General features: G+C 70.1%; 41 protein-coding genes and 1 pseudogene. 18 read left to right on the plus strand and 24 right to left on the minus strand.

Translation table 11 applies throughout. The features are described from left to right. Window positions 1-127: 127 nt before the first annotated feature. A complete protein-coding gene (aspS, locus tag ABCR83_RS27190; RefSeq protein ID WP_462697847.1) occupies window positions 128-1,906 on the minus strand; it encodes an aspartate--tRNA ligase in 1,779 nt (592 codons plus the stop codon). Between the two features lie 150 nt (window positions 1,907-2,056). Here aspS and ABCR83_RS27195 point away from each other — a divergent pair, with 150 nt between their 5' ends. Further along, window positions 2,057-4,186 (plus strand): ATP-binding SpoIIE family protein phosphatase, encoded by a 2,130-nt coding sequence (locus ABCR83_RS27195; RefSeq protein WP_462697848.1) that lies wholly within the window; start codon window positions 2,057-2,059, stop codon window positions 4,184-4,186. A gap of 25 nt (window positions 4,187-4,211) precedes the next feature. Here the strand turns inward: ABCR83_RS27195 and ABCR83_RS27200 are convergent, their stop codons facing one another. Continuing rightward, window positions 4,212-5,165, minus strand: a complete 954-nt coding sequence (locus ABCR83_RS27200; protein WP_462697849.1) for a pirin family protein — start codon at window positions 5,163-5,165, stop codon at window positions 4,212-4,214. Between the two features lie 161 nt (window positions 5,166-5,326). Between ABCR83_RS27200 and ABCR83_RS27205 the strand changes: the two genes are divergently transcribed. Next, window positions 5,327-6,268: a trypsin-like serine peptidase gene (locus ABCR83_RS27205; protein ID WP_462697850.1), complete on the plus strand. Its 942-nt coding sequence runs from the start codon at window positions 5,327-5,329 to the stop codon at window positions 6,266-6,268. A 9-nt stretch (window positions 6,269-6,277) separates the two neighbouring features. Here the strand turns inward: ABCR83_RS27205 and ABCR83_RS27210 are convergent, their stop codons facing one another. Next, complete coding sequence (locus ABCR83_RS27210; protein ID WP_462697851.1) at window positions 6,278-6,730, minus strand: SseB family protein; 453 nt, start codon at window positions 6,728-6,730, stop codon at window positions 6,278-6,280. 134 nt (window positions 6,731-6,864) lie between these two features. On the opposite strand from ABCR83_RS27210, the gene ABCR83_RS27215 reads away from it, so the two are divergent. From ABCR83_RS27215 to ABCR83_RS27225, 3 genes are all read left to right on the plus strand, one after another. Then, window positions 6,865-8,697, plus strand: coding sequence for an acyl-CoA dehydrogenase (locus tag ABCR83_RS27215; RefSeq protein ID WP_462697852.1), 1,833 nt, complete (start codon window positions 6,865-6,867; stop codon window positions 8,695-8,697). Between the two features lie 109 nt (window positions 8,698-8,806). Beyond that, complete coding sequence (locus tag ABCR83_RS27220) at window positions 8,807-10,096, plus strand: M18 family aminopeptidase (protein WP_462697853.1); 1,290 nt, start codon at window positions 8,807-8,809, stop codon at window positions 10,094-10,096. A gap of 72 nt (window positions 10,097-10,168) precedes the next feature. Next, window positions 10,169-10,786, plus strand: coding sequence for a DUF4232 domain-containing protein (locus tag ABCR83_RS27225; RefSeq protein ID WP_462697854.1), 618 nt, complete (start codon window positions 10,169-10,171; stop codon window positions 10,784-10,786). On the opposite strand, the gene ABCR83_RS27230 is transcribed toward ABCR83_RS27225, so the two are convergent. The 3 genes from ABCR83_RS27230 to ABCR83_RS27240 form a co-directional block, all read right to left on the minus strand. Continuing rightward, a complete protein-coding gene (locus ABCR83_RS27230) occupies window positions 10,776-12,641 on the minus strand; it encodes an NHL domain-containing thioredoxin family protein (RefSeq protein WP_462697855.1) in 1,866 nt (621 codons plus the stop codon). The genes ABCR83_RS27225 and ABCR83_RS27230 overlap by 11 nt on opposite strands. A 406-nt stretch (window positions 12,642-13,047) precedes the next feature. Next, complete coding sequence (locus ABCR83_RS27235) at window positions 13,048-13,284, minus strand: hypothetical protein (RefSeq protein ID WP_462697856.1); 237 nt, start codon at window positions 13,282-13,284, stop codon at window positions 13,048-13,050. Window positions 13,285-13,346: 62 nt separating this feature from the next. Further along, the gene (locus ABCR83_RS27240) at window positions 13,347-14,576 is read right to left on the minus strand and encodes a helix-turn-helix domain-containing protein (protein WP_462697857.1); all 1,230 of its coding nucleotides are present in this window, start codon (window positions 14,574-14,576) and stop codon (window positions 13,347-13,349) included. 250 nt (window positions 14,577-14,826) lie between these two features. On the opposite strand from ABCR83_RS27240, the pseudogene ABCR83_RS27245 reads away from it, so the two are divergent. Both ABCR83_RS27245 and ABCR83_RS27250 read left to right on the plus strand, forming a co-directional pair. Continuing rightward, window positions 14,827-14,973, plus strand: a pseudogene (locus ABCR83_RS27245) (IS701 family transposase); the annotation flags it as partial. Window positions 14,974-15,337: 364 nt separating this feature from the next. Beyond that, window positions 15,338-15,844 carry an RICIN domain-containing protein gene (locus tag ABCR83_RS27250; RefSeq protein ID WP_462697858.1) on the plus strand — a complete coding sequence of 169 codons (507 nt, stop codon included), beginning with the start codon at window positions 15,338-15,340 and terminating at the stop codon, window positions 15,842-15,844. 57 nt (window positions 15,845-15,901) lie between these two features. Here the strand turns inward: ABCR83_RS27250 and ABCR83_RS27255 are convergent, their stop codons facing one another. Together ABCR83_RS27255 and ABCR83_RS27260 are read right to left on the minus strand one after the other, a co-directional pair. Continuing rightward, window positions 15,902-16,327, minus strand: a complete 426-nt coding sequence (locus ABCR83_RS27255) for a cytotoxic translational repressor of toxin-antitoxin stability system (RefSeq protein WP_462697859.1) — start codon at window positions 16,325-16,327, stop codon at window positions 15,902-15,904. Next, on the minus strand, window positions 16,324-16,740 hold the full coding sequence (locus ABCR83_RS27260; RefSeq protein ID WP_462697860.1) for a prevent-host-death protein: 417 nt from the start codon (window positions 16,738-16,740) through the stop codon (window positions 16,324-16,326). The genes ABCR83_RS27255 and ABCR83_RS27260 overlap by 4 nt, the downstream gene beginning before the upstream one ends. Window positions 16,741-16,903: 163 nt before the next feature. On the opposite strand from ABCR83_RS27260, the gene ABCR83_RS27265 reads away from it, so the two are divergent. Further along, window positions 16,904-17,734 (plus strand): DUF4232 domain-containing protein, encoded by an 831-nt coding sequence (locus ABCR83_RS27265; RefSeq protein WP_462697861.1) that lies wholly within the window; start codon window positions 16,904-16,906, stop codon window positions 17,732-17,734. Between the two features lie 10 nt (window positions 17,735-17,744). Here the strand turns inward: ABCR83_RS27265 and ABCR83_RS27270 are convergent, their stop codons facing one another. Further along, the gene (locus ABCR83_RS27270; RefSeq protein WP_462697862.1) at window positions 17,745-18,098 is read right to left on the minus strand and encodes a hypothetical protein; all 354 of its coding nucleotides are present in this window, start codon (window positions 18,096-18,098) and stop codon (window positions 17,745-17,747) included. Window positions 18,099-18,396: 298 nt separating this feature from the next. Between ABCR83_RS27270 and ABCR83_RS27275 the strand changes: the two genes are divergently transcribed. After that, a complete protein-coding gene (locus tag ABCR83_RS27275) occupies window positions 18,397-18,828 on the plus strand; it encodes an RICIN domain-containing protein (RefSeq protein WP_462697863.1) in 432 nt (143 codons plus the stop codon). Window positions 18,829-18,887: 59 nt separating this feature from the next. Here ABCR83_RS27275 and ABCR83_RS27280 read toward each other — a convergent pair whose 3' ends face one another. Further along, window positions 18,888-19,070, minus strand: coding sequence for a hypothetical protein (locus tag ABCR83_RS27280; protein ID WP_462697864.1), 183 nt, complete (start codon window positions 19,068-19,070; stop codon window positions 18,888-18,890). Further along, the gene (locus tag ABCR83_RS27285) at window positions 19,067-19,201 is read right to left on the minus strand and encodes a hypothetical protein (RefSeq protein WP_462697865.1); all 135 of its coding nucleotides are present in this window, start codon (window positions 19,199-19,201) and stop codon (window positions 19,067-19,069) included. Before ABCR83_RS27285 ends, ABCR83_RS27280 begins: the two co-directional genes overlap by 4 nt. 139 nt (window positions 19,202-19,340) lie before the next feature. Here ABCR83_RS27285 and ABCR83_RS27290 point away from each other — a divergent pair, with 139 nt between their 5' ends. From ABCR83_RS27290 to ABCR83_RS27300, 3 genes are all read left to right on the plus strand, one after another. Further along, a complete protein-coding gene (locus tag ABCR83_RS27290) occupies window positions 19,341-20,270 on the plus strand; it encodes a helix-turn-helix domain-containing protein (RefSeq protein WP_462697866.1) in 930 nt (309 codons plus the stop codon). Beyond that, window positions 20,176-20,370 carry a DUF397 domain-containing protein gene (locus ABCR83_RS27295; RefSeq protein ID WP_462697886.1) on the plus strand — a complete coding sequence of 65 codons (195 nt, stop codon included), beginning with the start codon at window positions 20,176-20,178 and terminating at the stop codon, window positions 20,368-20,370. The genes ABCR83_RS27290 and ABCR83_RS27295 overlap by 95 nt, the downstream gene beginning before the upstream one ends. A 66-nt stretch (window positions 20,371-20,436) precedes the next feature. Then, on the plus strand, window positions 20,437-20,679 hold the full coding sequence (locus ABCR83_RS27300; RefSeq protein ID WP_462697867.1) for a type II toxin-antitoxin system CcdA family antitoxin: 243 nt from the start codon (window positions 20,437-20,439) through the stop codon (window positions 20,677-20,679). A gap of 12 nt (window positions 20,680-20,691) precedes the next feature. On the opposite strand, the gene ABCR83_RS27305 is transcribed toward ABCR83_RS27300, so the two are convergent. Then, on the minus strand, window positions 20,692-21,471 hold the full coding sequence (locus ABCR83_RS27305) for a carbon-nitrogen family hydrolase (RefSeq protein WP_462697868.1): 780 nt from the start codon (window positions 21,469-21,471) through the stop codon (window positions 20,692-20,694). 123 nt (window positions 21,472-21,594) lie between these two features. Here ABCR83_RS27305 and ABCR83_RS27310 point away from each other — a divergent pair, with 123 nt between their 5' ends. Next, window positions 21,595-22,425 (plus strand): maleylpyruvate isomerase family mycothiol-dependent enzyme, encoded by an 831-nt coding sequence (locus ABCR83_RS27310; protein ID WP_462697869.1) that lies wholly within the window; start codon window positions 21,595-21,597, stop codon window positions 22,423-22,425. 58 nt (window positions 22,426-22,483) lie between these two features. Here the strand turns inward: ABCR83_RS27310 and ABCR83_RS27315 are convergent, their stop codons facing one another. The 6 genes from ABCR83_RS27315 to pdhA all read right to left on the minus strand — a co-directional run bounded on the left by ABCR83_RS27315 (window position 22,484) and on the right by pdhA (window position 29,396). Next, entirely contained in the window at window positions 22,484-23,800 is a 1,317-nt protein-coding gene (locus tag ABCR83_RS27315; protein ID WP_462697870.1) for an MFS transporter, read from the minus strand. A gap of 150 nt (window positions 23,801-23,950) precedes the next feature. After that, complete coding sequence (locus ABCR83_RS27320) at window positions 23,951-24,613, minus strand: GntR family transcriptional regulator (protein ID WP_462697871.1); 663 nt, start codon at window positions 24,611-24,613, stop codon at window positions 23,951-23,953. 74 nt (window positions 24,614-24,687) lie between these two features. Next, a complete protein-coding gene (locus tag ABCR83_RS27325; RefSeq protein WP_462697872.1) occupies window positions 24,688-25,494 on the minus strand; it encodes a helix-turn-helix transcriptional regulator in 807 nt (268 codons plus the stop codon). A gap of 207 nt (window positions 25,495-25,701) precedes the next feature. Further along, entirely contained in the window at window positions 25,702-27,234 is a 1,533-nt protein-coding gene (locus tag ABCR83_RS27330; RefSeq protein ID WP_462697887.1) for a dihydrolipoamide acetyltransferase family protein, read from the minus strand. 21 nt (window positions 27,235-27,255) lie between these two features. Next, on the minus strand, window positions 27,256-28,236 hold the full coding sequence (locus tag ABCR83_RS27335; RefSeq protein WP_462697873.1) for an alpha-ketoacid dehydrogenase subunit beta: 981 nt from the start codon (window positions 28,234-28,236) through the stop codon (window positions 27,256-27,258). Then, the gene (pdhA, locus tag ABCR83_RS27340; protein ID WP_462697874.1) at window positions 28,236-29,396 is read right to left on the minus strand and encodes a pyruvate dehydrogenase (acetyl-transferring) E1 component subunit alpha; all 1,161 of its coding nucleotides are present in this window, start codon (window positions 29,394-29,396) and stop codon (window positions 28,236-28,238) included. Before pdhA ends, ABCR83_RS27335 begins: the two co-directional genes overlap by 1 nt. 351 nt (window positions 29,397-29,747) lie before the next feature. On the opposite strand from pdhA, the gene ABCR83_RS27345 reads away from it, so the two are divergent. From ABCR83_RS27345 to ABCR83_RS27355, 3 genes are all read left to right on the plus strand, one after another. Continuing rightward, the gene (locus tag ABCR83_RS27345; protein WP_462697875.1) at window positions 29,748-30,407 is read left to right on the plus strand and encodes a response regulator; all 660 of its coding nucleotides are present in this window, start codon (window positions 29,748-29,750) and stop codon (window positions 30,405-30,407) included. Between the two features lie 101 nt (window positions 30,408-30,508). Continuing rightward, a complete protein-coding gene (locus ABCR83_RS27350; RefSeq protein ID WP_462697876.1) occupies window positions 30,509-30,934 on the plus strand; it encodes a pyridoxamine 5'-phosphate oxidase family protein in 426 nt (141 codons plus the stop codon). Between the two features lie 15 nt (window positions 30,935-30,949). Next, window positions 30,950-32,002, plus strand: a complete 1,053-nt coding sequence (locus tag ABCR83_RS27355) for a phosphotransferase (RefSeq protein WP_462697877.1) — start codon at window positions 30,950-30,952, stop codon at window positions 32,000-32,002. A gap of 17 nt (window positions 32,003-32,019) precedes the next feature. Here the strand turns inward: ABCR83_RS27355 and ABCR83_RS27360 are convergent, their stop codons facing one another. After that, entirely contained in the window at window positions 32,020-33,600 is a 1,581-nt protein-coding gene (locus tag ABCR83_RS27360; RefSeq protein ID WP_462697878.1) for a protein kinase domain-containing protein, read from the minus strand. 301 nt (window positions 33,601-33,901) lie between these two features. On the opposite strand from ABCR83_RS27360, the gene ABCR83_RS27365 reads away from it, so the two are divergent. After that, window positions 33,902-35,539, plus strand: coding sequence for a protein kinase domain-containing protein (locus ABCR83_RS27365; RefSeq protein ID WP_462697879.1), 1,638 nt, complete (start codon window positions 33,902-33,904; stop codon window positions 35,537-35,539). Window positions 35,540-35,610: 71 nt separating this feature from the next. On the opposite strand, the gene ABCR83_RS27370 is transcribed toward ABCR83_RS27365, so the two are convergent. The 3 genes from ABCR83_RS27370 to ABCR83_RS27380 form a co-directional block, all read right to left on the minus strand. Continuing rightward, entirely contained in the window at window positions 35,611-36,171 is a 561-nt protein-coding gene (locus tag ABCR83_RS27370; protein WP_462697880.1) for a bacterial proteasome activator family protein, read from the minus strand. Window positions 36,172-36,270: 99 nt separating this feature from the next. Continuing rightward, entirely contained in the window at window positions 36,271-36,771 is a 501-nt protein-coding gene (locus ABCR83_RS27375) for a hypothetical protein (protein WP_462697881.1), read from the minus strand. A gap of 46 nt (window positions 36,772-36,817) precedes the next feature. Beyond that, window positions 36,818-37,795, minus strand: a complete 978-nt coding sequence (locus tag ABCR83_RS27380) for an NAD(P)H-quinone oxidoreductase (protein WP_462697882.1) — start codon at window positions 37,793-37,795, stop codon at window positions 36,818-36,820. 58 nt (window positions 37,796-37,853) lie between these two features. On the opposite strand from ABCR83_RS27380, the gene ABCR83_RS27385 reads away from it, so the two are divergent. Then, a complete protein-coding gene (locus tag ABCR83_RS27385; protein ID WP_462697883.1) occupies window positions 37,854-38,957 on the plus strand; it encodes a potassium channel family protein in 1,104 nt (367 codons plus the stop codon). Window positions 38,958-38,964: 7 nt separating this feature from the next. Here ABCR83_RS27385 and ABCR83_RS27390 read toward each other — a convergent pair whose 3' ends face one another. Continuing rightward, complete coding sequence (locus tag ABCR83_RS27390) at window positions 38,965-40,383, minus strand: molybdopterin molybdotransferase MoeA (RefSeq protein WP_462697884.1); 1,419 nt, start codon at window positions 40,381-40,383, stop codon at window positions 38,965-38,967. After that, a complete protein-coding gene (locus tag ABCR83_RS27395) occupies window positions 40,380-41,219 on the minus strand; it encodes an NTP transferase domain-containing protein (RefSeq protein WP_462697885.1) in 840 nt (279 codons plus the stop codon). The genes ABCR83_RS27390 and ABCR83_RS27395 overlap by 4 nt, the downstream gene beginning before the upstream one ends. Window positions 41,220-41,393 lie beyond the last annotated feature (174 nt).

The following is a 41,393-nucleotide window of genomic DNA, read 5'->3' on the forward strand; positions in this document are numbered from 1 at the left end:
AACCAGGTCTTGGGAACCGACGTCACGCATGGGCCCGGATTAACCAACAGGGTCCATCGGCGCCGGGCCCTTTAAGACTGCGCTGCGTACTGCTTGACCGCGGGCGTACTGCTTGACCGCGGGCGGCCTACTTGACCGCGGGCGGCTTCCGCAGCGAGAGGTGCAGCTCCTTGAGCCGCGCCTCGTCGACCTCGCTGGGGGCGCCCATCAGCAGGTCCTGGGCGTTGCCGTTGAGCGGGAAGGCGATGGTCTCGCGGATGTTGGGCTCATCGGCGAGGAGCATCACGATGCGGTCCACGCCCGGGGCGATGCCGCCGTGCGGCGGGGCGCCGAACTTGAACGCCCGGAGCATGCCGCCGAACTCGTGCTCGACCTCTTCGTTCGAGTAACCGGCGATCTCGAACGCCTTGTACATGACGTCCGGCTCATGGTTCCGGATGGCGCCGGAGGACAGCTCGGTGCCGTTGCAGACGATGTCGTACTGCCAGGCGAGGATGTCCAGCGGGTCCATGGTGTTGAGGGCCTCGAGGCCGCCCTGGGGCATGGAGAACGGGTTGTGGGAGAACTCGATCTGCCCGGTGTCCTCGTTCTTCTCAAACATCGGGAAGTCGACGATCCAGCAGAAGCGGAAGACGTTCTCCTCGAAGTGGCCGGCTCGCTTGGCGGCCTCGACGCGGACCGCGCCCATGATCCTGGAGACCTCGTCGAACTCGCCGGCGCCGAAGAAGATGGCATGGCCGGGGGCCAGGTCCAGGGCCTCGGTGAGCGCCTTGACGTCCTCCTCGGTGAGGAACTTGGCGATCGGGCCGGAGAGTTCTGTGATTTCTTCGCCTTCGCCGACGACACGGACCCAGGCCAGGCCCTTGGCGCCCTGCTCGACCGCGTACTCGCCGAGGCCGTCGAAGAACTTGCGGGACTGCCCGGCGGTGTCCGGCACGGCCAGCGCGCGGACGTGCTTGCCCGCGAAGGCCTTGAAGCCGCTGTCCGCGAACACGGCCGAAACATCGACCAGTTCGAGCTTGGCGCGCAGGTCCGGCTTGTCGGAGCCGTACTTGAGCATCGCCTCGCGGAACGGGATGCGCGGGAACGGGGAGGTGACATGGCGGCCGTTGCCGAACTCCTCGAAGAGGTCGGTCATGACCTTCTCGATCACCTGGAAGACGTCCTCCTGCTCGACGAAGGACATCTCCATGTCGAGCTGGTAGAACTCGCCCGGCGAGCGGTCGGCGCGGGCGTCCTCGTCGCGGAAGCAGGGCGCGATCTGGAAGTAGCGGTCAAAGCCCGCGATCATCAGCAGCTGCTTGAACTGCTGCGGGGCCTGCGGCAGGGCATAGAACTTGCCGGCGTGCAGCCGGGAGGGCACCAGGAAGTCGCGTGCGCCCTCGGGGGAGGTGGCGGACAGGATCGGAGTGGCCAGCTCGTTGAAGCCGAGGGCGGTCATCTTCTCGCGCATCGCGCGGATGACCTGGGTGCGCAGCATGATGTTGCGGTGCATGCGCTCGCGGCGCAGGTCGAGGAAGCGGTACTCCAGGCGGCGTTCCTCGTTCACCCCGTCCTCGGCGTTGATGGTGAAGGGGATCTGCTCGGCGGCGCCCAGCACCTCCACCTCGGTGACCTCGACCTCGATCTCGCCGGTGGGCAGGTCGGGGTTGACGTTCTCGGCGCCGCGGTTCATGACCTTGCCGTCGACCCGGACGACGGTCTCCTTGGTGAGGTGGCTCAGCGCCTCGTTGGCGGGGGTGCCGGGGCGGGCGACCAGCTGGACCAGGCCGTGGTGGTCACGGAGATCGATGAAGAGGATGCCGCCCAGGTCGCGCCGATTGTGCAGCCAGCCACTCAGTCGCACGTCGGTGTCGACGTCAGCCGCACGGAGCTCGCCGCAGGTGTGGGACCGGTAACGATGCATCGTTCATCCAAGTCGTGGTCGAAGGCGTTGATCGAGGGGGCGCTGCGCTGGCTCGCCGCACTGGGTTAGCGTGCATACAGCACTGGGCAAGGGTACTGCCACGTCCGCCTTCGGTGGTCTGCACTGCACAGACCTGCATAAAGTAGGGCAATGCGCACCGAGGACGTACTGGCCGCCGTCGCGACCGGGCTGTGGCACTGGGACAACACCTCGGGAATCGTCACCTTCGACGCCGAGGCGGCGCGGCTGATGGGCCTGCCCGCGAAGCGCGTGGAGCTGACCGAGTCGGCCGCCAGGGCCCGCTTCCACGCCGTCGACTGGGTGGAGATCCAGGGCGTCATCAGCCTCGCGGTGGCCGAGGGCACGCTTGCCGAGGCCCGGCTGCGGGTGGTCGACGAGGCGGGGCGGGTACTGCGGACCGTACGCAGCCGGACCAAGCCGGTGAGCGGGGGCCCCGAGGGCTATGTGCTGGTGGGGATCCTGGAGGAGGTTCCCCAGCCGCAGCAGGGCACCGCTCCCGCGCGTCCGTCCACCGTCACCGGCGACTGGCGGCGCAACCGCGAGGCCTTTCTGCTGGACGCGGGCCGGGCGCTGGCCGAGGCGCGGTCGACCTCCGAGGTGCTGCGGGTGGCGGCGGGCCTGTCGATGCCGGGGTTCGAGCCGTCGGCGCTGGCGGTCTACGGGGCCGAGGCCGGCCGGATGACGATGATCGGCCAGCATGGCTACGGCCCGGACGACCTGGAAGCGTTCCTCGACATACCGCTGGACTCCCGCCATCCCGCCGCCGAGGTGATCCGCACCGGCCGGGCGATCTACATCCCCTCCCCCGCGGACTATGAGCGCCGCTTCCCGGAGGTCTGGGCGCTGATCGCCCGGTTCCGGCGGCAGTCCTGGGCGTTCCTGCCACTGATCAACGCGGGCCAGCGGATCGGCGCCTGGATGGCCGGGTTCAGCGTCCCGGTGAGCTTCACCCCCGATGAGCGCTCGGTGCTCACCACGGTCGCCCGGATGCTCGCCCAGGCGCTCAGCCGGGCCAGTGACCACGAGGCGGAGAAGGAGCTGTCGGTCGGCCTGCAGCGCTCGATGATGCCGACCGTGCAGCCGGACATCCCCGGGATGTCGGTGGCCGCGCGCTATGTGCCGACCGGCGGCGGGCTGCAGGTGGGCGGCGACTGGTACGACATGATCCCGCTGCCCACCGGCAAGAGCGCCCTGGTCATCGGGGACGTCCAGGGGCATGACGTACGGGCCGCCGGGCTGATGGGGCAGCTGCGGATCGCGCTGCGCGCGTATGCCTCGGAGGGCCACCACCCGGACGCCGTGCTCTCCCGCGCCTCGCGCTTTCTGGCGGGGATCAACGGCACCCGGCCGGAGGATGCGGATCCGCGCTTCGCCACCTGTCTCTATATCGAGGTGGACCCCGCCACCGGGCTGCTGGTGATCGCCCGGGCGGGCCACCCCGACCCGGCGATCCGGCTGAGCGACGGCACCATGCTCGTACGGTCCACGGCGGGCGGGCTGCCGCTGGGCATCGATCCGGACACCGACTACCCGACCACCCGGATCGTTCTGGAGCCCGGCGAGACGATGATGGTCTGCACGGACGGGCTGATCGAGACCGGCGGCCATGACCTGGAGACCGGCTGGAGCCGGCTGCGCGAGATCATCGAGGGTCACCCGCTGCAGGAGGCCGAGGACGGCCTGGAGCGGCTCGCGGACGCGCTGGTCCAGGGGGTGCACGGCCCCTCCTCGCACTACACCACCGGGCCGCTGGCGGACCGGCGGGAGGACGACATCGCCGTGCTGCTGCTGCACCGGGAGCCGCCGGTCACGCCCGCCGCCGGCCTGCCGGCGCCGCCACGGCGGACGGTGCTGAGCATCGCCCAGGCCGAGCCGGAGCGCCTCGCGGAGGCGCGGCAGCAGGTGCGCGAGCTGATGCACGACTGGCCGGACGGGGACCAGGTGGACTCGGCGGTGCTGATGGTCTCCGAGATGGTCACCAATGTGCTGGTCCACACGGACGGCGACGCGCTGCTGATGGCCTCGATATCCGGGGCGCCCGGCAATCGCCGCGTCCGGGTCGATGTCGCGGACGCCAGCGATGAGCTGCCGCACCGGCGGCACCCGGGGGAGATGGCCTCCTCCGGGCGCGGTCTGGTGCTGATGGAACTGCTCGCCGGGGCGTGGGGGGTGGAGCCTCAGGGCGAGGGCAAGAACATCTGGTTCGAGCTCTATGAGGCGGCCTCGCCGCTGCACGCCGACCTGGAGTCGATCACCTAGTTGCCACTGGTTTCCACGGGGCGGCTCACACCGCGTCGGCGGGGACCGTGCCCAGCCGGCCCGCCTGGAAGTCCTCAAAGGCCTGCGCGAGCTCGGCGTGGGTGTTCATCACAAACGGCCCGTAGTGCTGCATCGGCTCCCTGATCGGCTGCCCGCCCAGCAGCACGAACTCGAAGTCGGGGCTGCGCGACTCCTGCGCAGCGTCCGCCCGGACGGTGAGCGAGTCCCCGTTGCCGAAGACCACGGACTGGCCCGTCCGGAACGGCCGTCCCTCCGGGCCCGCCGTGCCCCGCCCGGACAGGGCGTAGGCGAGGGCGTTGAAGTCGGGCTGCCAGGGCAGCGTCAGCTCCGCGCCGGGGGTGAGCGACACATGCAGCATCGTGATCGGGGTGTGGGTGGCCCCCGGGCCGCGGTGCCCGGCGAGCTCGCCCGCGATCAGCCGCAGCAGCGCACCGCCGTCCGAGGACGTCAGCAGGGTGACCTTGCCGCCGCCGATGTCCTGATAGCGGGGGGCCATCATCTTGTCCTTCTTCGGCAGGTTCACCCACAGCTGCAGGCCGTGGAAGAGGCCGCCGCTGACGACCAGCGCCTCCGGCGGCGCCTCGATGTGCAGCAGACCGGAGCCGGCCGTCATCCACTGGGTGTCGCCGTCGGAGATGGTGCCGCCACCGCCGTGCGAGTCCTGGTGGTTCATGATCCCGTCGATCATGTAGGTGACGGTCTCGAAGCCGCGGTGCGGGTGCCAGGGGGTTCCCTTGGCCTCACCGGGCGCGTATTCCACCTCGCCCATCTGGTCCATCATGATGAACGGGTCGAGGTACCGGTAGTTGATCCCCGCGAAGGCACGGCGGACGGGGAAGCCCTCGCCCTCGTATCCGCTCGGGGCGGTGGCGACGTGCAGCACCGGCCGCTGCCGGGCATCCGCCGGAGCGGCGACGCGAGGCAGGGTCAGCGGGTTCTCGACGGTCACTGCAGGCATGTCGGCCTCCTCGGGTTGTTCTGCTGTCAATTTAGTTGAAGGATGAACAACCCGCAAGGGCGCCCGCATTCCCGCCAGCGTTTCCGCCCGCGTTTCCGCCCTTCGAAGCGGCTCCCGCCAGGGCGTTTCCGGTACCCCTGCCGATGCTGGACACTTGATCAATGCGCCTGAAAGTCAGCGGCCCCGGTCCGGCCGGCCTCACCGCCCTCGTCGCCGCCCTGGTGGCCCTGGCCGTAGTCGGACTGCTGGTGGCCACCAGAGGCGCGGCCACGGACGAGCCCCTCGCGCAGGGCGAGCCCTCCGGCCACTACCAGGAGCCCGGCGACCTGGGCGACAGAGCCGCCGAGGCGATGCGCTCCGCGGTGCGCCATCCCCAGGCCCCGCCGCGGTCGGCGGATCCGCGCCCGGCGGACCGCTCCGCCCGCACCGATGCGCTGCCCCCCTCCAAGCCGCTGGAGGCGAGGGGCATGTCCACCTCCCCCGCGATCGGGGCACTGTTCTACACCAGCCTGGACGAGCCGGCCCACGGCTGCACCGCGAGCGTGGTGCACAGCCCCAAGGGCGATCTGCTGGTCACCGCCGCGCACTGCGTCTACCAGGACGGCTTCCGCACCGACCTGGCCTTCGCCCCCGGCTATCACGACGGGGTGGCGCCCTACGGGGTGTGGGTCCCGACGGCCGTCGACATCGCCCCGGAGTGGATCCAGGACCGCGACGAGGACCATGACGTGGCCTTCATCCGGGTGCGCAAGGCGGGCGCGGACGTCCCGGTCGAGAAGGTGACGGGCGCCGAGCGGATCCGCTTCGGCCCCGAGCCGGGCCGGCCGGCCCGGGTGCTGGGCTACCCCAGCGACAGCGAGACGCCGGTCGGCTGCCAGAACACCACCAAGGCCTTCAGCGCCACCCAGCTGCAGTTCGACTGCCAGGGCCTGCCCAGTGGCACCAGCGGCAGCCCGGTCCTCACCGACGTCGACCCGGCCACCGGGCTGGGCACGGTCAACGGCGTGCTGGGCGGCAAGGACGAGGGCGGCGACGACGAGACCTCGTACAGCTCGTACTTCGGCGACGCGGTGCAGGCGCTCTACAAACGAGCGACGACCTGAGCAGACCGCTCAGCCATACATCCGGCGCATCGCGAAGTCGACCATCTGCTCGACGGCCTTGGCGTCGAAGACCATCCGGTGGTCGCCCTCCATGTCGAGGACGAAGCCATAGCCGGTCGGCAGCAGGTCGATCACCTCGGCCCCGGTGATCACGAAGTACTTGGACTCCTTGCCCGCATACCTGCGCAGCTCCTTGAGCGAGGTGAACATCGGGATCACCGGCTGCTGGGTGTTGTGCAGCGCCAGGAAGCCCGGGTTCTCCCCGCGCGGGCAGTAGACCTTGGAGTTGGCGAAGATCACCTGGAAGTCCTCGGGGGACATCGATCCGGTGGTGAAGGCCCGTACCGCATCGGCCAGCGACGGTGGCGACGGCTCGGGGTAGAGCGGCTGCTCCGCATAGCCGCCGGGCTGCTGCTGCGGCACATAGCCCTGTTGTCCCACGTTCTGGTCGTAGCCGTACATGGACCAAAGCGTAACCAGTCACAGTTGGCCGAACAGGGGTTGCGTCTTATTACCGGTGGGTAGCATCATGCAGCTTACTGACTGGTACGCACAGAGGCTTGCCCCTCTCGTCACCCCCTTACGGAGCCGAAGTCATGGGCCACTACAAGTCGAATCTCCGCGACATCGAGTTCAACCTCTTCGAGGTGCTCGGTCGCGACAAGCTGTACGGCACCGGCCCGTTCGCGGAGATGGATGTCGAGACCGCCAAGAGCGTGCTGTCGGAGATCGCCCGCCTCTCGGAGAACGAGCTGGCCGCGTCGTATGTGGACGCCGACCGCAACCCGCCGGTGTTCGACCCGGAGACCAACACCGCGCCGGTTCCGGAGTCGTTCAAGAAGAGCTACCAGGCCTACATGGACGCCGAGTGGTGGCGGCTGGGCATTCCGGAGGGCATCGGCGGCACCACCGTGCCGCGCTCGCTGCTCTGGGCCTACGCGGAGACCATCCTGGGCGCCAACCCGGCCGTGTGGATGTACTCTTCGGGCCCCGCCTTCGCGGGTGTGCTCCACGCCGAGGGCACCGAGCAGCAGAAGCACATCGCCAAGGTGGCGGTGGAGAAGCAGTGGGGCTCGACCATGGTACTGACCGAGCCGGACGCCGGTTCGGACGTGGGCGCCGGGCGCACCAAGGCCGTTCAGCAGGCGGACGGCTCCTGGCACATCGAGGGTGTGAAGCGCTTCATCACCTCGGGCGAGCACGACATGAGCGAGAACATCCTGCACTATGTGCTCGCCCGCCCCGAGGGGCACGGCCCGGGCACCAAGGGCCTGTCGCTCTTCCTCGTGCCCAAGTACGAGTTCGACTTCGAGACCGGTGAACTGGGCGCCCGCAATGGCGTCTATGCCACCAATGTCGAGCACAAGATGGGCCTGAAGGCCTCCAACACCTGTGAGATGACCTTCGGCGACAAGCACCCCGCCAAGGGCTGGCTGATCGGCGAGAAGCACGACGGCATCCGCCAGATGTTCATGATCATCGAGTTCGCCCGGATGATGGTCGGCACCAAGGCCATCGCCACCCTCTCCACCGGCTACCTCAACGCCCTCGAGTACGCCAAGGAGCGGGTGCAGGGCCCGGACCTGGCCAACTTCACCGACAAAAAGGCCCCCAAGGTCACCATCACCCACCACCCCGACGTACGCCGCTCGCTGATGACGCAGAAGGCCTACGCGGAGGGCATGCGCTCCCTCGTCCTCTACACCGCCACCGTCCAGGACGAGATCCTGGCCAAGGAAGCGGCCGGCGACGACGACACGGCCGCCAAACTGCACGGCCTCAACGACCTGCTGCTGCCCATCGTCAAGGGCTATGGCTCCGAGAAGTCCTACGAGCAACTCGCCCAGTCCCTGCAGACCTTCGGCGGCTCCGGCTACCTGCAGGAGTACCCCATCGAGCAGTACATCCGGGACGCGAAGATCGACACCCTCTATGAGGGCACCACCGCGATCCAGGGCCAGGACTTCTTCTTCCGCAAGATCGTCCGCGACCAGGGCCGGGCCCTGACCACCCTCTCCGAGGAGATCAAGAAGTTCCTCGCCGAGGCCCCCGGCGGCGAGGAACTCACCGCCGCCCGCGATGAGCTGGCCAAGGCCGCGGTGGACCTGGAGGGCATCGTCGGCGCCATGCTGACCGACCTCGCCGCCACCGAACAGGACGTCAAGTCCATCTACAAGGTCGGCCTCAACACCACCCGCCTGCTGATGGCTTCGGGCGATGTGGTCGTCGGCTATCTGCTGCTCAAGGGCGCGGCGGTGGCCGCCGACAAGCTGCCCTCGGCCTCCGCCAAGGACAAGTCCTTCTACCAGGGCAAGATCGCGGCGGCGAAGTTCTTCGCCCACCATGTGCTGCCGGGTGTCGCCACCGAGCGTGCTCTCGCCGAGTCGGTGGACCAGTCGCTGATGGAGCTGGACGAGGCGTCCTTCTGAGGCGTCTCTCGTCCGTGCAAGGGCCTGCTCCGAGGGGAGAGCAGGCCCTTGCACGTCACACGGGCCCGGGCCCCGCCCGCCGCTTGCCGCGGTGCCTATCCTGGAGGCCATGAGCTCTGCGCACCGCTTCGACCGCGGCCACACCGACGACATGATGTCCTTCCTCGCGGCGAGCCCCTCGCCCTACCACGCGGTGGCCAACGCCGCCGAACGGCTGGAGAAGGCAGGGTTCCGGCAGCTCGCGGAGACCGACCCCTGGGACGGCACGACCGGAGGCAGGTATGTGGTGCGCGGCGGTGCCATCATCGCCTGGTACGTGCCCGAGGGAGTGACCGCGGCCACCCCGTTCCGGGTCGTCGGTGCGCACACCGACTCCCCCAATCTGCGCGTCAAGCCGCTGCCCGACACCGGCTCGCGGGGCTGGCGGCAGGTCGCCGTGGAGATCTACGGCGGCACCCTGCTCAACACCTGGCTCGACCGTGACCTCGGTCTCTCCGGACGGCTCACGCTCCGCGACGGCAGCGACCGGCTGGTCAACATCGACCGGCCGCTGCTGCGCGTGCCCCAGCTCGCCATCCATCTCGACCGGGGCGTCAACGACGGGCTGAAGCTCGACAAGCAGCGCCATATGACGCCGATTTGGGGCCTGGGCACGGTCCAGGAGGGCGACCTGATCCGCTGTGTCGCCGAGGAGGCCGAGGTCGCCGCCGAGGAGATCAGCGGCTGGGACCTGATGGTGCACAGCGTCGAGGCCCCCGCCTACCTGGGCCGGGACCGCGAGCTGGTGGCGGGGCCGCGGATGGACAACCTGCTGTCCGTGCACGCCGGAGTGGCCGCGCTCACCACCGCGGTCACCGGCGAACAACTGCCGTACATTCCGGTGCTCGCCGCGTTCGACCACGAGGAGAACGGCAGCCAGTCCGACACCGGCGCCGAGGGCCCGCTGCTGGGCAATGTCCTGGAGCGCTCGGTGTTCGCCCGCGGGGGCGGCTACGAGGACAAGGCCCGGGCCCTGGCCGGCACCGTCTGCCTGTCCTCCGACACCGGCCACGCCGTGCACCCCAACTACGCGGACCGGCACGACCCTGGCCACCACCCGCTGCCCAACGGCGGTCCGCTGCTGAAGACCAACGTCAACCAGCGGTACGCCACCGACGGTGTCGGACGAGCCGTCTTCACCGCCGCCTGTGAGCGCGCCGGGGTGCCCGTCCAGCACTTCGTGTCCAACAACTCCGTGCCCTGCGGCACCACCATCGGCCCCATCACGGCCGCCCGGCACGGCATCACCACGGTGGACATCGGCGTCGCACTGCTGTCCATGCATTCCGCGCGCGAGCTGTGCGGTGCGGACGATCCCTGGCTGCTGGCCGCGGCGTTGACCGCCTTCCTGGAGGGTTGACGCGGCGGTACCCCCGGACTGCGGGATGATCCTGGCGTACTACCGACCGCAGACATCCCACCGGGGGAACCCATGAACACCCACACCCTGCGTGCTGCCGCCGCCACCCTCACCGCCGTGGCCGCCCTGACCCTCACCGCCTGCGGTGGCGGCGGCGGTTCGGACGACAAGGACGCCAAGGACAAGAACGACGCCGCCTCGAGCGCCCAGGCGGACGGCGCCGACGGGGGCGACGACGGCGAGGACAGCGCCGACAAGGGCGCCAGCAAGGGGGATGCCTGTTCCCCCGCCGATGTGAAGTTCGAGACCAGGGCCGTGCCGTCGCACGACCGTCATCTGCTGCTGGTGGCCACCGCCAAGAAGGCATGCGTCGCCTACGGCTTCCCGTTCCTCCGCTTCGACCAGGACCAGGCCACGGTGGGCGCGATCGACGACAGCAAGCCGAAGGGCGCCGTGCGGCTGGCGGCGGGCAAGTCGGCCTATGCGAGCGTGCAGACCACGGCCGCGGACGGATCCGGGGGCAAGGCGCGGGGGGCCAAGCAGGCGTCCGTCGCCTTCCAGGTCGCCGGCGGTGACCAGGTGGAGGGCGGCGAGGCCGAGGCGGCGCTGCCCGGTGGAAGCCTGCAGGTCGACGACTCGGCGCGGACGACCTACTGGCAGGAGAGCGAGGCCGCCGCGCTCAAGTGGTAGCACCGCTTAGACCCGCGAGCACCAGCGGCAGCCGGTCCGCGCCGCCGCCGGTGACCCGCACCGGAACTCCCCAGTCCTGCTGGTGCACATGGCAGGCCGGGTACTCGTTCAACTGGTCGTCGTCGCAGGACGCCGCCATGGCGGAGACATGCAGCACGCCCTCGCCCACCCCGTCCGCGAGGACCAGCGCCCGGCTCAGGTCGGTGCCCTGGCCCGCGCCCTCCGCCAGGAGCTCCGGCGGGGTGGAGCTCACCAGCAACCGGGTCGAAGGCCCATACCTTGTGTCCAGCTTCTGGCCCGCCGGGGCCTGGAAGACCACGTCCAGCAGCAGCCGCCCGGGGGCGACCTCGGTCGCCTCCCGCCGGGTGCGGTGGGCCACGGCCCGGACCTTGACGGCCTCCTCCGGCAGCCGCAGCCGGGTCAGCCGGTGCCGGGCGGACTCGACGACCACGATGTCCTCCCCGGCGAGAACGGCGCCGGAGGGCTCCCGCAGATCGGTCGCCAGCGTGGTCACCTCGTCCGTCGCCGGGTCATAGCGGCGCAGCGCATGGTTGTAGGTGTCGGCGACGGCCACCGAGCCGTCGGGCAGCGCGGTGACGCCCAACGGGTGCTGGAACAAGGCCTGTTGGGCGGCCCCGTCCCGGTGGCCGAAGTCGAACAGGCCGGTTCCGACGGCGGTGCGGACGGCGAAGCCCGCACCCTCGCGGGTCAGGCAGCGCAGTGCGGATGTCTCGGAGTCGGCGATCCACAGCCGGTCCTCGGTCGCGGCGAGCCCGGAGGGCTGGGCGAACCAGGCCTCCGCGGCGGGCCCGTCGACCAGGCCCTCGTTGGTCGTCCCGGCTGCGACGGCGACCGTGCCGGTGGCCGGGTCGTAGGTCCACAGCTGGTGGACGCCCGCCATGGCGATCCAGAGCCGGTCCGCGAACCAGGCCACGTCCCAGGGCGAGGAGAGGTCGATCTCACGGGCGGGGCCGGAGCCGGCACCGCCCTGCCACCACTGGCGGCCGGTGCCGGCGATCGTCTCCACGGCCCCGGCCTCCGGGTCGTATGCGCGCAGCGCGTGGTTGACCGTGTCCGCGACGACGACCCTCCCGTCGGGGAGCAGCGCGAGCCCCTGCGGCTCGCTGAACCGCGCCGGGCTGTCCGTGAACCCGCGCTCACCGGTACCGATGCGCCGTACGACGGTCTCCCCGTCGGCGGCCAGCTCGACCAGCTGGTGCCGGGTGGTGTCCGAGACCAGGAAGGTGCCGGATGGCAGGGCGACCGCCTTCCCGGGGAAGCGCAGGTCGGTCGCCTCCGGCTCGGGCGCCACATACGGGCCTCCCCCATTGCCTGAACGGCATGGGAGGTACCCCCATCCGCGCCGCAGGGTCCCCTTCACCTGGTGCTCGGCCTCCAGCCCGGTGATCAGCGCCTCCAGCGCGTGCGCATGCCCCTCGCCCGCGTGCTGGGCCACGATGTGGCCCTCCGGGTCGATGACGACCAGCGTGGGCCAGGCCCGGACGGCGTACTGCTTCCAGGTGGCGAGCTCGGGGTCGTCGAGCACCGGATGGTGCACCTCGTAGCGCTCCACGGCGTCCACCACGGCCTGGTGCTCGGCCTCGTGCACAAACTTCGGCGAATGGACGCCGACGATCACGGTGGTGTCGCGGTGCTTCTCCTCGAGCTCGCGCAACTCGTCAAGTACATGCAGGCAGTTGACGCAGCAGAAGGTCCAAAAATCCAAGATCAATATGCGACCTCGGAAGTCGGCGAGCTTCAGATCCTTCCCGCCAGTGTTGATCCAGCCTCCCTTGCCGATCAGCTCAGGGGCACGGACACGGGGGCGGCGCGGAGCGGGGGAGGCAGCGTTCATGTGGTCAAGGGTGCCACTCGAGGATGAACGCACGATCACAGGTGCCTGACGGGATCGAGCGGACGGCCCCGCCCGCACGTCTCGGGCAAGGAACGCACAGGCGGGGCTACGGGCGCTCTTCGCGACCGGGTGGGCGTTGGAACCTGCCGTCACACCGCTCTGTGGGGGATCTGCGCGAGATGCTTGTTCCACCCCTTGCGGTAGTCGGCAGCTTCGCGCCGGGCGGCATCGGCACCATCTTGGAAGCGCTGTACACGGGCCCACTGGGCACGCCCCACGGCACCGTTGATGGCGCTTCGGTACCGGCAGCAGATACCGCACTCATCCTGTGTCGGGTACATGGGTGGACCACTCGTGTGAGCCGCAGCGGGGGCGGGTCCCAGGGTGACCATGCGGGAGTGTGCGCTCACAGGCGCTCACCCCCGACGGTGCAACTGTCCTGGTCGGCAGCGGCACTTGCCGTCTCCCGTTCCTCGGCGGTAACCGCTCTCACCACACTCGGCCGCGCCTCCCACTCACGCCCGCCGCGAGGCGGACGGAGCTGAAGGTTCGGGCCCTCATGGCCCATGACGACGCCCACTCGGTCAGAGCGCTCATCCACAACAAGCATGCCGTTCGGGGGTGAAACCCGTTGTTCAGCCATGGCCCGATCGTCCTGCTGTGCAGCGCGGGGTTACAGGGACGGAACGTCCTACTCTGACGGCCTTAGGGGGTGTCCGATGGGTCGGCCACCCCCAGGAACTCGGCGAGCCTACGCAGACCGGGTGGCCGGGTCGGCAGGGACCACAAGTCACCGACGATTGCCACGGCCAATGTGTGGTGCCGTATCCAGCCTGGCGCTACCCGTCGAAGCCTCTCAAGCGCTTTTACGGCCCCGGGGGCGTCCCCTATGTCCGTGTGAGCGCGCGCCACGTCCAGCAGCAGCCACGTCCGCCAGGACGGTGGAGTGTCCTTGCTCAGCCTCATGTCCTTGGCCAGCTTCAAAGCCTCTTCCGGCCGCTCGTGCTGAGCAGCGAGGCGGACTCGTTCAATGCGCACCGACGACCGGCTGAACACGGATACCAACTTGCCGTCCACCGGGGGCGGGAGGGCAGCCAGACGCCCCGCCGCTGCCTCCGCCGTCACCATCATCTCGTTGGCAGTCTCGTAGTCATCACTTCGCGCGTACGAGGTGGCCGCAGACATCAGCAGGCCGCCCCACACCCGGATCCCTTCCGCTGTCCCCTTGTGCCCCTGCTCCACGCTGTCGGCAGCGTGTACGGCAAGGTTTCGAGCGTCTTCCAACCGGGCCTGCCGCTGGTAGGCCCAGGCAACGGAGTTTGACACCATCGGAGCCAGCAACGGGTCCGACGAATCCCCGGCAGCAGCGTAAGCACGCTCCAGGGCCGAGAGAGCGAGATCCGTCTTGCCAAGACGGATGGCCAGGTGCCCGCCCAGTTGCAGCGCCTTGCCCAGCACGGCTTGGCCGGCCGCCCTCTGGTCGTCGTTCCCCACCGCAGCGAGCAGACGGGCGTCCGCGATGGTGCCCGGCAGCACGTCCATGAGACGACCGAACTCCGCCGAGTGGTACAGGGTCCACCCCTCGGCGAGCTCGGCCCGCAGAAGGGCAGGAGACAGCCGTTCAGCGCCCTCCGGTTCCATGGGAGGCGCGAACAAAGGCGGCATGATTGCCCGCCGAACAGCTACCAACTGGGGTGGGTCCGCGTCCCCGCTCGACGGGACACCGGGTGGGTCCCCAAGGAGGGCCGTAAGTTCTACGCCAAGTCCCTTGGCAAGGGCATGGAGTGTCGGCAATCGGGCGCTGTGCTTCCGGTGTTGTTCGAGCTTCCTGATCACATCCACGGACACGCTGGAACGTTCGGACAGTCCTTCTTGCGTGAGATCGGCGAGGCGGCGCAATCGTGCGATGCGGTCGCCCAGTTGCTCGGTGGCCATGGGCCAGAAGCTACGCCGGATCGAGGTCAGACGGTACGGACGCGGGCACGAGCGGGCGGCAGACGGCCTGGGAGCGGGCCGGGCTCAGGCCAAGCGGTCGGGCAGCGCCGCGAGGCTGAAGTTGGCCCAGGCGAAGGCGTCCATCTGGTGCTGGTCACCACTGAGGTTCACCACACGATCGACCTTGCCATCGGTGCCGAAGTGCCACACCAGGGCCCAGATGGCGTCGACTTTGCCGACGCCCTCCGGCACCACCGCAGCCGTGGCCTCGCTGGAGGAGGACTTCGGACTGCACGACTTCGAAGGACGCTCATTCCCCGGCTGGCACCACCACATGACCCTGGTCTCCGCCGCCTACGCATACGGGCGCCTCGCCGCCGGAGACAAGGCGGTATGACGGACCGATCGGGCCAGGCATTTTCCGGTGGCAATCACGCCGACGCGCCACGGGGCCGGTGCCGGTCCGCTGTCCGGAACGCATGAGTCCGCCGGTGATCGGGGCACGCGTTCCCGCAGCTCGGCAACCGGCTCTGCAGTGAATTACGGCCAACCGCCGCATGGCATTTTTGCATGCTTGCACGACAACCAGCGCCCATGGGAATGAAGTTGCTTGAAGTCGGAACGTACGCAAAGGCGCACTGACCCGTTTTTGCCTTCCGGCAGCTCCCGGGAATCCATACGTTTCTCTCGAAGCAAAGGCTTCACAAAGGAATCACCGCCGATTCGTCATGCACGGCGCGTGAGATCAGGGGAGGAAAAACATGGCAGAAATCAGAACGGCGGCCGTTGTGGCGTTTTCCACGGCAGCGCTGGTGGCCGGCGGCCTGCTGACCGCGGGAACCGCCACGGCGGCCGGTCACCACTCGGCGCTGCGGTCGGACATCGCGTACACATTCCAGAATGTCGCCACCGACCTCAACCTCGACGGCTTCGGAACGAACGACCTCAAGGTGTGGAACCCGGACGCCAGCGGTACGCAGGACTTCTACATGCTGCCCGGCCGCTTTCCGGGCTACCAGCTGAAGAACAAGTCAAAGAATCTGTGCGCAACCGCCAAGGAAAACGGTGCGGTTGTCCTGGAGAACTGTAACTCGGCGGTCAAGGCGCAGTACTGGGAATTCGACAACGTCAGCACCGGGTCACCGTTCAGCAGCGCCAAGTACCCCAACAAGTGCATCACCGACACCCGCGGCGTCAGCCAGGCCCCGGTGACGCTCGCGGTCTGCAACAACACCGACAACCAGAAGTGGCAGCCGCTGATCGGCTGAGCCGGCACACCGGAAGACCCGGGGGCGGCACCGAGACCGGTGCCGCCCCCGGCGCGCCTATGGTCCGTCGGTCCAATACCGCTGAAGCCTGTCCAGCGCTTCTTCCTTGGTCATCGTGGCGATCGTTTCCTCGGCGACCCCGACCCGGTGAATCAGCAGATGGACAAGGTCGGCGGGCAGCGTTTCCCGGGGAGGCTCGGGGCGCCCCCGGTCCGGAAGCCGACCGTGCAGGACGCAGGCCCAGAATGCCCCCTCGGCCACCTCCAGCTGATCGCGCAGGATATGCCTCCACATCGCGGCCCCATAGGCCGTGCGGTCCGCCGGGTGCGAGATCCTGGTCCGCAGGATCCGTCCGTCGTGCAGCACCAATTCATAGGTGATGTGATGTGTGCCGGTGCGTCCGCGTGCGTCACGGGCCCGCTTCCAGCTCTCGACCCGGCAGAAGCGGTCGTGGTGCTCCCGGTTCGGCTGGGGCCAGGTCATCGCGTCGCACCCACCAGCCAGTCGTGCAACTGCTGGTCATCGCTCAGGGCGATCAATTGCACCAATCCCCAGTTGTCCTGATGGTTGGGGGCGGTCCGCAGCCTGTCCTGCCAGTCCTCGGCGTATTCCCGCAGGGCTTCGACCATTTCCGCTATTGCTTCGTCGAAAGTCGTGCCATCGGCGGCAAGCGGCAGGCCGGGAAGGAACACCGACCATCCGCCGGCCTCTGCGACCACCTCTGCCTTCGGGCCGCTCACCAGCGCGAGGTACCGGCGCAACCGCTCGACATCCACGATCGCTGCCCGCCCGGCTTCACGGCGCACGGTGGCAACCCGGCCCTCCCCGGCCGCGTCCAGGAGGTCTTTCAGATGCGCACGCGCCTCGGTGTAGCTCTCGTAGTGCACTGCGGACACAGGTGCCTCCCATGGGTTCCGGCCCCGGAGTGACAACAGGGCAGAAGTACGTCAAGTACACCACGTACATCGCGTACGCGCATCAGAAGGAGGGTGCGGCTGATCGGCGTCTGAAGCGGACGGATCGGCGGCACACCACTCCGACCCGTGGTGGGATGGCCGGATGCGTATCACCACCCGTGCCCTTCCCGCCCTTCCCGCTGTTCTGGCGAGCGCCCTGCTCCTGACGGCGTGCGGATCACAGGGCGCCGACTCGCCGGGCGGTGAGGAGAAGGACGGGGTGAGGATCACCGGTGCCGGACCGTCCCCGGCCTCGGTCGAGTTCGCGGTCACCAACCATGAGACCAAGCCATTTACGTATACGGTCACCTTCGAGGCCGTATCCGCTTCCGGAGCGGTGTCGGCGCACGAGAAGCAAACGGTGTCGTCCGTGGCTCCCGGCCAAACCGCGCGGCGCACCGTGCGCATGGAGGCCACGGGGCCCGATGCGCACGGCGCCAAGCGGGTGCGGATCGCCAAGGTCAGGCGCGTCCCCTCGGACGAGGCACCGGCTGCCACCGGCCCCTGCCCGCCGTCCGGGCTCCGGATCACGGCTGACGACGGCGACGACGCCATGGGGCTCCGGGTCGTGGGGCTGCGCCTGGAGAACTGCGGAACCCGCACCTTCCACCTCAACGGCCACCCGCTTCTCGAGCTTCTGGACGAGGGCAGGAAGCCGGTCTCCGGCATCAGGATCCTGCACGGCAGCGGTGGTATCGCCACAGTGACCGGCTTCGACGCTCCGCCCCGGCCGGTGGACCTGAAGCCGGGCGAGACCGGATCCGCCCGCCTGATGTGGCGCAACACCACCGGCACCGACGCTCCGGTGAATGCCCCCTACGTCCGGGGCAGGACTGAGCCCGGATCCCAGCCCGTGACGGTGACTCCGGAACTCGATCTCGGCACCACGGGAAAGCTCGGTGTCAGCGCATGGGAGAAGGACCCGAAGCGATGACACAAGGCACTCAGGCCAATCGGCAGGGCACTTCAAGGTCTTCGCTCAGATAGTGGATGGCGCAGAGCCTGTGGTATCCATCCGCGATGATGAGCGGTTGGCCACGGACCAGCAGTACCGGCGACAGCTTCTCCCCGGCGTTGACCTTGTCGAGGTCGCGACGCACATGAATGTTGTCCGGACTCAACAGAGGTGACTGTGAGGCCCGGAGGATGTCCTTGGCCTTCTTCACGGTCGTCTTGGCATGCCTCAACCGCTGTACGGCTTTGGCGACTTCATCGGACGGCATCAGCAGGTCGAGATAGTCGGATGCGGCCGGGAAGTCGTGCTCTTCGGGGTCACGCTTCCACACCGGGTCAGCCATCCTGGTCCTCCTTGCCCTGTGTGGCCACGGCCTCACCGGCAGCAGACCGACCCCGGCAGGTCGGCTGTGCCACCGGTGGCCGGGCTTGACGGTGGCGGTGAACACGACGGTAGCGGACACCGGCCGTCCAGGTACGGCCCTGGACACAGGTACAGCTCTGGGTCCGGCCGTGACCTGAGTCACCGTCATCAGGGGTAGACCTCAACAGAAGTTGAGGGGACAGGATGCTGCGCGTCCGACTTGCGATTCTCACTTCTGGTGGTCACTCGTGAACAAGCCGAAAATTCTCAGCCTTCTCATGACCGCAGCAGTCGTGCCGACCATTGGTCTCGCGGTGGCGAGCCCGGCGTCCGCCGACGGCTATATCGAATGGAAGAACAAGGACACCGGCAAGTGTCTGTCCTACGAGCGCGACGACCTGCGCATCAGCCTGGCGAAATGCGGATCCCGGGCCACGAAGTGGTTCGACAACCAGCTGTCGGACAAGAACTGGAACGAGGGCGCCGTGTACCGGGGCTCCCAGTGCCTCGACAGCAATAAATGGGGAAGCGTTTACCTCACGCCGTGCGAGATCGGCAACAACTACCAGAGTTGGTCCGAGGAGAAATGGGACGGCGGCTGGGTGCTCAAGAACGTCGCCACCGGCCGCTGCCTGAACTCGACGTACGAAAGCTCGATCGTCATGACCGGTGTTTGCAGCCCGAAGAACATAGGAATGTTCTGGGAGTAAATGGGAGCAAGCAGCTCTGCAGGGCGGCGCCGAGACCGGTGCCGCCCTTCGCGTTTCGGTCAGACGGCCGGCGGGCGGTCCTCTGCCTCCGGGAGCGAGGAGCGGCAGCACATCCGGTGCGACTCCAGGGTCTTGCCGATACGGGTCGCCCCCTCGGTGTCACCGCGGAGCGCAGCCGCCAGCTTCGCCGCCGCCAGCAAGGTGCAGGAGACGCACCTCTGCTCCCTCTGCGGCGCCGTCACCCGTGCACCTCCCGCAAGTGGCGTCCCATGAGCACGATGCAGTCGGTCACCTTGCTCGCATCGCTCCGCTCGGCGGCTTCCGCACGCTCGGCCTTGATCCGGTCGCACTCCGCACAGCGACTCTGACCCATCACCTGTTCGACCCCTCGTGTGTTCCGTTCTTGAGGAGCGGGCAACTCCCCTTACGGAAAACCATGTTTCCGCTGCGCCGAGTCACCGACCAGGGGTTTTATGTTTCCAACCGAGTTGGAAAGACGGTGAGTTGAACGTATGAACGAGGAGCCACAGGACGGGCCGGGCTACTACGGACGGGAGGTGAGGCACGCCCGGGAGCACGCGGGCAAAACGCAGCAGGACCTCGCCGATGCGACCGGATACAAGGTCCCGTACGTCTCGAAGATCGAGAACGGCAAGACGCTCGGGAGCGAATTGTTCGCGTCAGGGTGCGACCGCTTCTTCGGTACGTCCGGTTACTTCCTGCGGATGCACCGGAGATTGTGCGAGCGTGGTCATCCCTCGTGGTTTGTTCCCTACGTCAAGCTGGAACGTGAAGCGAAAACCATCTGCGCCTACTCGTGCCCGATGGTCAAGGGGATTCTGCAGATTCCGGATTACGCCGAGACCGTTCTCCGGGCGTCTCACCTGACCCTGTCCGCGGAGGACCTCAAGGCGCGAGTCGAGGCCCGTATGGCTCGGCGGCAAGCTCTGGAGGGCGAGACTCCCGCCGCCCTCTGGATGATCCTGCATGAGTCCGTTCTGCGCACCATGGTGGGCGGGACAGCCGTCATGAGCAGGCAGCTCGGACAATTGCTGGAGGACGCGGGAAGCCCCCAAATCACCATCCAGATCCTGCCGTTCGAGGCGGGCGCACCCGCATGGCTGCCCCCCTTTACCCTGCTCACGCAGGAGGAAGGGCCCACCTTCCTCTACGAGGAAGGCCAGCAGCACGGACGGCTGGACGATTCAGCAGCGGCAGTGGAGCATGCGCAGGCCATCTACGACCGCTTGCGTGCCGACGCGCTGTCGCCCGCCCAGTCGGCGGACCTCATTCACAGAACATTGGAGGCGTACACCCATGAGCACAGCCCCGGACCTCGCCCACGCGATATGGGCGAAGTCGAGCCACAGCGGCGCAAACGGCGGAGATTGCGTCGAGTGGGCCCCCGCCTTTACGGCCTCCGGCGTCGTCCCCATACGTGACAGCAAGGGCACCCACGACACCGCCCTGCTCTTCCCGGCACCGTCCTGGGTCGCTTTCGTCAACGGCCTCAAGCGCCCAGGGGGTGCCAGGTGGGCGTGAATGGGGGGTCACGGCAGGTTGACGAGCGACTGGACGCCACGACGCATACCTCAGCACGCTAGCTCTATGTCCGCGACCACTCGCATCACTGTCACGCTCCCGACCGAGCAAGTGGCCGAGCTCAAGAAGCTCACCGACAACGTCTCCGGTTATGTGGCCGAGGCAGTCGCCCGCCAGATCCGGCATCAGCTGCTCGGCGAGTACCTACGTCAGTACCAGGAAGAGCACGGCGCCTTCACCGACGAGGAGCGTCGCGAGGCAGCCCGGCGGGTGGCCGAACTGATGGGCCGGCCCGCGCCGGACGAGTAGCCCGGGCCCGGGCTACCGCCCCAGCACCCGGTCCTTCAGTGCCGGGAACTCCTCCCGGGTCTTCGCCACCCGGGCCATGTCCAGGTCGACGGTGAGCACCTGCTCCTCCCGCCCCGCCTCGGCGAGCACCTCGCCCCAGGGGTCGACGACGATGCTGTGCCCGGCCTGCGGGGTGTCCGCGTGCGTACCGGCGGTGCCGCAGGCGAGGACGTACGCCTGGTCCTCCACCGCGCGAGCGCGGGCGAGCAGGGTCCAGTGGGCGCGGCGGCGTTCGGGCCAGCCCGCCGGGATGACGAAGGTCTGGGCGCCCGCGTCCGCCAGCGCCCGGAACAGCTCGGGGAAGCGCAGGTCGTAGCAGGTGGCCAGGCCCAGGGTGGTGTGCGGCAGGGGGACGGTGACGGGGTCGGTGCCCGCGCTCATCAGGACGGCCTCGCCCCGGTCGAAGCCAAATCGGTGGATCTTGCGGTAGGTGCGGGCGAGTTCACCGTCGGGGGAGAAGACCAGCGAGGTGTTGTAGAGGGCACCATCCGGGCCGAGCTCCACGATCGAACCCGCGTGCAGCCAGACTCCCGTGTCATGCGCGGCGGTTGACATCACCTCGGCCGTCGGTCCGTCCAGCCGCTCCGCCTCGGCGGCGAAGGAGTCAAAGGCGAAGGCGCCCACCGGCCAGAGTTCGGGGAGCACCACAAGGTCGCTGCCCTGCTGGTCACGGACCAGAGCGGCGGCCCGCTCGCGGCGTGCGGCCGGGGTCTCGGCCGGGTCCACTGTGATCTGGATCAACGAGGCGCGCACGATACCACCACTCTCAGGCGACGAAACCTCTGCCGGGTTGCCCATGCGCAGCGTAACTTAACTGCAGAGCACCCCAGAAAGCACCTGCCCCGCCATCCGTCGCGCACCGCCCGAAGGACCACTGTGACCGTCCACCCAAGCCTTCAGCCCGCCATCGACGCCTGGACCCATTCCATCGAAGCGATCAATGATTTGGTGAAACCCCTCGCCGAAGGCGACTGGAACCGGCGCACCGAGTGCCCCGGGTGGTCGGTGCGCGATGTGGTCTCGCATGTGATCGGGGTGGAGAACGAAATGCTGGGTGAACCACGGCCGATCCACACCCTGCCGCGTGATCTCTACCATGTGATCGACGAGTTCACGCGCTATATCGAGGTGCAGGTCGATGTGCGGCGCTGTCACACCGCGTTGGAGATGACCTCGGAGCTGGAGTACACGATCATCCGGCGCTCGCGGCAACTGCGCAATGAGACGCGGTCGCCGCAGTCCCCGGTGCGCTGGCCGCTGGGCAGCGGCACCGAGCAGACCCTCGAACGGGCGTTGACCATAAGGGCCTTCGACGTATGGGTGCACGAGCAGGATCTGCGCCGGGCGCTGGGTGCGCCCGGCAACCTGGACTCGCCGGGCGCGGTGATCACCCGGGACTTCCTGCTGGCCGCGCTGCCCAAGGTGGTGGCCAAGGACGCGGGCGCGCCGCCCGGTGCGGCGGTGGTCTTCGATGTGCACGGCCCGTTGGAGTTCCTGCGGACCGTGCGGGTGGACGAGCGGGGCCGGGGCAGCATCGGCAGCACCGTCTCGCTGGGCCCGGCGGTGACCTTCGGGCTGGACTGGGAGACCTATGTCCGACTGGCCTGCGGCCGGGTGCGGCCGGAGGCGGTCGCGGACCGGATCAAGGCGGAGGGCGAGGCGGAGCTTGCGGAAGCGATCCTCCGTGAGTTCGCGATCACGCCCTGAGGGATGTCGGGTCTTGGCGCCCGGCCTCGACGTCGGGCCTTGACGTCGGGCCTTGAGGTCAGGCCTTGAGATCCTGTATGGGGACGTGCACCGTCTCCACCCGGGACGCCACCACCCGTTCCTGCTCGCGCCGTTGGGCCCGCTTGCGGAGCCGCAGGATCTGGGACAGGCCCAGCCCCTGGAGGACGAAGACCGCGGAGAACGCGGCCCGGTAGTCGCCGCCGGTGGCGTCCAGCGCGATGCCGACGGCGAGCAGGGTGGTGATGGAGGCGGTGAAGCCGCCCATGTTGACGATGCCGGACGCCGTGCCCTGCCGCTCCGGCGGGTTGGCGGGCCGGGCGAAGTCGAAGCCGATCATCGAGGCGGGGCCGCAGGCGCCGAGCACCACGCACAGCACGATCAGCAGCCACATCGGTGCGTGCGGCCCGGGCCAGCAGACGGCCGCCGCCCACAGCAGGGCGGTCGCCGTGACGGTGCCGAGCACCAGCGGCAGCCGGGCGTCATGGTGCCGGGCGATGATCTGGCCATAGACCAGGCCAATGGCCATGTTCACCAGGACGACCAGGGTCAGCAGCTCGCCCGCGCCCTCCCGGGACAGCCCCTCGGCCTCCACCAGGAACGGCATGCCCCACAGCAACAGGAACACCATGGCTGGGAATTGGGTGGTGAAGTGCACCCACATCCCCAGCCGGGTGCCCGGCTCCTGCCAGGCGAGGGTGATCTGGCGGCGCACATAGCCGCTGCCGGGGTGGGGACCGGGCGTCGGTTCGCAGCCCTCGGGATGGTCCTTGAGGAAGGCCAGCAGCAGGACCAGGACCACCACGCCCGCCATCGCGCTGCCCCCGAAGGTCGCCGCCCAGCCCTGGCTGTGCAGGAGTTGGGCCAGCACGAGCGTGGAGACCAGGTTGCCCGCCATCCCGAACAGCGCGGCGACCTGGGCGATCATCGGCCCGTGGCGCACCGGGAACCAGCGCGAGCCGAGCCGCAGCACGCTGATGAAGGTCATGGCGTCACCACAGCCGAGCAGCGCCCGGGAGGCCAGTGCCATGCCGTAGGAGTGGGAGAGCGCAAACCCGAACTGCCCGGCGGTGAACAGCACCACGCCCAGGGCCAGCACCTTCTTGGTGCCCATCCGGTCGACCATCAGGCCGACGGGTATCTGCATGCCCGCGTAGACCAGCAGTTGGAGGATGGAGAACGTGGACAGGGCGGAGGCGTTGATGTGGAACCGCTGCGCGGCATCGATCCCGGCCACGCCCAAGCTGGTGCGGAAGATGATGGCGACGAAGTAGACGCCGACGCCGATCCCCCAGACGGCCACCGCCCGCCGGCCGCCCGGAGGGTCACCGGGCAGGGATATCGGGCTCACGCTCATGCTTGTCCCTCGCTTCGCTCGGGCCCGCACGAGCGCGGCACGCACCTTTCAATGATGAGCTCACTGCGTTCGCTCATGCTTGCCCCTCGCTTCGCTCGGACCCGCACGAGCGCGGCACGCACCCTTCGATGATGAGCTCACCGCGTTCGCTCATCGGGCCTCTCCCCGGGCGAGGTTGCGCACCCAGCTGACGTGCCGGTCGACGATCTCGGTCGCGGCCGTGGCGTCCCCGGCGCGCAGTGCGTCGAGGATCTCGGTGTGCTCGGCGATGTTCTTGGCGATCCGGTCGGGGTGGGCGTGCATGACCGCCACGCCCATCCGCAACTGCCGGTCGCGGAGCTGGTCGTAGAGGCGGGACAGGATCTGGTTGCCCGCGCTGCGCACGATCTCCGCGTGGAAGGCCCGGTCGCTGACCGAGACGGCGGCGAGGTCACCCGACTCGGCCTGCTGCCGCATGTCGTCGACGAGCTCCTCCAGCCGGGCGATGAGCCGGGGCGGCGCGGGCACGGCCTTGGCCGCCGCGTGCTTCTCCACCAGCAGCCGGGTCTCCACCACATCCGCGATCTCCTGTGCGGATACGGCAAGCACGAGCGCCCCCTTCTTGGGGTAGAGCTTGAGCAGGCCCTCGCCCTCCAGCCTGAGCAGCGCCTCCCGGACGGGAGTCCGGGACACCCCTACGGCCTCGGCCAGGCCGCCCTCGGTCAGCAGGGTGCCGCCCTCGTAACGCCGGTGCAGGACGGCGTCCTTCACATGCGCGTAGACGCGGTCGGCGGCGGGCGGCTGTCTGTCCTGGACGGTGGGAGCGGAAGGCATGCGCACAGCATAGATACAAGACAGATGCCTGATCAGCCCATGTCCGCGATCCGGACAGCGGCTGGTACGTACCGTTACGCAGCCGCCTGGTCGGTCAATGGGGTGATGAAGACAAAGCGCAGATCCGGACGCTGTATGGGCAGCAGTACGTGGCTCACCACCCGGATCTCCCGGTTGCCGTGATACGGCAGGCGGAGCCGGTAGACGTCGCCGTCCCGGTGCTCGACGACGTCATGCTCCTCCGACCAGATGCGGCGGCAGTCCACGTCCGCGTCCAGGATGTCGCGGACCAGGGTGCGTAGTTCGGGGTCGCCGGGATTGCTGTTGGCGGCTACCCGGAGCATGGCCAGATACGTACGGGCGCAGGCGTCTTCCCAGTCGAGCATCTGCTCGCGGGCCTCGGGGTGCAGCAGGGCCCAGCGCATCAGGTTGGCCCCGGGGCGCAGCACCCAGGGGAACCACTCGCCCATCAGCGCGTTGGCGGCAACCACGTTCCAGGCGGTGTCGGAGAGGTAGGAGGGGTAGCTCGCCTGCTGCTGGAGCAGGTCCTTGACGCCCTGCGGCAGTTCCTCGCGTTCCCGGGCGAGCTGGGCGGGCGGGCGGCGGCCGCAGACGGCGAGGAAGAGCGTGAGCGTCTCGGCGTCGCTCAGCCGCAGCGCCTCGGCGACCCGCTGCAGAAAGCTCTCCGAGAAGTCGTGGCGGCGCCCGGCCTCCAGGGTGCGGTACCAGCCCTCGCTGACGCCGGTCATCCGGGCGACCTGGGCCTGGGAGAGCCGCCGGCCGGGACGCGGGTAGACGCCGCGCAGCTCGGGGAGGTCGCGGGCGTCCACCCGGGCACGCCAGGCGCGCAGCAGGCGGCTGATGGATTCGCCGTCGTACACCGGACGTCCTCCCAAGACCGACACTGCAAGTGTCGGTCAATCTTAAGTAAATTGCCCAGCATGGGCCATTCCGCCCCCTGCCAGGGTGGTGTCCCTAGGCCGCTCCGCGCCCTGGGGCCCGGATCTCGCTTTCTCCTCACTGGAGGGGGGTGAGGAGTGAGCGTGTCCGGGCCCTTTTTCCTGTTACGCGGGGCTTTCCGCCGGGGCTCAGCCCCAGGTCATCAGGCGCTTGGGGTGCTCCAGCACGGCCGCGGTGTCGGCCAGCACCCGGGAGCCCAGTTCGCCGTCGACAAGCCGGTGGTCGAAGGACAGCGCCAGGGTGGTGACCTGGCGGGGCTTGATCTTCCCCCGGTGGACCCAGGGCTGGAGCTTGATCGCGCCGAACGCCAGGATCGCGGACTCGCCGGGGTTGAGGATGGGCGTGCCGGTGTCGACGCCGAAGACGCCGACGTTGGTGATGGTGACCGTGCCGCCCTGCATGTCGGCGGGCGCGGTCCTGCCCTCCCGCGCGGTGGCGATCAGCTCGGCCAGGGCGGTGGACAGTTCGGGCAGGGTCTTGGTCCCGGCGTCCTTGATGTTGGGGACGATCAGGCCGCGCGGAGTGGCGGCGGCGATGCCCAGGTTGATGTAGTCCTTGCGGACGATCTCCTGATTCGCCTCGTCCCAGGCCGCGTTGACGTCCGGGTTCCGCTTGATCGCCAGGAGCAGCGCCTTGGCGACGATCAGCAGCGGGTTGATGCGCAGCCCGGCCATGTCGGGGTCGGCCTTGAGCTGCTGGACGAGCTTCATGGTGCGCGTGACGTCGACGGTGATGAACTCCGTGACATGCGGCGCGGTGAAGGCGCTCGCCACCATGGCCTGGGCGGTGGCCTTGCGGACGCCCTTGACCGGAATCCGGGTCTCGCGGGGTGCGGCGGCCGGGGCAATGGGGGCCACCGGCTCGGCGGGTGCGATGGCCGCGACGGCCTGCTGTGCGGCGGCGTGTACGTCCTCGCGGGTCACGACCCCTTCGGGCCCGGTCGGTACGACCGTGGTCAGGTCGATGCCGAGGTCCTTGGCGAGCTTGCGCACCGGGGGCTTGGCGAGCGGCCGGCTCGCCGCCGGGGCCGGGGCGCCTATGGCGTGGTGGCCCTCGGGGGCGGCACCGGCCGCGCCGGTGCCGACTCCGGCGGGTGCGGTGCCCGGCACGGCCGGGGCGGCGTGCCCGTTGAGCTCGGCCTGGATCGCGGCGGCGGCCGCCCTGCTCGCCTGCGCGGGGGTGACGGTGCCCTCGGTGCCCGCCGAGGCCGGGGCGCCCTGCCCGGTCGTGCCCGGCTGGGGCTTGCGCGGCCTGCGCTTGGTCGAGGAGGGCGCGGCGCCGTAGCCGACCAGCACGGCCTGGCGGCCCTGCCCTTCCGGCGGGCGGTGGCTGTCTGAGGGATCGGCGGGCGCGGTGGGCTCGGCGGGGGCGGGCCCGGCCGGTCCGGCGGCGGGCATGGTGTCCACGGAGATGATCGGGGTGCCGACATCCACCGTGGTGCCCTCGTCGAAGCGCAGCTCGTGCACCACGCCGTCGAAGGGGATGGGCAGTTCCACGGCCGCCTTGGCGGTCTCCACCTCGCAGACCACCTGTCCGTCGGAGACGGTGTCCCCCACGGCCACGTACCACTTGAGGATCTCGGCCTCGGTGAGCCCCTCGCCCACGTCGGGCATCTTGAACTCGCGGAAGCGCTCGGCACTGCTCGTCGTCTTGGCGGTCATCGTCATGACTCTCCTCAGCCCTCAGTACGCCAGCGCGCGGTCTACGGCGTCGAGTACCCGGTCCAGTCCCGGAAGGTACTCGTCCTCCAGCCGCGACGGCGGATAGGGAGCGTGGTAGCCGCCGACCCGTAGGACGGGGGCCTCCAGGTGGTAGAAGCAGCGCTCGGTGATCCGCGCGGCGATCTCGGCGCCCGAGCCGAAGAAGACGGGCGCCTCGTGGACGACGACCAGCCGGCCGGTCTTCCGCACGGACGCCTGGATGGCGTCGAAGTCGACGGGCGAGATCGAGCGCAGGTCCAGGACCTCCAGCGACTTGCCCTCCTCGGCGGCGGCGCCGGCCGCCTCGAGACAGGTCTTGACCATCGGGCCATAGGCGGCCAGCGTCAGGTCGGTGCCCTCGCGGACCGTACGGGCGGTGTGCAGCGGGCCCGGGATGGCGTCGAAGTCGACCTCGGAGCGGTCGTGGTAGCGGCGCTTGGGCTCGAAGTAGATGACCGGGTCATCGCTCTGGATGGCCTGCTGGAGCATCCAGTACGCGTCGGAGGAGTTGGATGGCGAGATGACCTTCAGGCCCGCCACATGCGCGAACAGCGCCTCCGGCGATTCGCTGTGGTGCTCCACGGCGCCGATCGCGCCGCCATAGGGGATGCGGATGACGACCGGCATCTTGATCTTGCCGAGCGCGCGGGCGTGCATCTTGGCGAGCTGGGTGACGATCTGGTCGTACGCGGGGAAGACAAACCCGTCGAACTGGATCTCCACCACCGGCCGGTAGCCGCGCAGCGCCAGGCCGATGGCGGTGCCGACGATGCCGGACTCGGCGAGCGGGGTGTCGATGACCCGGTCCTCGCCGAAGTCCTTCTGCAGTCCGTCGGTGACCCGGAAGACGCCGCCGAGCTTGCCGACGTCCTCGCCCATGACCAGGACCTTGGGGTCGGTCTCCAGCGCGGTGCGCAGGGAGGCGTTGATCGCCTTGGAGATCGAGAGCTTCTCGGTGGTCATCAGTGGCTCTCCTCGGGGCCCGCTCCGGCGAATGACGCCTGGTAGGCGGCGAATTGTGCGCGTTCCTCGTCGACCAGGGCGTGGCCGTCGGCGTAGATGTGCTCAAAGAGCGCCATGTGGTCGGGGTCGGGCATGGTGCGCACGGTGTCCCGCACCCGCTTGGCGAGGGCGTCGCTCTCGCTCTCCAGGGCGGTGAAGAACGCCTGGTCGGCGTGGCCCTCGCGGTCCAGCAGGCGGCGCAGCCGCAGGATCGGGTCCTTGGCCTCCCACAGCTCGCGCTCCTCGTCCCGCCGGTAGCGGGTGGGGTCGTCGGAGGTGGTGTGGGCGCCCATGCGGTAGGTGAACGCCTCGACCAGGGTGGGTCCGGCACCCGTACGGGCGCGCTCCAGCGCGGACTTGGTGACGGCGAGGCAGGCGAGGACGTCGTTGCCGTCGACCCGCACGCCGGGGAAGCCGTAGCCCTGGGCGCGCTGGTAGAGCGGGACGCGGGTCTGCTTCTCGGTGGGCTCGGAGATGGCCCACTGGTTGTTCTGGCAGAAGAAGACGACGGGGGCGTTGTAGACGGCGGCGAAGGTGAACGCCTCGGCCACATCGCCCTGGCTGGAGGCGCCGTCGCCGAAGTAGGCGACGACCGCGGAGTCGGCGCCGTCCTTGGTGATGCCCATGGCGTAGCCGGTGGCGTGCAGTGCCTGGGAGCCGATGACGATCGTGTAGAGGTGGAAGTTGTTCTCGTTGGGATCCCAGCCGCCGTTGTTGACGCCGCGGAACATGCCGAGGAGGTTGGTCGGGTCGACCCCGCGGCACCAGGCGACGCCGTGTTCGCGGTAGGTCGGGAAGACGTAGTCGTCGGGGCGGGTGGCCCGGCCGGAACCGATCTGGGCGGCCTCCTGGCCCAGCAGCGAGGCCCACAGGCCCAGTTCGCCCTGGCGCTGCAGGGTGGTGGCCTCGCCGTCGAAGCGGCGGGTCAGCACCATGTCCCGGTACAGGCCGCGCAGTTCCTCGGACGTCACGTCGATGGCGTAGTCAGGGTGCTCGACCCGCTCGCCCTCGGGCGTCAGCAGCTGTACGAGCTCCGGCTGGTCCGACCCGCCGGCCGGCTTCCTGGCGCCGGCGCGTTTGCCGCCGCGCGGCTTGCGCGCGGTGGTGCTGTCCACGGTCACGTGTGCTCCTCCGTCTGTCCGGCTCCCGGGGTCACCGGTGGCCGAATGGGGTCCCCCCGCCGTGGGGCAGGGGGATGCTCGCCCGCTTCCCGACGGCACACGGGGTGGGTGTGCCGAGGCCAGAACCGGGCGTGACAGGCGCCCCGGCGAATGGCCTGCAATAAGCACGTTACCCAGTACTTGGCATTCCTGCGAAACCCCATCTGACCTGCGATTTTGCTTGGATTTCCAAGTAAATCGAGAAAGGGCGGCCAATCCACTGGTCACAGCCTTGCGGGCCGCTTCCGGAACGACCGCACGTTATCCCGGAGGGCAAGAGCAGGGGAAGACTTGATGTGTGAGACTGGCACTGTGCGCGAACAAGGAAAAATCACGGTATTTCTGCTTGACGACCATGAAGTCGTACGGCGTGGCGTCCATGAGTTGCTCTCCGTCGAGGAGGACGTCGAGGTGGTCGGCGAGGCCGGTACCGCCGCGGACGCGGTGGTGCGCATTCTCGCGACCCGGCCCGATGTCGCCGTTCTGGACGTTCGCCTTCCGGATGGCAGTGGCGTTGAAGTATGCCGTGAGATCCGCTCGCACGACGACGGCATCAAATGCCTGATGCTCACCTCGTACGCGGATGACGAGGCCCTGTTCGACGCGATCATGGCGGGGGCGTCCGGCTATGTGCTGAAGGCGATTCGCGGGAATGAGCTGCTTTCCGCAGTGCGCGATGTGGCCGCCGGGAAATCCCTGCTCGACCCGGTCGCGACCGCCCGGGTGCTGGAGCGGCTGCGGGACGGGAAGAGCCCCCGGGGCGACGACCGGCTGGCCTCCCTGACCGAGCAGGAGCGCCGCATCCTGGATCTGATCGGCGAGGGGCTGACCAACCGCGCCATCGGCGAGCGGCTGCACCTCGCCGAGAAGACGATCAAAAACTATGTCTCCAGCCTGCTCTCCAAGCTGGGCATGGAGCGCCGCTCCCAGGCCGCGGCCTATGTCGCCCGCCTGCAGGCCGAGAAGCGCTGAGCGGCCGGGGGCCGATCAGGGAGCGATTAGGGACCAACGTCCCGGCCCCAAGGGGCGGGTGCCTCTACGTGTCCGGAGGGTGACAGGGCACAGTAGGGCCCATGCCTTCCGACGAATACCGGGCGTTCGAACTCCTCGGCGGCCAGCCCTACGGCCGGCTCTCCCTGAGCCTGCACGCGCTTCCCTTCGTCATTCCCACCCGCCATATCGTCATGGACGGCAAGGTCCTGGTGCGGCTGCACGGCGCCTACCCCTACGCACAGGCCTGCGACGGGAGCGTCATCGCCTATGAGGCCGACAACTTCGGCGGCCGCGAGGACGGCGACGAGGACGTCTGGACCACCCAACTCGTGGGCACCGCCCGCCTCTTCACCCCCGGCCCGGCCGAACTCGCGGCCTTCGGCCCGGCCCCCCGCACCGCGGACAACGCACCCTTCCTCCCCGAATACCTGTGCATAGAACCGCAGTTCATCACCCTGCACCACCTTGAAGGCGTACCCGCACGACGAGCCGCACACTCTTCGTGAACTAACATTTGGGACGTGCCGCGCTCAGATGTCCACCCTGTCCCACCCCCCGACGGCGGCACCCTGCGCACCCTGCTGCGCCGCTACCGGCAGGCCGGTGAGCCGGTCAGCTGCGAGCCGCTGACCGAGGGCCTGCTCAACCGCGGCTACCGGCTGTCCACCACCCGCGGCCGGTTCTTCCTCAAGCACCACCTCGACGGCGACCAGGCCGCCATCGCCCGCCAGCACGCCGTGACGCTCCGGCTGAGCGCCCTGGGCCTGCCCGTCGCCCCGCCGGTGGCCGGCACCGACGGCTCGACCGTCGCCGTCCTGGGCGGCCGCTGCTACGCCCTGCACCCCTGGATCGAGGGCCGCCACCGGGACGGCGGCGAACTGACGGCCGCCCAGTCGCGCCGGCTGGGCGCCCTGCTCGGCAAGGTGCACATCAGCCTGGAGGAGGTCATGACGGGCCCGGAGGAGGCGGGCACCGCGCATCCGCAGGACGCCGTGGCGGCCGACCCCGAGGACACCTACGCCCTTATCGAGGCACTGCTGGCACTGGTCCGCCGGGGCAACCGGGGCCATCCCCGGGACGCCTTCGACGAGCTGGCCGAACACCGCCTCGTCGAACGCCGCGCGCTGCTGGAACGGCATGCGCACCGCCGCCCCACCGCGGCGGCCACCCCCGCCCACGGCTGGGTGCACGGCGACTTCCACCCGCTCAACCTGCTCTACCGGGGCGCGGAACCCGCCGCGATCATCGACTGGGACCGGCTGGGCGTCCAGCCGCGCGCGGAGGAGGCGGTACGGGCCGCGGTGATCTTCTTCCTGCGCCCCGACGGCACCCTGGACCTCGCGAAGATACGCCCGTACGCCCGGGCCTACCGCCGGGCGACCGGCGCCGGAGCGGCCGAACTGGCCGCCGCCGTGCACCGGGTGTGGTGGGAGCGGCTCAACGACTTCTGGATGCTGCGCTGGCGCTACCAGCTCGGCGACCACCGCGCCGACCCCGGTTTCCCGGCGTCGGCGGCACTGTCGGTGTGGTGGACGCGCGCCTACGAGGCGGTGCGCGACGCGTTCACCGACTGACCCTCGGGGCCGGTCGCTCAGCCGGTGCCCGGGTTGACCTCGCTGCCATGGCTGCTGCCGCTGCTCGGGCCGGGCGGGTTGGGCTTGTTGTCGGTCGGCTTGTCGGTGGGCTGCGGGTTGGTCGGCTGACCCGTCGGCTCGGGCGGCGTGGGGTTGGTGGTCGGCGGCCGCGAGGGATGCCGGGTCGGCTGGCTGGTCGGCTCGTCGGTCTGCGGATCCCGGGTGTTCTCGTCGCCGGAGGTGTCGCTGGTCTTGTCGTGCTCGGGGGGGCGGGAGCGCCGGGGCTTGTCGGGTGTCTCGCTCGTGCTGGGGCTGGAGCTGACGGACGGGGCGTTGGTGGTCTTGTCCTTGGGGGACTTTTCCTCGGTGCCGCTGCCCTTGTCCTGCGACAGCATTATGGCCACGCCCACCGCCACCGCGATCACCGCCAGCGCGGCGATCAGCCACAGCTTGCCCTTGCCGCCACCACCGCCGCGGCCCCGGCCGCCATGGCCGTAGCCGTCGTCGTCACCGGTGCCACCGATGCCGGGCGGCAGGATCCGCTGCGGGGAGGTGTCACCGTGCTGCGGCAGGGCCGTGGTGGCCGCCATGCCCGCGCCGCCCAGCAGCTGGGTGGCGGCGGTGGCCGCCTCGACCGGCCCGGTGCTCCAGGCGCCGGTGTGGCCGCCTGCCTCGTGCAGCATCTGCAGCCCGTACTGGACCAGCCCGCGCATCTCCTCGGCGCTCTGGAAGCGGTCGTCCGGGTCCTTGGCCAGCGAGCGCATCACCAGCCCGTCGAGCTCCGGCGGCACCGTGCTCAGCACCTGGGACGGCGGCACGGGATTGTCCTGAACATGCTGGTACACGACCGAAAGCGGGGTCTCGCCGGTGAACGGCGGGCGCAGCGCCAGCAGTTCGTAGAGCAGACAGCCGGTGGCATAGAGGTCGGAGCGGGCGTCGACGGTCTTGCCGAGGGCCTGCTCGGGGGAGAGGTATTGCGGGGTGCCCATGACCATGCCGGTCTGGGTCATGGTGGACGCGGCGCCGTGCAGGGCCCGGGCGATGCCGAAGTCCATGACCTTGACCGCGCCCGTGTTGGTGATGATCACGTTGGCGGGCTTGATGTCGCGGTGCACGATGCCGTGCTGGTGGCTGTAGGCCAGCGCCTCCAGCACCCCGGAGACGATGATCAGCGCCTGCTCGGGCGGCGGGGCCTCGGCGTTGAGCAACAGCTCCCGGATGGTGCGGCCTTCAACCAGTTCCATGACGATGTACGGCACGGTGCTGCGGCCGACGATGTCCTCGCCGGAGTCGTAGACGGCCACCACGGCATGGTGGTTCAGCCCGGCCACGGACTGTGCCTCGCGGGTGAAGCGGGCCTTGGAGACCGGGTCCTCGGCGAGGTCGGCGCGCAGCAGCTTCACCGCGACCGTGCGGCCGAGACGGACGTCCTCGGCGGCGAAGACCTCGGCCATGCCGCCGCGGCCGAGCCGGTGGGTCAGCCGGTAGCGGCCGTTGTCAACCAGCCCGCCATTACCCCACATTTCCGGCACATCGGGCATTCCGCCCCCGTTGGCGTCAGGGTCTGACGGACCCTGGCCGCTCTGCGTCTGTGCCATCAGTCCTCGCCGTCGTGTCTGGCCGCTCACATGGGGGCATTGCATGGGGCAATGCCCGGATCAATGCCCGGGCAATACGGTCTTCCACCAAGGCACGCTACAGGCTCCGCGCCGCGCGCCGGTCCGGGATGGACCGGCTATCAAACCTTCGACGCCCCGGGCAAGGCAAATCCGGTGACGCCTTGCCGCGGATCCGATCACGGAACGAGCACGCCGCTTGACGTGCCCCCGGCCTACGGCAAACTTGGCCGAGACACACGATGAACCGATCAACACAGCGCGCCAAGGGGGAAGCAGGACCATGAGCCAGCACGGCGCACAGGGCCGGTACGCAGCAGGACGGTCCGTCGGCGGCGGACGCTACCAGTTGCGCGACCTGCTCGGCGAAGGCGGCATGGCGTCCGTACACCTGGCCCATGACACGGTCCTCGACCGCGACGTGGCGGTCAAGCTGCTGCACACCGAACTCGGCAGGGAATCGTCCTTCCGCGAGCGGTTCCGGCGCGAGGCCCAGTCCGTGGCCAAACTCACGCACACCAACATCGTGTCCGTCTTCGACACCGGCGAGGACGCGGCACCCGGCAGCGGCTCCACCGCGTCCATGCCGTACATCGTCATGGAGTACATCGAGGGCAAGCCGCTGCGCTCGGTGCTGGACGCGGACATCGAGCGGTATGGCGCGATGCCCACCGCCAGAGCACTCAAGATCACAGCGGATGTGCTGGCGGCGCTCGAGGTCAGCCATGAGATGGGCCTGGTCCACCGGGACATCAAGCCCGGCAATGTGATGATGACCAAGCGTGACGTGGTCAAGGTCATGGACTTCGGCATCGCCCGCGCCATGCAGTCCGGCGTCACCTCGATGACCCAGACCGGCATGGTGGTCGGCACCCCGCAGTACCTGTCCCCGGAACAGGCCCTGGGGCGCGGCGTGGATGCCCGCTCGGACCTCTACTCGGTGGGCATCATGCTCTTTGAGCTGCTGACCGGGCGGCTGCCCTTCGACGCGGACTCACCGCTGGCCATCGCGTACGCACATGTCCAGGAGGAGCCGGCCGCGCCCTCCAGCATCAACCGCTCGATCCCGCCGGCCGTCGACGCCCTGGTCGCCCGCGCGCTGAAGAAGAACCCGAACGAGCGCTTCCCGAGCGCCACCGCCATGCGCGACGAATGTGCCCGGGTGGTGAGCGCCGCGCACACGGCGAGCTCCCCGGTGATCACCGCCACCGCCCCGCCGCCGAGCAGCGGCGCCGGGGTCTCCTCGGCGGTCTTCCCCCCGGTGGACCAGCAGGCGATCCCCCAGCCGGGCCCACAGCACCTCCAGACCCCGTACCAGCCCGGCCCGTACAGCAGCGGCTACGCCCAGTCCACCCCGCCCTACCAGGGCTCCGCCACCCCGCCCCTCGGCTATGGCACCCCCTCCCCCTACCAGGCGCCCCAACCGCCCACCCCGGCACGGCCGTCGGACCGGGGCGGCAGGAGCAACAAGCCGCTGCTCATCGGCTCGGCGGCGGTCGCGATCATCGCCGTCATCGGCGTGATCGCCGCCATCTCGCTCAAGACCGACACCTCTTCGGACAAGGCCGACAACTCGAAGGCCGTGCACTCCACAGCCTCGGCCGGCCCGTCGGACAACTCCCAGGCCAGGAAGCATGTCGAGGGCGACAAGACCAAGATCGTGGACACCAAGGTGTGCACCCAGGCGGACGCCGCCTACAACGACAAGACCAAAAAGCGCGCCCCCGACTTCGCCTACGCCTATATCGACTCGGTGAAGAAGTGCTTCCAGGACGCCGGCTGGGAGTACAACGTGGTCTACCAGAATGAGAACACCTGGGGTAAGGGCACCGTGCTGGCCCAGAACCCCCTGAAGGGCGACCCGTTCGACCCCAAGACCTCGATGACGCTGACCGTTTCCACCGGCGACCCGGCGTCCTAGCCCGGCATGACCGGAGGCCGGTCACCGGGCTCTCCCGGCAACCGGCCTCCGGCCGTGACCACTTGGCGGCACTACAGATACGGCCCCGATCGCGCGCCCCCGTGCGGCGGCCGCTCCTCGTCCTCGTCGCCCGTCATGCCGGGCGGCAGGGCCCGCCGCATCTGCTCCAGCTGGGCCCGGGCGGCCATCTGCTGGGCGAACAGGGTGGTCTGGATGCCATGGAAGAGGCCCTCGAGCCAGCCCACCAACTGGGCCTGGGCGATGCGTAGTTCGGCCTCGGTCGGGATGGTGTCGTCCGTGAAGGGGAGCGACAGCCGCTCCAGCTCCTCCACCAGCTCCGGCGCCAGGCCGTCCTCCAACTCCTTGACCGAGCTGTGGTGGATCTCCTTGAGCCGGACCCGGCTCGCCTCGTCCAGAGGTGCCGCCCGCACTTCCTCCAGCAGCTGCTTGATCATGCTGCCGATGCGCATGACCTTGGCGGGCTGTTCGACCATCTCCGTCACCGGGACCTCACGCGATTCCTCGGCGCCCTCCCCATCGCCGGGACCGGCGTTGGCGATAGCCATGCCGTCCGGGCCCACGACCAGGAGGTGCGGGCTCTCCTGCGACCGTTCATTCCTCGGCATATCCATGCCGCCATTCTCTCGCACAGGTGATTTCCCCCTGGTGATGCCCCCGTACCCGCCTGATCGAACAAGCCCGGCGGTGGTGCGTGCCCCATCGGACACTCCCTAGCGTCGCCGCAGCCGCAGCGCGAAGAAGCCAAGGCCCAGGCCGGTGAGGGCCATGCCGGTGCCGAGCGGCAGCACCCGCAGCACCGGGTCCGGCGTCCGGGCAGGCCCACCCCGGCCGTCGTCCGCCCGGACGGCGGCGGCCGGCGGCGGCCGCAGGGGCGGCCGGGCCGGCGGCGCGGGCGGCTCCGCCCCGTCCGCCCGGACATCGCCGGGCGGCGGGAGCCCGGAGCCGCGGCGGACGCGTGGCCGGGGCGACGGGCGGACGGGCGGCGCGGGCGACGGGGAGGCCTCCTCCGACGGCTCCTCGCCGCGCCCGGGGTGGGTACGCCCCTCACCCGCGACCGTCCCGGCCAGCCGCCCCTCCTCGGCCTCGGCCGAGGAGCCGGGCGGCGGCGACACCGGCGGGGGCCGCAGCCCGGCGGCCGGTACGCAGACCACGGTGAGCAGGGCCGCCAGCGCCAGCCCGGCCAGGAACACCGTCCGTACTCCACGGATCACACGGCCAGCCTCACATGCACTCCCGCGCCCCGCTCCCCCGGGACCGCTAGACGGTGAGCAGCACCTTCCCCACGTGCGCGCTCTCCTCCACGACCCGGTGCGCGGCCGCCGCCTCCCGCATCGGCAGGGTCCGGTCGATCACCGGGCGCACCCGGCCGCCGGACACCAGCGGCCAGACGTGCTCGCGCACGGCCGCCACGATCGCCGCCTTCTCGGGAAGCGGCCGCGAGCGCAGCGCGGTGGCCGTCACCGCCGCCCGCTTGGCGAGCAGCTTGCCCAGGTCGAGCTCGGCCTTGCGGCCGCCCTGCAGGCCGATGATGGCCAGCCGGCCGTTGACCGCGAGGGCGTCCACATTCCGTTGCAGGTACTTGGCGCCGATGATGTCGAGGATGACGTCCGCCCCGGCGCCGCCGGTCACCTTGCGCAGCTCCTCGACGAAGTCCTGCTCGCGGTAGTCGATGAGGATGTCCGCGCCCAGTTCGCGGCAGTGCTCCAGCTTCTCCTTGCCGCCCGCCGTGACGGCGACCCGGGCGCCGACCGCCTTGGCCAGCTGCACGGCCATGGTGCCGATGCCGCTGCCCCCGCCGTGCACCAGCAGCGTCTCGCCGGGACGCAGGTGCGCGATCATAAAGACGTTCGACCAGACCGTCGCCGTGACCTCGGGCAGCGCCGCGGCGGCGACCAGGTCCACGCCGTCCGGCACGGGCAGCAGCTGACCGGCCGGCACACAGACCCGCTCCGCGTAACCGCCGCCCGCCAGCAGGGCGCACACCTCGTCGCCGACCGTCCAGCCGCCCACGCCGGGGCCGAGCGCGGCGATCCGCCCGGAACACTCCAGGCCCGGGTACGGGGACGCGCCGGGTGGCGGCTCGTAGAAGCCCTGTCGCTGCAGCAGATCGGCGCGGTTGACGGCGCCGGCCACGACCTCGACCAGGACCTCGCCCTCGCCGGGCACGGGGTCGGGCACCTCGGCCCAGACGAGTGCATCGGGTCCACCGGGGGTGGGGATGGTGATGGCATGCATGGCGGTGAGGCTACTCGCCGCATCCTCCGTCAACCCCCGACGGGCGCAAATAGGGATCATGGGGCCTGTGTCGAATTCACTGAACGCGCTGTTCCGGTCGCTCTGGCGCCGCACCCGGCCGGATTCCGCAGAGGCCGAGGACCTCGAGGCCGGGCGTTCCATCGTGATACCGGCCCAGGGTGTCACCGCCCCCTTGCGGCAGGTTTCCCGGCGGCTCGTCATGGCCCTGCTGGTGCTGGCGGTCACCACGCTGGTCGTCTATCTCGACCGCGAGGGCTACCACGACAACGCGGGCGGCCCGCTCAGCCTGCTCGACGCCGCGTATTACTCCACCGTCACGCTGTCCACCACCGGCTATGGCGACATCACGCCGATGAGTGACAGCGCCCGGCTGACGAATATCTTCGTCGTCACGCCGCTGCGCGTGCTTTTCCTGATCATCTTGGTCGGTACCACTCTCGAAGTCCTGACCGAGCGGACGCGCCACCAGGTGCGCATTCATCGTTGGAGGTCGCGGATGCGAGATCACACCGTAGTCATCGGGTACGGGACCAAGGGCCGCCACACCGTCGAGACGCTGCTCGGCCAGGGACGGCCCAAGGAGAAGATCGTCGTCGTGGACCCGCAGAAGAAGGCCGTGGACGCCGCCAACAACGACGGACTGGTCGGCGTCCTCGGGGATGCCACCCGCTCCGAAACGCTGCGCCGGGCCGAACTGCAGAATGCCGCACAGGTGGTGATCACCACCGAGCGGGACGACACCGCCGCCCTGGTCACACTCACCGCACGGCAGCTCAACAAGCACTCCACGATCGTGGTCGCGGTGCGGGAGGACGAGAACGTTCCGCTGCTCCGGCAGAGCGGCGCCAACACCGTGGTCACCAGCTCCAGTTCGGCGGGGCGGATGCTCGGCATGTCGATGATGAGCCCGCACGTCGGCAATGTCCTGGAGGACCTGCTCACCTATGGCACCGGCCTGGACGTGGTCGAACGCCCCGTCACCAAGGGGGAGGCGGGTCGCTCACCGCGCGACTGCGACGACCTGGTGGTGGCGGTGGTACGCGGTCACCGGCTGCTCCACTACACCGACCCGGAGGCCGCCACCCTCCGGCTCGCCGACCGGGTGATCAGCATCAGGCAGGGGCTGCCCGCCGAGACCTGACGGATGCTCACTCCGGGACGCCGGTCGTCCACGGCAGTTCCAGGAGCACGGTCCGCGAGCCATGGCCCGCGCCGCCGCCCGGCGGGATCACCGCGAGCGCGTCGGCGGCGGCGAGCCCGCGCAGCATGGCGGGCCCGAGGAAGCGCAGCGGGCGCACCGCGCCCGCATGGCGGACCACCGGGACCAGCCGGGTGTCGGCGGGGTGGCCCGGCACCGGACCGGCGAACACGGTGCGCTCCAGGGACGGCACCGGGCGCCCCGAGAGCGCGTACAGCGCGGGCACGGCGAGGGTCAGCAGCCCCGCGACGGCGGCCAGCGGATTGCCGGGGAGCCCCACCAGCTGACGGCCGGGGGCCAGCCGGGCGAGCAGCATCGGGTGCCCGGGGCGCACCGCGACGCCGTCGATCAGCAGCTCGGCGCCCAGCCGCTCCAGCGCGGGGTGGAGGTGGTCGCGGGGGCCGGCGGCGGTACCGCCGGTGGTGATCACCAGATCGGCGGTGGACGCGGCGAGCGCCTGGTACAGGACCTCGGAGTCGTCGGACAGCGAGCCGCGCAGGGTCACCTCGGCACCGAGGGCGCGCAGCCAGGGCCCGAACATCGGGCCGAGCGCATCGCGGATGCGCCCGTCGCACGGCAGGCCCGCGGGCAGCAGCTCGTCGCCGAGCACCAGCAGCTCGACCCGGGGGCGCACGGTGACCCGCAGCTCGTCGTAGCCGGCGGCGGCCGCCAGGCCGAGCACGGCGGGGGTCACCGGGCTTCCGGCGGGCAGCAGTTCATCGCCCATCCGGCATTCCTGGGCGCGGGGCCGGATGTCCTGGCCCTGGGTCACCCGGCGGTTGGCGTGCAGCTCGCGCCCGGTGACCGTGCCGTGCTCGCTGCGCAGCACGGCCGTCGCCCCGGGCGGCACCCGGGCGCCGGTGGCGATGCGGACCGCGTGCCCGTCGCCCAGCGGCCCGGGCGCGGTGTGCCCGGCGAACACGCCGTCCTCCTCGGCGGGCAGCTGCCAGGGGCCGGGCCCGGCCAGCGCCCAGCCGTCCATGGCCGAGGTGTCGAAGGACGGCAGGTCGGTGAGTGCGGTCAGCGGGTCGGCGAGGGTACGGCCGAGGGCGTCCGCCAGGGCGCAGCGCTCGGCGCCCAGGAACCCGGCCGCACCGGCCGCGATGTCCCGGGCGGCGGCCCAGCCGCAGCGGGTGCGCCGGGCGGTCGTGGGCTCGCGCGCTCCCTCGTCCGCGGGGCCCGGCGGGCGGTGGTCCGCGGTCTTCCCCGGGGCGGGGTCGGCGAAGGGGTCGTCCGCGAACGGGAAGTAGCCGCCGCCGTTGCTGCTGCCCGGCCGGGAGAGCTCCTCCGGCGGCGGCGCGTGGTCGGCGGCGAGGAGGGCCAGGGCCTCCTCGGTGGCGCGGTCGAGGGCGTCGTCGGGCTCGTTCATGTCCGTGACCCCCCGTCCGTCTCCTCGGTCCACCGGGCGGCCAGTCCGGCCGCCCGGCGGGCCGCCTCGGTGACGGCCTCCGGCCCGCCGCCGCGCAGTGCGGCGGCATAGCCGACCAGGAAGGTCGTCAGGGGTGCGGCGGGGCGGGCGACGCCATGTGCCGCGTCGCGGGCGAGGTCGAGCAGGGCGGCCGTGTCGACGTCGAGTTCGATGCCGAGTTCCGCCTTGACGGCGGCGATCCATTCATCCAGCACCCCCTTATGGTCCCTGATGCGGGCCCGGGCGGTGTCCACGTCGGCCCAGGTGTCGCAGTCGAAGGACGCCCCGGGGTGGTGCAGCCGGGCGAGTTCCAGCTCGGCGGTGAGCAGGCGCAGGGGGAGCCCGGCGAGGGTGCCGTGTTCGGCGGCGAGCAGGCCGAGTTCACGGCGCAGCGGTTCGGTGCGGTAGGCGGCCACCAGCGGCTGGTCGCGGCCGTCGGGGTCGGTGAGCAGGGCGCCCTCGGCGCCGGTGGTGGCCGCGAGCAGCGCGCGCAGGGTGGGTGGGTCCACAAAGGGCAGGTCGGCCGCGAGCACGAGCACCGCGTCGGCGGTGGTGTGCCGCAGCCCCGCCGCCAGGGCGGCCAGCGGGCCGCCGCCGGGCGGCTCTTCGCGGGCCCAGGTGACCGGGCGCACGGTCGGGCGGCGCGGGCCGACGACCACGGCCGAGCGGGCGCCGGCGCAGGCGCCGAGCACCCGGTCGAGGAGGGTGCGCCCGCCGATCCGCAGGGCGGGCTTGTCCGCCCCGCCGAGCCGCCGAGCCGCGCCTCCGGCGAGTACCACTGCGTCGTATTCGGTCACCCGTCGAGTATGGCGAGGGTTGGCGGGGGTGTGCCCCGGTCCCGCCCTTTCGCCGTTTCCTCCGGGGCTCGCCCCGGGCCCCGCAACGCGGCTTCGCCGCGTTGTCCTCAAACGCCGGACGGGCTGAAGTCAGCCCGTCCGGCGTTTGAGGACAGCACGCGCAGCGTGCTGCGG

It is taken from the genome of Streptomyces xingningensis, assembly GCF_054957865.1.

Excerpts from the sequence above, each read along its gene's own strand:
- aspS (WP_462697847.1), bottom strand. The coding sequence starts at position 1,906 with ATGCATCGTTACCGGTCCCACACCTGCGGCGAGCTCCGTGCGGCTGAC.
- ABCR83_RS27195 (WP_462697848.1), top strand. The coding sequence starts at position 2,057 with ATGCGCACCGAGGACGTACTGGCCGCCGTCGCGACCGGGCTGTGGCAC.
- ABCR83_RS27200 (WP_462697849.1), bottom strand. The coding sequence starts at position 5,165 with ATGCCTGCAGTGACCGTCGAGAACCCGCTGACCCTGCCTCGCGTCGCC.
- ABCR83_RS27205 (WP_462697850.1), top strand. The coding sequence starts at position 5,327 with ATGCGCCTGAAAGTCAGCGGCCCCGGTCCGGCCGGCCTCACCGCCCTC.
- ABCR83_RS27210 (WP_462697851.1), bottom strand. The coding sequence starts at position 6,730 with ATGTACGGCTACGACCAGAACGTGGGACAACAGGGCTATGTGCCGCAG.
- ABCR83_RS27215 (WP_462697852.1), top strand. The coding sequence starts at position 6,865 with ATGGGCCACTACAAGTCGAATCTCCGCGACATCGAGTTCAACCTCTTC.
- ABCR83_RS27220 (WP_462697853.1), top strand. The coding sequence starts at position 8,807 with ATGAGCTCTGCGCACCGCTTCGACCGCGGCCACACCGACGACATGATG.
- ABCR83_RS27225 (WP_462697854.1), top strand. The coding sequence starts at position 10,169 with ATGAACACCCACACCCTGCGTGCTGCCGCCGCCACCCTCACCGCCGTG.
- ABCR83_RS27230 (WP_462697855.1), bottom strand. The coding sequence starts at position 12,641 with ATGAACGCTGCCTCCCCCGCTCCGCGCCGCCCCCGTGTCCGTGCCCCT.
- ABCR83_RS27235 (WP_462697856.1), bottom strand. The coding sequence starts at position 13,284 with ATGGCTGAACAACGGGTTTCACCCCCGAACGGCATGCTTGTTGTGGAT.
- ABCR83_RS27240 (WP_462697857.1), bottom strand. The coding sequence starts at position 14,576 with ATGGCCACCGAGCAACTGGGCGACCGCATCGCACGATTGCGCCGCCTC.
- ABCR83_RS27250 (WP_462697858.1), top strand. The coding sequence starts at position 15,338 with ATGGCAGAAATCAGAACGGCGGCCGTTGTGGCGTTTTCCACGGCAGCG.
- ABCR83_RS27255 (WP_462697859.1), bottom strand. The coding sequence starts at position 16,327 with ATGACCTGGCCCCAGCCGAACCGGGAGCACCACGACCGCTTCTGCCGG.
- ABCR83_RS27265 (WP_462697861.1), top strand. The coding sequence starts at position 16,904 with ATGCGTATCACCACCCGTGCCCTTCCCGCCCTTCCCGCTGTTCTGGCG.
- ABCR83_RS27270 (WP_462697862.1), bottom strand. The coding sequence starts at position 18,098 with ATGGCTGACCCGGTGTGGAAGCGTGACCCCGAAGAGCACGACTTCCCG.
- ABCR83_RS27275 (WP_462697863.1), top strand. The coding sequence starts at position 18,397 with ATGACCGCAGCAGTCGTGCCGACCATTGGTCTCGCGGTGGCGAGCCCG.
- ABCR83_RS27285 (WP_462697865.1), bottom strand. The coding sequence starts at position 19,201 with ATGGGTCAGAGTCGCTGTGCGGAGTGCGACCGGATCAAGGCCGAGCGT.
- ABCR83_RS27290 (WP_462697866.1), top strand. The coding sequence starts at position 19,341 with ATGAACGAGGAGCCACAGGACGGGCCGGGCTACTACGGACGGGAGGTG.
- ABCR83_RS27300 (WP_462697867.1), top strand. The coding sequence starts at position 20,437 with ATGTCCGCGACCACTCGCATCACTGTCACGCTCCCGACCGAGCAAGTG.
- ABCR83_RS27315 (WP_462697870.1), bottom strand. The coding sequence starts at position 23,800 with ATGAGCGTGAGCCCGATATCCCTGCCCGGTGACCCTCCGGGCGGCCGG.
- ABCR83_RS27320 (WP_462697871.1), bottom strand. The coding sequence starts at position 24,613 with ATGCCTTCCGCTCCCACCGTCCAGGACAGACAGCCGCCCGCCGCCGAC.
- ABCR83_RS27330 (WP_462697887.1), bottom strand. The coding sequence starts at position 27,234 with ATGACCGCCAAGACGACGAGCAGTGCCGAGCGCTTCCGCGAGTTCAAG.
- ABCR83_RS27335 (WP_462697873.1), bottom strand. The coding sequence starts at position 28,236 with ATGACCACCGAGAAGCTCTCGATCTCCAAGGCGATCAACGCCTCCCTG.
- ABCR83_RS27350 (WP_462697876.1), top strand. The coding sequence starts at position 30,509 with ATGCCTTCCGACGAATACCGGGCGTTCGAACTCCTCGGCGGCCAGCCC.
- ABCR83_RS27360 (WP_462697878.1), bottom strand. The coding sequence starts at position 33,600 with ATGGCACAGACGCAGAGCGGCCAGGGTCCGTCAGACCCTGACGCCAAC.
- ABCR83_RS27365 (WP_462697879.1), top strand. The coding sequence starts at position 33,902 with ATGAGCCAGCACGGCGCACAGGGCCGGTACGCAGCAGGACGGTCCGTC.
- ABCR83_RS27370 (WP_462697880.1), bottom strand. The coding sequence starts at position 36,171 with ATGGATATGCCGAGGAATGAACGGTCGCAGGAGAGCCCGCACCTCCTG.
- ABCR83_RS27380 (WP_462697882.1), bottom strand. The coding sequence starts at position 37,795 with ATGCATGCCATCACCATCCCCACCCCCGGTGGACCCGATGCACTCGTC.
- ABCR83_RS27385 (WP_462697883.1), top strand. The coding sequence starts at position 37,854 with ATGGGGCCTGTGTCGAATTCACTGAACGCGCTGTTCCGGTCGCTCTGG.
- ABCR83_RS27390 (WP_462697884.1), bottom strand. The coding sequence starts at position 40,383 with ATGAACGAGCCCGACGACGCCCTCGACCGCGCCACCGAGGAGGCCCTG.